We start from the raw sequence: 57671 nt of genomic DNA, 5'->3' as shown, positions 1-57671 counted from the left end.
CGCAAGGTGCGCGCCGACAACCCCGGCATGAGTGCCACCGACATGGACCTGGCCAACGCGATCCTGGCCAAGAACGCCGTCGCCGAGTAACACCGCAGGGCCATTTCCACAGATCCATCACCGGGCCTGTGTGAGCAATGGCCTTGCTCCGTGGCGTCTTCTTCGCGGGTAAACCCGCTCCCACTGGTCCGCGCTGGCCTCTGTGGGGTTTACCCGCGAAACGTGCGACTCAGAGCCTGAGGTTATATCTCCCTCAGCGATACGCCTCCACCGGCACGCACGAACAGAACAGGTTCCTGTCCCCATACACGTTGTCGACCCGGTTCACCGCTGGCCAGTACTTGTGCAGCCGCACGTGAGCACTGGGGGCTACGCCCTGCTCCAGGCTATAGGGTCGCGTCCAGGGCGCCAACACATCGGCGAGGGTATGCGGCGCATGCTTGAGCGGGTTGTCGTCAGCCGGCCAGTTGCCCTCCTTCACTTCATCGATCTCCGCCCGGATCGCCAGCATCGCCTCGACGAAGCGGTCCAGTTCAGCCTTGGACTCGCTCTCGGTCGGTTCGACCATCAAGGTACCCGGCACCGGGAACGACATGGTCGGCGCATGGAAGCCGTAGTCCATCAGACGCTTGGCCACATCCTCCTCGGTAATGCCGGTCAGCGCCTTGAGCGGGCGCAGGTCAAGGATGCATTCGTGGGCCACACGCTCGTTGCGCCCCCGGTACAGCACAGGGAAAGCGCCGTCGAGCTGATGAGCCAGGTAGTTGGCCGACAGGATTGCCACCTCGCTGGCGTCGGCCAACTGCGGCCCCATCATGGCGATGTACATCCAGCTGATCGGCAGGATGCTCGCGCTGCCCCAAGGCGCGGCGCTGACTGCGCTGTTGTTCGGATCGAGCCCTGGCACCGGCACCACCGGGTGGCTGGCAACGAACGCCTTGAGGTGGGCACGTACCCCGATCGGCCCCATCCCTGGGCCTCCGCCGCCATGGGGAATGCAGAAGGTCTTGTGCAAGTTCATGTGCGAGACATCGGCACCAATGTCGGCCGGTCGCGTCAGGCCGACCTGGGCATTGAGGTTGGCGCCATCCATGTACACCTGCCCCCCGTGCTGGTGGATGACGTCGCAAATCTCACGAATGCCTTCCTCGTACACCCCATGGGTCGAGGGGTAGGTGATCATCAGGCAGGACAGCTTGTCGCCGGCTGTGCGCGCCTTGGTCTTCAGGTCATCGAGGTCGACGTTGCCCTCATCGTCGCAATCGACGATCACCACTTCCATGCCGGCCATCTGCGCCGACGCAGGGTTGGTGCCGTGAGCCGATGACGGAATCAGGCACAAGGTTCGTTGCGGCTGTCGGCGGCTCTGGTGATAGCGAGTGATCGCCATGAGCCCTGCATATTCACCTTGGGCGCCCGAGTTGGGCTGCATGCAGATGGCATCGAAGCCCGTGATGGCGCACAACCAACTTTCCAGCTCGTCAATCATGGCCTTGTAGCCCTGGGCCTGGGCGGCCGGGACGAAGGGGTGCAGCGAGGCGAAGCCTGGCCAGGTGATGGGGATCATCTCGCTGGTGGCGTTGAGTTTCATGGTGCACGAGCCCAGCGGGATCATCGACTGATTCAGCGCCAGGTCTTTGTTCTCCAACTGTTTGAGGTAGCGCAGCATCTCGGTTTCGCTGTGGTGCAGGTTGAACACCGGATGGGTGAGCAACGGCGTGCGCCGGACCAGGGCGCCCGGTATGCCTTCGGGCAGCGCCTGGGCATCGAGCTCGGCGATACGCAGCCCATGGTCGACGCCCAGGAAGACATCGAACAGGCGCATCACCGTCGCCTCGGTGCAGGTCTCGTCCAGGCTCACGCCCAGGTGCCCGCGGCCGAGAATGCGCAGGTTGATCCGCGCCTTCTCGGCACTTTCGATGATCGCCGCCTGGGTACCGCCGACATCGAGGGTGAGGGTATCGAAGAAGTGCTGGTTCACCCGCTTGATGCCCTTGGCCTCGAGCCCTGCGGCGAGTATGAACGTCAGCCGGTGCACCCGCTGGGCGATGCGCCTGAGCCCTTCAGGGCCGTGATAGATGGCGTAGAACCCGGCAATGTTGGCCAGCAGCACCTGGGCGGTGCAGATGTTGGAGTTGGCCTTTTCGCGGCGGATGTGCTGCTCGCGGGTCTGCAAGGCCATGCGCAGGGCGGTGTTGCCGCGCGCATCGCGTGACACACCGATGATGCGCCCCGGCATCGCCCGCTTGAACTCGTCGCGACAGGCGAAATAGGCGGCATGGGGGCCGCCATAACCCATGGGCACACCAAAGCGTTGGGTCGAGCCCAGCACCACATCGGCTCCCAATTCACCGGGCGGGGTGAGCACCACCAGGCTGAGGATGTCCGCTGCGACGCAGGCCAGCGCATGCTGGCCATGCAGTTGGTCGATCAGCGGACGCAGGTCACGCACTTCCCCATGGGTGTCGGGATACTGCAACAAGGCGCCGAACACCTGATGCTTGCCCAGGTTGTCCAGCGAATCGACGATCAGATCGAAACCGAAGCCCTCGGCGCGAGTGCGCAGTACCGACAGTGTTTGCGGATGGCAGTGCTCATCGGCGAAGAAGGCATTGCTCTTGCTCTTGGCCATCCGCTTGGCCAGGGCCATGGCCTCCGCCGCCGCCGTGGCTTCATCGAGCAAAGAGGCATTGGCCAGGGCCAGACCGGTCAGGTCGATCACCATTTGCTGGAAGTTCAGCAGCGCTTCCAGGCGTCCCTGGGCGATTTCCGGCTGGTAGGGGGTGTAGGCGGTGTACCAGCCCGGGTTTTCCAGCACATTGCGCAGGATGACGGTGGGCGTGAGGGTCCCGTGGTAACCCATGCCGATCAGGCTGGTCCAGATCTGGTTCTGCTGCGCGTAGCTTGCCAGCTTGGCCAAGGCAGCCTGCTCATCCAGGGCGGGAGGCAAGTCGAGCGGGCGGGCCAAGCGAATGCCTGGAGGCACGGTCTGTTCGATCAGTGCGGTACGACTGGCGATGCCGAGGGCATCGAGCATGGCCTTCTGCTCCGAGGCATCAGGCCCCAGGTGACGACGCAGGAAGGGGTTGAGCTCTTGCAGTTGACTCAAGGATGGCGACTGGGACATGGCGATCGTCTCTTCCTGGACCAGGTCTCATGGAGACTTACAAGTCTAGGAAGGGATTGCCGATGCTGCGTGAAAACTTGCATTGCCCGGAGGCTTCTTCGCGGGTAAACCCGCCTCCACAGGGTTCGGCTGGATCCTGCGAGAGGCGGGTTTGCCGTAGAAGACTTATTCGCCGATGGCAGCCTGGTAGCCGGCCGCGTCGAGCAGCTTTTCCAGATCGGCCGGGTTGCTTGGCTTGAGCTTGAAGATCCAGGCGTCGTAGGGTTCTTCGTTGAGCTGCTCAGGGCTGTCGGCCAGCGCTTCGTTGACCGCGATGACTTCACCGGCCACGGGGGCGTAGATGTCCGAAGCGGCCTTGACCGACTCGACCACGCCCGCGGCGTCGCCTGCGGCAAACACCTTGCCCACTTCTGCCAGTTCGACGAACACCACATCACCCAGGGCTTGCTGGGCATGATCGCTGATACCGACGGTCACGCTGCCATCGGCTTCCAGGCGCGCCCACTCGTGGCTTTCGGCAAAACGCAGTTCGGCGGGGATATTGCTCATCTGTTGTATTCCTCGATTGGCTCAGCGGTCAGCCCGCCGGTAATTGTTCAGATCAGAATCTTTCCATGGCGCACGAAGGTCGGTTTGACCACCCGCACCGGATACCACTTGCCACGAATCTCCACCTCGGCACGCTCACCCGTGGCCATGGGCACACGCGCCAAGGCGATGGATTTGCTCAGCGTAGGCGAGAAACTACCACTGGTGATCTCCCCTTCGCCAATCCCGGCTACCCGCACCACCTGATGGGCACGCAGTACGCCGCGCTCCTCCAGCACCAGGCCGACCAGTTTCTCCTGTACGCCCTGTTCGATTTCCGCGAGCAGGCCCGAGCGGCCGATGAAGTCGCGCTCGGCAGGTTCCCAGGCAATGCTCCAGCCCAGGTTGGAGGTCAGCGGAGTATGGTTTTCGTCGATGTCCTGGCCGTAAAGGTTCATGCCGGCTTCCAGGCGCAACGTGTCGCGTGCACCGAGGCCGCTGGGGGCGATGCCAGCACCGACGAGGTCGTTGAAGAAAGCGGGGGCCTGCTGGCCGGGGAAGATGATCTCCAGGCCGTCCTCGCCGGTATAGCCGGTACGGGCGATGAACCAGTCACCTTCGGCGACGCCTTCGAAGGGGCGCAGTTCGCGGACCAGCGCGGCGCGCGAGGCACTGAGCAGTTGGGCGACTTTTTCGCGGGCATGCGGGCCCTGGATGGCGAGGATGGCAAGCTCGGATCGCTCGACGAAATTGATGGCAAAGCCGGCGCTCTGCGCCTGCAGCCAGGTCAGGACCTTGTCGCGGGTGGCGGCGTTGGCCACCAGGCGATAGCCGATTTCGGTGCGGTAGGCGATCAGGTCGTCGAGGACGCCACCGTCAGCGGCAAGCAGCGGGCTGTACAACGCCTTGCCAGGGCTGTCCAGACGGGCCACATCGTTGGCCAGCAAACGCTGCAGCCAGGGCGTGGCTTGGTCACCGGCAACGTCGATGACAGTCATGTGGGATACATCGAAGACGCCGCAGTCACTGCGCACCTGATGGTGCTCCTCGACTTGCGAACCGTAGTGCAGGGGCATGTCCCAACCACCGAAATCGACCATCTTGGCGCCGAGCGCCAGGTGCAGGTCATACAGAGGCGTACGCTGTCCCATGGGTTTCTCCTTCCGGGCGTGGCGAGGCAGCGGCGGTCGGCGACGTTGATTCGTCACCTGATCTTGTTCAGGACCCGCCGCAGCGAATGCCGCGCATTGTAGCCGCAAGGGCGAAGCCTGGCACCCTCAGTGATGATGCCCAGGCCGCCGGGCTGAGCGGCGGATCAGCCCGATGACCGGCAGCAGGCCGACCAGCACCAGCGTCAGCGCTGGCAGCGAGGCACGTGCCCATTCGCCTTCGCTGGTCATCTCGAACACCCTGACGGCGAGGGTGTCCCAGCCGAACGGTCGCATCAGCAGCGTCGCCGGCATCTCCTTGAGCACATCGACGAACACCAGCAGCGCCGCACTCAGGGCCCCCGGCACCAACAACGGGAGATACACCTTGAAAAACAATCTCACACCACCAACCCCAAGACTGCGCGAAGCCTCCGGCAGTGATGGCCTGATGCGCTCCAGACTGCTTTCCAACGGGCCATAGGCCACGGCCATGAAGCGCACCAGATAGGCCAGCAGCAAAGCCGAGAGGCTGCCCAGCAACAACGGTTTGCCGGCCCCCCCCAACCAACGGGACAGTGGCACGACCCATTGGTTGTCCAGGTAGCTGAAGGCAAGCATGATCGACACGGCCAGCACCGAACCCGGCAGGGCATAGCCCAGGTTGGCCAGCCCCACCCCGGCGCGAATGCCGCCTGTTGGCGACTGGCGCCGCGCAAAGGCCAGCAGCAAGGCCACGCTGACGGTGATCAAGGCGGCCATGGCGCCCAGGTAGAGGGTGTGAAGGACGAGGCCGATGTACCGCTCGTCGAGGTCATGCCGGCCCCGCTGCCAGAACCACGCCAGCAATTGCAGCAACGGGATGACGAAGGCACAGGCGAACACCAGCAGGCACCACCCGGTAGCGGCCAGCGCCTTGACGCCGCGCAGGTGATAGAGCGCCTGCCCTCGCGGCCGCTCGTTGCCATGACGGGTCGCGCCGCGGGCCCGGCGCTCGCCGTACAGCACCAGCATCACCACCAGCAGCAGCAGGCTGGCCAGCTGCGCCGCGCTGGAAAGGCTGAAGAAGCCATACCAGGTCTTGTAGATGGCCGTGGTGAAGGTATCGAAGTTGAACACCGCAACGGCGCCGAAATCTGCCAGGGTTTCCATGAGAGCCAAGGCGATGCCCGCACCGATGGCGGGCCGGGCCATGGGCAGCGCCACGCGCCAGAATGCCTGAAGCGGCGACAGTCCAAGCACGCGTGCCGCCTCCATCAACCCCTTGCCCTGGGCCAGGAAGGCGCTGCGCGCCAGCAGGTAGACGTAGGGGTAGAACACCAGCACCAGCACGGTGATCACACCGCCAGTAGAGCGTACCCGTGGCAGGCGCAGGGGCCCGAACACCTCTCGCAGGGCAGTCTGCACGGGGCCGGCGAAATCGAGCAGGCCGACGAAGACGAATGCCAGTACGTAGGCCGGGATGGCGAAGGGCAGCATCAACGCCCAGTCCAGCCAGCGCCTACCGGGGAACTGGCAAAGGCTGGTCAGCCAGGCCAGGCTCACGCCCAGCACCGTCACGCCCACGCCCACCCCCAGCACCAGCGTGAGCGTATTGCCCAGCAAGCGGCTCATCTGGGTGTCGAGCAGGTGCGACCAGATCTGCATGTCGATCGACTGCCAGGACAGCACCAGGACGCTCAGGGGCAACAGCACCAAGGCGGCGACCAGAAAGACCGGGAGGTACCAACGGCGTTGGGGGGTGTGGGGCAAGGCGAACGTCTCTGTGCTGATGGCGACCGCTGCGCGGTCGTTCGCGGATGAACCTGTTCCCACAGGGTTCGCAGCGGTGTTCCTGTGGGAGCGGGTTCACCCGCGAAAGGGCCTTGCAGGCCCTGAAGGATAAAGCCTGGGGCTTAGTTCCAGCCAGCCCGGTCCATCAAGCGAATCGCCTCGGCCTGGCGCTTGCCGGCCACTTCCACCGGGATGCTGTCGGCCTTGAAGCTACCCCAGGCCGCGACTTCGTCGGACGGCTTGACCTTCGGGTTGGCCGGGAACTCCTGGTTGATATCGGCGAACAGCTTCTGCGCCTCGACGCCAGTCATCCACTCGACCAGCTTCTTCGCCGCCTCCGGGTGCGGTGCATGCTTGGTCAGGCCGATACCCGACAGGTTGACGTGCACGCCGCGGTCGCCCTGGTTGGGCCAGAACAGCTTGACCGGCAGGTTGGGCTTTTCCTTGTGCAGGCGGCCGTAGTAGTAAGTGTTGACGATGCCCACGTCGCACTGGCCGGCCTCGATGGCCTGGAGCACGGCGGTGTCGTCGGAGAACACATCGGTGGACAGGTTGTTGACCCAGCCCTTGATGATCTCCTGGGTCTTGGCCTCGCCGTGGTTCTCGATCAGGGTGGCGGTCAGGGACTGGTTGTAGACCTTCTTGGCCGTGCGCAGGCACAGACGGCCTTCCCATTGCTTGTCGGCCAGGGCCTCGTAGGTGGTCAGTTCCTGGGGTTTGACCCGTTCGGTGGAGTAGGCAATGGTACGCGCGCGCAGGCTCAGGCCTGTCCAGTCGTGGGACGAGGCGCGGTACTGGGAAGGGATGTTCTGGTCGATGACGTCCGACTTGATCGGTTGCAGGATGCCCATCTGCTCAGCCTGCCAGAGGTTGCCGGCATCGACGGTCAGCAACAGGTCGGCAACGCCGTTCTCGCCCTCGGCCTTGATGCGCTGCATCAGCGGGGCTTCCTTGTCGGTGATGAACTTGATCTTGACGCCGGTCTTGGCGGTGTAGGCGTCGAACACCGGCTTGATCAACTCGTCGATGCGCGAGGAATACACCACCACTTCATCCGCCGCCTGGGCGGTACCGCCAAACAGGGTCAGGGCCAGGGCGGCCAATAGGGGCTTGCGTGGCAACATCGGGGTCTTCCTCGCTGAGTTGAGAGGTGCAAATGGTAGTGAATCCCATTTTCCACCTCACCTGTGCAGACGTTACCGAATGTTGCCAGGATCGCGATACGCTCCCTCAGGCCTTGGCCAGCTCCGGCAGATCCCCGGACAGCCCCAGCGCCTGACGCACGAACAGCGCCTTGGCCTCGGGCATCTGCTCCACCAGTTTCAGCCCGCTGTTGCGCAGCCAGCGCAGCGGCAGTGGATTGGCCTGGAACAGGCGCTCGAAGCCCTCCATCGCCGCCATCAACGCCAGGTTGTGCGGCATGCGTCGACGCTCGAAGCGGCTCAATACCTTCACATCTGCCAGCCGTTCGCCACGCTCACAGGCACGCTCCAACTCCTCGGCCAGCACGGCGGCATCCAGAAAGCCCAGGTTCACGCCCTGCCCGGCCAGCGGGTGGATGGTGTGCGCGGCATCACCGATCAGCGCCAGCCCCTCATCCACATAACGCTTGGCATGGCGCTGACGCAGCGGCACGCAGACCCGTGGATCGGCACTCAATACCTCGCCCAGGCGTCCCTCGAAGGCACGACCGAGCGCCTCGCAGAAGGCTGGATCATCCAGGGCCATGAGTTTCTCGGCCTGTTCCGGCGTGATCGACCAGACGATCGAGCACCAGGCCTGATCGTTATCCCGGGACAGCGGCAGGAATGCCAGCGGCCCTTCGTCGGTGAAGCGCTGCCAGGCCGTGGCCTGGTGCGCCTCACTGCATCGGACGCTGGTGACGATGGCGTGGTGCAGGTAATCCCATTCACGGGTCTCACAACCGGTCAGCTTGCGCACCGCGGAGTTGGCGCCATCGGCGGCCACCACCAGCGGCGCGCGCAGGGTCCGACCATCGGCCAGGGTCAGCAGCCACTCGTCGCCAGAGCGGCGCATCTGCTCCAGGCGAGCATTGGGCAGCAGGCCGACGTCGCTGTCGTGCAGGCGCTCCAGCAGGCCATCCTGCACCACCCGGTTCTCGACGATATGGCCAAGTACCTGGGCATGCACGCTGGCGGCCGAGAAGTGGATCTGACCGGTACCGCTGCCATCCCAGACGTGCATGTCCGAGTACGGCGAGGCCCTGCGCCCGGCGATGCCTTCCCAGGCGCCCAGGCGCTCGAGGATGCGCTGACTGGCCGCCGACAGGGCGCTGACCCGGGGCTCGAACGGCCCCTGGTCATCGAAGGGATTGACCGACAGCGGGCTGCCGTCGAGCAGAAGAATGTCCAGGCCGCTGTGGCGCAAGGCCAACGCCAGGGCGCTGCCGACCATACCGGCACCGACAATCAATAAATCTGCGCGCATTTCCATGCCTTACGCCTGCCTCGCTTGCGGCTTGAGCCGCACATAAAGGGTTTTATCGACCCGCGCCACCAGCTCGCCGGCACCGTCGCGGATATCGACCTGCAAACGAGGCAGGTACTTCTTGCCGCTGGCGGTCTGCTGGCGAATGTCCTCCAGCAACGCGTCATCGACATGGAACTCGGCGAACACCGGGCCTTTGCCGGGTGCGATGAAATCGATGTTAGCGGCCTTGTCCCAGACGATGTACTCACGCCCGAGCCGTTCGATCAGCAACAACATGTAGAAAGGATCGACCATCGAGTAGAGGCTGCCGCCGAACTGGGTACCGACATAGTTGCGGTTCCAGCGGGTCAGCTTCATGCGCACCCGGATGCTGCGCATGTCCGGGCTGATGTGCTGCACGCGGATGCCGGCGCCCATGTAGGGCGGGTAGAGGTTGAGCAGCCACCGCAGCATGCGGGCCTTGCGGGCGAGCCTGCGCGAATCGCTCATGCGCGGCCTCGCGGTTCGGGACGTGTGCCCAGGCCCATGGCCTGGCGGGCAAACCAGCGCTTGGCCGGCGGCAGCAGGTCAAGGCCGAGCAGCCCGAGGTTGCGACCGGCCGCCAGCAAGGGCTGGCTGCTGCCGAACAAGCGGGTGACCTGATCGGAGAAGCCGATGGTCATGGCCTGGTCCAGCTGCTGGCGCTGATGGTAGCTCTGCAGCGTGGTCAGATCGCCAAGCGGCTGCGGCCCGGCCAGCAAGGCCTCGGCCAGCGACTGCACGTCACGCAGCGACAGGTTGAAACCTTGCCCCGCGATCGGGTGCAGGCTGTGGGCCGCGTTGCCCAATACCACCAGGTGCGGGCGCACCTGCTCCTGGGCTTCGATCAACGCAAGCGGGTACAGATGGCGCACGCCCACCTGGCGCAGCGCGCCCAGGCGATAGCCGAACAGGTCCTGCAGTTCACGCAGGAAGCTGCGCTCGTCGATCTCGGCCAGACGTTGGGCGTCCATCCCCTGTCGGGTCCAGACCAGCGCACAACGGTTCTCCGGCAGCGGCAGCAACGCCATAGGGCCCTGTTCGGTGAAGCGCTCGAAGGCCTGGCCACGGTGGGCTTCACCCGGGGTGATGTTGGCGATCAGTGCGCTTTGCTCATAAGGGGTACGGCGGACATGAATGCCCAACTGTTCGCGCAAGCCCGAGCGGCCACCGTCGGCGAGCACCGCAAGGTCGCACTCAAGGCTGGTGTCGTCGTCCAGGAGCAGGCGGTAGCCGCCGGCGATGGCCTGCATGGCCTTGACCTCGGCCGGGCAGCGCCAGCTCACCACGTCGGCATCCAGGCTCTGCCACAGGCATTGGCCAAGCCAGGCGTTCTCCACGACATAGCCGAGCGCCGGTACGCCCTCCTCGATCGCATCGAGGCGGGTCGCGCCGAAGCGGCCGCGGTCGGAGACCTGGATCTGGCTGATCGGCTCGGCGCGTTGGCTGATCACGTGCCACAGGCCTAAGTGCTCATAGATTTGCCGCGTGCCATAGGACAACGCCGAGGAGCGGGCATCATAGCTGGGCTGGAAGCTGTGACCCGGGGCGAAGGGTTCGATCAGCATGATCTTCCAGCCCCGCGCCTTGGCACCGGCCTGCAGCGCCAGGGCCAGGCTGGCGCCAACCAGACCACCGCCGATGATCGCCAGGTTGACCCGGTTCATGCCGCGTCCTTACGGGCATCGGCCATCAATGCCTCGATCTCGGCGACCGTGCGCGGTACATCGGAGGTCAGAATCTCACAGCCCTGCTTGGTCACCACCACGTCGTCCTCGATCCTTACGCCGATGCCGCGCCATTTCTTCGCGACGCTCTGGTTGTCGGGGGCGATGTAGATGCCCGGCTCGACGGTCAGCGCCATGCCCGGCTCGAGCACGCGCCACTGCCCGCCCACCTTGTAGTCACCCACATCGTGCACATCCATGCCCAGCCAGTGACCAGCGCGGTGCATGTAGAACGCGCGATGGGCCTCGCTGTCGATCAGCGTCTGCACATCACCCTTGAGCAGCCCCAACTCCACCAGCCCTTCGGTGATGACCCGCACGGTCGCCTCATGGGCGTGGTTCCAGTGCTTGCCCGGGGCGATCTCGGCGAAAGCGGCGGCCTGGGCCTTGAGCACCAGCTCGTAGATAGCCTTCTGCTCCGGCGAGAAACGCCCGCTGACCGGGAAGGTGCGGGTAATGTCGCTGGCGTAGCAGTCGATTTCGCAGCCGGCGTCGATCAGCACCAGGTCGCCATCCTTGAGCGGGGCGTCGTTCTGCTGGTAGTGCAGGATGCAGGCGTTGCGCCCTGCCGCGACGATCGAGCCATAGGCCGGCATCTTCGCGCCGCCCTTGCGGAACACATAGTCCAGCTCGGCTTCCAGGCTGTACTCGTGCAACCCGGCCCGGCACGCCTGCATGGCCTGTACATGAGCCTGCGCGGAAATCTTCGCGGCGGTGCGCATTACCTTCACTTCCGCCGCCGATTTATACAGACGCATGTCGTGCAGCAGGTGATCCAGGGCAACGAATTCGTTCGGAGGCTGGGCGCCGAGGCGCGCCTTGGAGCGGATCACGTTGATCCACTCCATCAGCCGGCGGTCGAACTCGGGGTTGCTGCCCATGGCGGTATAGACCCGGTCGCGGCCTTCGATCAGGCCGGGCAGGATCTCGTCGATATCGGTGATGGGGAAGGCGTCGTCGGCGCCAAAGTCGCGGATCGCCCCCTCCTGACCGGCACGCAGGCCATCCCACAGCTCACGCTCAGGATTGCGCTCGCGGCAGAACAGCACGTACTCACCATGCTCACGGCCGGGAATCAGGGCGATGACCGCCTCAGGCTCGGGGAAGCCGCTCAGGTACTGGAAGTCGCTGTCCTGGCGGTACACGTGCTCGACGTCGCGATTACGGATGGCAACCGCGGCCGCCGGCAGGATGGCGATGCTGTTGGGGACCATCTGCGCCATCAGCGCCTTGCGCCGACGGGCATATTCGGCCTTCGGAATATGGCTCATGGGCAGGACCCCCGGGGTATCAGTGCAGCGATGGCTTGGGTGCGGGCGCGGCGGGCTTGGCCAGCTCGGTGTACAGCAGCAGCGGGGCGACGCGCAGGTACTCCATGACCTCCATGTAGTCGCTCTCGCCATCCTCGGACTCTTCGAGTGCGTCCTGGACTTGGGAAATGGCCACCAGGTCCTGCAGGACTTCCTTGGCTTCCTCGGAAAGCTCCTTGCCGCCGGCATTGAGGCCGAAACCTGTGATGAAGCCCTGGCACCATTGGCCCAGCGCGGTGGCACGCTCGGTCAGCGGGGCGTCGTCGCCCGGCAACAGCAGGACGATGGCGATGTCCTCGCCAGTGAGTTCGGCCTTGACCATTTCCTGCAGGCCGAGCAAGGCGGCGCGCACGGCGTCCACGGGCTCGTTCTCCAGCGCACCGGCGGCGTCGGCCAGCCAGGAATCGGCGTCGAAGCCCGCGCCGGCGCAGCTGCGACCGATCAGCAGGCCGTGCAGTTCGGCCGGGGAGGCAGGATGGCCATTGCTGGAAAGCAGCGTGGCGAAGGCGGTGTAGGGCGATTGGGTATTGGGCATGGGCAGCTAGGCGCCAGGCGGCGCAATGACTAGAATGAAGACCTTGTATCCTAGCACCGGCAGGCGCGCCAAGACCATCCGCACTGGCTGTACCGCCCCCGGAAGAGGCATGATCGCCAGGCAGTCAACGAGGGAGCGAATCGAGTGCAACCCATGCCAGAGAACGACCTGCAAGCGCTGATGAGCCGATTCGAGTTGCTGATCGAGCGTGTCGAGCAACTAAAACGGCAAAATGCACTCCTACTAGCGCAGGAAAAATCCTGGCGCGAGGAGCGCGCCCACCTCATCGAAAAGAACGAGATCGCAAGGCGCAAGGTCGAGTCGATGATTTTACGCCTCAAGGCCCTGGAGCAAGACTCATGAGTTCAAGCAATAGCGTCACCGTCCAGATCCTCGACAAGGAATACTCGATCATCTGCCCGCCGGAAGAACGCAACAACCTGGTCAGCGCCGCACGCTACCTGGATGGCAAGATGCGCGAGATCCGCAGCAGCGGCAAGGTGATCGGTGCAGACCGCATCGCGGTCATGGCAGCCCTGAACATCACCCACGAACTGCTGCACCGCCAGGAGCGTCCGGATGTTGCCACCAGCGGCACCACACGCGAGCAAGTGCGTGACCTGCTGGAGCGGGTCGACCAGGCGTTGTCCGACGACGCGGATACCAAAATCGGCTGAGATTGGTATACTGGCGCCACTCCCTGGGGGATGCGCCAGTCGGTTATGTCCCTGAGCCGATACGCACAACCACGGGGGTTGCACGCTGGGGCCGGTGTGCATGTCCGCCCGACGGAAAGCCTTAACGCCCCCTGCAATCTCCACCTTGAACTTTCGGGTTCAAGGGCTACACCGATAGCGGTCTTGTCGGGGAGCCTGAATTCTTTCTTGTCCGCCTGCCCTGGCGGGCAAATCGTCCGGTCGCCACGGCGGCCGGCACATCTGGGAACGCCTGTGCCATGACCGACACCGCGCCGCTCACCCGCCCTCAACTACGCCGCCTGCTGCGCAACGCTCGCCGCGCACTGACTCCCGCCCAACAACGTCAAGCCTCCCTCGGCCTGTACCGCCAGTTGGCCCAGCATCCGTTGTTCCGCCGCGCCCGGCACATTGCCCTGTACCTGCCCAATGACGGCGAGATCGATCCACGCCTGTTGCTGCGCGAGGCCCAGCGACGCGGCAAGCGCATCTATCTGCCGGTGCTGCACGCCTGGCCGCGTACGCGCATGGTGTTCCAGCGTTTCGAGCGCGGCGAGAAGCTGCGCCCCAACCGCTTCCGCATCCCTGAGCCTGTGGTCGAACGCAAACGCCAGCGGCCGATCTGGTCATTGGACCTGATCCTGCTGCCCTTGGTGGGGTTCGACGAGGTGGGGGGGCGCCTGGGCATGGGTGGCGGCTTCTATGACCGCAGCCTGGCCTACCAGGCGCGCCGCAAGGCATGGAAAAAACCGCTACTGCTGGGATTGGCCCATGAATGCCAAAAGGTGGAGCGGCTGGCTCAGGCCAGTTGGGATGTTCCGCTCAAGGGGACGGTCTCGGACCGTGGCTGGTACCTGGCGCCGGCTTGAGCGGCGCCCGAGGCCAGATCAGCGCTGCGGCTGGACGGGATCGACCGGCATCTGGTAGGCGGCGTCCACCTTGCGCTCAAGGAAACTCTGCGCATAACCGGTGGTGACGACGCCCAGGCCAAAGATAAAGACCAGGATCCAGAGCAGGTCCGGTTTGCGTTGGTTCATTGATGATTGCCCCCCTAGGCAAACAGTCAGGCTCGGCAACCTTCTTGGTGCTGCCGGAGCGTCAAGCTTAAAATCGGCGCATTTTCCGACAACCTGAGTCGACACGCAAACGTTGACGCCAACCGACTGTCGGTTAAATGCCTCAGGTTATTTCAAACTTTTTCAGGAGCCTCACCCATGGCCTATTGGCTGATGAAATCCGAGCCCGACGAGCTCTCCATCGAAGCCCTGGCAGGCCTCGGACAGGCACGCTGGGATGGGGTGCGCAACTATCAGGCGCGTAATTTCCTGCGGGCCATGAGCGTGGGCGACGAGTTCTTCTTCTATCACTCCAGTTGCCCGCAGCCGGGCATTGCCGGCATCGCGCGCATTACCGCTGCGGCCTATCCCGACCCCACCGCACTCGACCCCGAGAGCCACTATTACGACGCCAAGGCCAATGCCGAAAAGAACCCCTGGAGCGCCGTGGACGTGGCCCATGTGAAGACCTTCCGCCAGGTGCTGGGCCTCGGGATGCTCAAACAGCAGACCGCGCTCGATGAGCTGCCGCTGGTGCAAAAAGGCAGCCGGTTGTCGGTGATGCCAGTCACGGCTGAGCAATGGGCGGCGATTTTAGCGCTGGCTGCCTGACAGCCGTCCAGGGGGCCGTGCGGCGGCCCTTCGCGGGTAAACCCGCAGGGCCGGCGGTGATTCTTGGGAGAGCGGGTTTACCGGCGAAACATCACTGTTTGTACGGTCACTGCACAATCAGGTTATTGAACAGCAGATCCTCGACGATGGGCTTGCCTTCTTCGGCCTCCATCACCTGCTGAACCTGCTTGAGCGCCTCCTGGCGCAGTTTTTCCTTGGCCTCGACATTGCTCATGTTGTCCACGCCCTGCTGGGTGAACAGTGCCACCAGCTGGTTGCGAATCAGCGGCTCATGGTGCTTGACCGCAGCGGCCGCAGCATCACCGGTGACGCGCAGGGCCACGTCGGCCTTGTACACCCGCAGCTTGGGGCTGCCGTCGAGGGCATAGTTGCCGACGAAAGGTGGGCTCAGGCTGATGTAGGACACTTTGGGCTCTCCTTCCTTGGCTTCCTCGGCCAGGGCCGCCACCGGCAACAACAGGGCCAGCATCATCAAGATCCACGCTTTCACGAATTCACTCCTCAATACAGTTGGCGCCAGCTTACCCAGCACATCGCTCAAACCCAAGCCCGGGCTTATGCCGCCCCATCAGGGTGAGGCATGCTCGTTGACCCGACCTGCGCCGCTCCTACACTTATCGGCCAACGCACGCAAAGGAATAGCCCCGATGAAAGCAGTGTTGTGCAAAACCCTTGGCCCTGCGCAAAACCTGGTGCTGGAGGAGGTCGCAAGCCCGGTACCGAAAAAGAACGAGATCCTGCTGGACGTTCAGGCCGCGGGTGTCAATTTTCCCGACACCTTGATCATCGAGGGCAAGTACCAGTTCCAGCCACCGCTGCCTTTCTCACCCGGTGGCGAAGCGGCGGGAGTCGTGGCAGCGGTTGGGGAGAAGGCCGGCGCCTTCACGGTCGGTGACCGGGTCATGGCGCTGACCGGCTGGGGCGCCTTCGCCGAGCAAGTCGCTGTGCCCTTCTATAACGTACTGACGATTCCCGCATCGATGGACTTCGCCACCGCCGCAGCGTTCGGCATGACCTATGGCACCTCGATGCATGCCCTGCGCCAACGTGGCCAGCTCAAAGCCGGCGAAACCCTGCTGGTGCTGGGCGCGTCCGGTGGTGTGGGGTTGGCCGCAGTGGAGATCGGCAAGGCCATGGGCGCCCGGGTGATCGCCGCGGCCAGCAGCGCCGAGAAGCTCGCAGTAGCCAAGGCCGCAGGGGCCGACGAGTTGATCGACTATGGCCAGGCCAGCCTGAAGGATGAAATCAAGCGCCTGACTGGGGGCCAGGGCGTGGATGTGGTCTACGACCCTGTGGGTGGCGAACTGTTCGAGCAGGCAGTACGCGGTTTGGCCTGGAACGGCCGACTGCTGGTGGTGGGCTTTGCCAGCGGAACCATCCCGCAGTTGTCCGTGAATCTGGCGCTGCTCAAGGGCGCTGCGGTGCTGGGCGTGTTCTGGGGTGCTTTCGCCCAGCGCCAGCCCGAGGACAACGCTGCCAACTTCCGTCAGCTGTTTGCCTGGCATGCCGAGGGCAAGCTCAGGCCACTGGTGTCGCAGACCTACACGCTGGCAGAGGCCGGAGTGGCCATCGAGCAATTGGCGCAGCGAAAGGCCGTGGGCAAGTTGGTGGTGCTAACCCGATAAAAGACACGCCACCGGCTTTTCCCTACACCTCACGCAGGTTATGGCACCTGCGGAACCGTGCTTCCAGATTGCGATCGGGCATCTGATGACTGCGCAAGGCGTTGAGTGTCTGCTCGACATAGTCCCGCGTACTGCCATAACGCCCCTTGGCGCTGGCCAGGATCTGGCTGAGCAAGGAGTCCGGCAGGTTGCCGGCGTAGCATGGCAGATGCCGCTCCAGTACAAAGCCCAGGGCCTGCACCTTGCTGCCGTCGCTCAACCGGCAATGGAGCCAGTGCGGCCGGTAGGCCGGGTATGGCATTTCGCGTTGCCACAGGGCCATCAGCGAGTCATCCAGGTTGCTTTCGTCCAGGCGGTAGGCAAAACCGCTGCACGAGCCACCCCGGTCCAAGCCGAACACCAGCCCCGGACAATCGGGCGTACCACGGTGCTCGTGGGACCACAGATACAGGCCCCTGTGATATCCATGCACCCGCGCCCGCTGGCGCTCCACCGAATTGCATTCTGGCCGCCAAATCAGTGAGCCATAGGCGAACAGCCACACCGGCCCACCTTCATGGCGCGACATGGTCAATTTCATGGAGTGATGCAACTGTTCATCGGTCAACTGCTGACCGAAATCCAGCGAAGGAGGATATGTCACCTGCCACGACGAACTTTCAAGTGCCGACATCATGCTGCCGCCATTATTCCCCGTAAACTACCGAAGGCTGTCACTGTAAAAGTCGTGACGCCTCGCTGGAATTACCGTACGGCAGAAAGTGTCTTGAGTTCAAGCCAAAATTCTTGCGTGAGCCCAGTATTCATCTGCCTTTGCGGATAACCGACAGGTATTGTTCCGAGTATAGTGAAAGTTATTAACCACGGCGGCAACAATGTGCGCCTTATAATACGGGCGCCACACTCTTGTTATTAAAAACGGCCCACCCTTGCGGTGAGCCGTGCTGTTTCAGGCCCGCGGCGCGTAGGCGAAAACATCGGCGCGCATGCGGTGCGCGTCCATGCCGGCCTCGACCAGCGCATCCAGGGTGGCATAAACCATGTTGGGCGAGCCGCTGGCGTAGACGTGGACCTGGTTCAGGTCCTCGATGTCTTCGCAGACCGCTTCATGCAACAGCCCACAGCGCCCTTCCCAACCGCATAGATCACTCACCACCTTGTGCAAGAACAGGTTCGGCAAATGCTCCCACTCGGGCCAGTGCTCGATCTGGTAGAAGTCTTCGGGCCGACGTACGCCCCAATACAGGTGAACCGGGTGCTTGAAACCCTGGGCACGGCAATGCTCGATCAGGCTATGCATCTGGCCCATACCGGTACCGGCGGCGATCAGCACCAGCGGCCCGTCCGGCAATTCGGCCAGGTGCGCGTCACCGAACGGCAACTCGATACGTGCCACGCCATCGCGCTGCAGTTGGCTGATCAGTTGTCGCGCGCTGTTCTCCCGCACCAGCACATGCAGCTCCAGGTCACGTCCGCCATGGGGGGCCGATGCCAGGGAGAAGGCCGCCTTGTCGGCCCCTTCTCGCTCGATCATCAGGTACTGTCCGGCGTGATAGCGCGGCGGCTTGCCCGCAGGCGCGCGCAGGCGCACGCGCCAGACGTCGCCACCGACCTCGACGCACTCACTCAAGGTGCAAGCCAGCTTGCGCACCGGCAATTCACCCAGGGCCAGCACACCATCCCAGAGCACCACGCAGTCCTCCAGCGGCTCGGCGATGCAGGTGAACAGCTCGCCATGATCGCGAACCTCACCCTCCTGACGCACCCGCCCTTCCACCAGCAGCGCGGCGCAAACGTGGCAATTGCCGTTGCGGCAGCTGTTGGGGCAGTCATAACCCAGACGCCGGGCCGCATCCAGAATCCGTTCTCCGGGCTCGACGGCCAGTACCGCTCCGGACGGCTGCAACGTTACCTGCATCAATCTATTCCCAACTGATCCCACAGCTCATCGATACGGCGGGTGACGGCCTCGTCCTTGACGATGGCACGCCCCCATTCGCGTGTAGTCTCGCCCGGCCACTTGTGCGTGGCGTCCAGGCCCATCTTCGACCCCAGGCCCGATACCGGCGACGCGAAGTCGAGGTAGTCGATCGGCGTGTTGTCGATCATCACCGTATCACGCTTGGGGTCCATGCGCGTGGTGATGGCCCAGATCACGTCGTTCCAGTCGCGGGCGTTGATGTCGTCGTCGGTGACAATAACGAACTTGGTGTACATGAACTGTCGCAGGAACGACCACACACCCAGCATCACGCGCTTGGCGTGCCCTGGATACTGCTTTTTCATGGTCACCACCGCCATGCGGTACGAACAGCCTTCCGGCGGCAGGTAGAAATCGACGATCTCCGGGAACTGCTTCTGCAGGATCGGCACGAACACTTCGTTCAGCGCCACGCCCAGGATCGCCGGCTCATCGGGCGGACGACCGGTGTAGGTGCTGTGGTAGATCGGTGTTTGCCGATGGGTGATGCGCTCGACGGTGAAGACCGGGAAGCTGTCCACCTCATTGTAGTAACCGGTGTGGTCGCCGTACGGACCTTCCGGTGCCATTTCACTCGGGTGGATCACCCCTTCGAGAATGATCTCGGCGGTGGCCGGTACCTGAAGGTCGCTGCCACGGCATTTGACCAGCTCTGTGCGGTTGCCGCGCAGAAGACCTGCGAAGGCGTATTCGGAAAGGGTGTCCGGCACGGGCGTCACGGCGCCGAGAATGGTCGCCGGATCCGCGCCCAGGGCGACGGCCACGGGGAATGGCTGGCCGGGGTGCTTCTCGCACCATTCACGGTAGTCCAGGGCGCCACCACGGTGGCTCAGCCAACGCATGATGACCTTGTTGCGGCCAATCAGCTGCTGACGGTAGATGCCGAGGTTCTGGCGATCCTTGTTGGGGCCGCGGGTGACGGTCAGGCCCCAGGTGATCAGCGGGGCCACATCGCCCGGCCAGCAGTGCTGGATCGGCAGTTGGGTGAGGTCGACGTCTTCACCCTCGACCACAACCTCTTGGCACACCGCGTCCTTGACCACCTTGGGCGCCATGGACACGACTTTCTTGAAGATCGGCAGCTTGGACCAGGCGTCCTTGAGGCCTTTCGGCGGCTCGGGCTCCTTGAGGAAGGCCAGCAGCTTGCCGATTTCACGCAGTTCATCGACCGATTCGGCGCCCATGCCCATGGCCACGCGCTCCGGCGTCCCGAACAGGTTGCCCAGCACAGGCATGTCGAAGCCGGTGGGCTTTTCGAACAGCAGCGCCGGGCCCTTGGCACGCAGGGTGCGGTCGCAGACTTCGGTCATTTCCAGGATGGGAGAGATCGGAACCTGGATGCGCTTTAGTTCACCGCGCTGTTCCAGGCCACGGATGAAGTCGCGCAAGTCGCGATACTGCATGCAGGAGCCTCGTGTTGGCCGTATCGGTCGGGGTTGCAGAGTGTAGCGCCGTTCAAGGCTTTGTTGGGGGCAAAAATGACTTGGGGCCGCTTCGCGTCCCATCACGGGACAAGCCCGCGCCTACAAGGATCACGTTGACCTCCGTAGGCGCGGGCTTGTCCCGCGATGGACTGCGCAGCAGCCCCATTCAATAGCCGTCGCGAAGACTTACTTACGCTTCATCGACAGGAAGAACTCATCGTTGGTCTTGGTTTGCTTGAGCTTGTCGACCAGGAACTCGATGGCGGCGACTTCGTCCATCGGGTGCAGCAGCTTGCGCAGGATCCACATGCGCTGCAGCTCGTCGTCGGCGGTCAGCAGCTCTTCGCGACGGGTACCGGACTTATTGATGTTGATGGCCGGGAACACACGCTTCTCGGCGATGCGGCGGTCCAGCGGCAGCTCCATGTTGCCGGTGCCCTTGAACTCTTCGTAGATCACTTCATCCATCTTCGAGCCGGTTTCGACCAGCGCGGTGGCGATGATGGTCAGCGAGCCGCCTTCCTCGATATTACGGGCAGCACCGAAGAAGCGCTTTGGCTTTTCCAGGGCGTGGGCGTCGACACCACCGGTCAGCACCTTGCCGGAGCTCGGGATCACGGTGTTGTAGGCACGTGCCAGACGGGTGATGGAGTCGAGCAGGATGACCACGTCCTTCTTGTGCTCGACCAGGCGCTTGGCCTTTTCGATGACCATCTCGGCGACCTGCACGTGACGGGTCGGCGGTTCGTCGAAGGTCGAGGCAACCACTTCGCCGCGCACGGTGCGCTGCATTTCGGTCACTTCTTCCGGACGCTCGTCGATCAGCAGGACGATCAGGTGGCACTCGGGGTTGTTACGGGTAATGTTGGCCGCGATGTTCTGCAGCATGATGGTCTTGCCCGCTTTCGGCGGAGCGACGATCAGGCCGCGCTGGCCTTTGCCGATCGGAGCGCACAGGTCGATGACGCGGCCGGTGAGGTCTTCGGTGGAGCCGTTACCGGCTTCCATCTTGAGGCGCTCGTTCGGGAACAGCGGCGTCAGGTTTTCAAACAGAATCTTGTTCTTCGCGTTTTCCGGGCGGTCGAAGTTGATGGTATCGACTTTCAGCAGGGCGAAGTAACGCTCCCCTTCCTTCGGCGGACGGATCTTGCCGACGATGGTGTCACCGGTGCGCAGGTTGAAGCGACGGATCTGGCTGGGCGAGACGTAGATATCGTCAGGGCCGGCCAGGTAAGAGGCATCCGCCGAACGCAGGAAACCGAAACCATCCTGGAGAATCTCCAGCACGCCGTCACCCGAGATCTCTTCGCCGCTTTTCGCATGCTTCTTCAGCAGGGCGAAAATCACGTCCTGTTTGCGCGAACGGGCCATGTTTTCGATGCCCATCTGTTCGGCCATTTCCAAAAGATCGGTAATCGGCTTTTGCTTGAGTTCAGTCAGGTTCATAAGGGGAGTGACGTAATCATGTAAGAAGGGAGAATTAAGCGTTGGCTTAATGAGGCCGCGCCGCTAGATGGCGACAGGATCGCGTACTGATTCGAATTAGGGATGCTTCGGCGACGGCGTGCAGAGGGCACTGGAGAACAGTGCGAGGCCGAATGTAACACTTGCTTTTTTCGACGTCTAGGGGTTTTGACTCGGTAAATCGTGCCCCGTGGAAGCGGGTTTCCACCCGAAGGCGGCCGTGGGATCACCCGTGAATTCGCAGGTAAACCCGTTCCCACACACCCTTGGGGACAAAAAAAAGCCCCGCATTAGCGGGGCCTTTCACATCACAGGTGGGCGTCGAGGAACGCGGCCAGCTGGGACTTGGACAGGGCGCCGACCTTGGTCGCCTCGACGTTGCCGTTCTTGAACAGCATCAGGGTCGGGATACCACGCACGCCGTGCTTGGCAGGGGTTTCCTGGTTTTCGTCGATGTTCAGTTTGGCGACGGTCAGCTTGCCTTCATAGGTAGCCGCGATGTCGTCCAGGACCGGAGCGATCATCTTGCATGGGCCGCACCATTCAGCCCAGTAGTCGACCAGCACCGGGCCTTGAGCCTGCAGTACGTCGGCTTCGAAGCTGGCGTCGGTGACGTGTTTGATTTTGTCGCTCATGGAAATCTCCAAGGTCGTAAGCAATAAAAAACGTTGCCCATCATAGCCGCACCTACGTCCTACAGGAAGTCGCGCACGATTGAGTGTAACTATAGTTGTGCAAGACGCCACGAATCGAAACTGTCACATAACTGTCATAGCATCGAGTGGCACATTGCCCTGCATCAATCCCGACTATTGTCATGCGTTGGCGCAAGCCATGGATCATGGCAGGATTGCCGGGTTATCGACCGAGAACATCGAGATCATGCCGCATACCACCGCGAAGAACCTGTCTCTGATCGCCGCCATCGACCTTGGCTCCAACAGTTTTCACATGGTCGTGGCCAAAGCCCACCACAGTGAAATCCGCATTCTCGAGCGGCTCGGGGAAAAGGTACAGCTGGCCGCCGGCATCAGCGAAGAACGTCAGTTGAGCGAGGAAGCCATGCAACGAGGCCTCGAATGCCTCAAGCGCTTCTCCCAACTGATCAACGGCATGCCCCAGGGCGCCGTGCGCATCGTCGGCACCAACGCCCTGCGCGAAGCACGCAACCGCAACGAATTCATCCTGCGCGCCGAAGCCATCCTCGGCCACCCGGTCGAGGTCATCTCCGGCCGCGAGGAAGCGCGTCTGATCTATCTGGGTGTTTCCCACACGCTGGCCGACACCCCAGGCAAGCGCCTGGTCGCCGACATCGGCGGCGGCAGCACCGAGTTCATCATCGGCCAGCGCTTCGAGCCGTTGCTACGCGAGAGCCTGCAGATGGGCTGCGTCAGCTTCACCCAGCGCTATTTCCGCGATGGCAAGATCACCCCGGCACGCTACGCCCAGGCTTATACCGCCGCGCGTCTGGAGCTGATGAGCATCGAAAACGCCTTGCACCGCCTGACCTGGGATGAAGCCATCGGCTCGTCCGGCACCATCCGTGCCATTGGTGCGGCAATCAAAGCCAACGGCATGGGCAGCGGCGAGGTCAACGCCGAAGGCCTCGCAGCGCTCAAGCGCAAACTGTTCAAGCTCGGCGAGATCGACAAGATCGACTTCGAAGGCGTCAAGCCGGACCGTCGCGCGATCTTCCCGGCAGGCCTGGCGATTCTCGAAGCGATCTTCGACGCCCTCGAGCTGCAACGTATGGACCATTGTGACGGCGCCCTGCGTGAGGGCGTGCTGTACGACCTGCTGGGCCGTCACCACCACGAGGACGTACGCGAGCGCACCCTGAATTCGCTGATGGAGCGCTACCACGTCGACCAGGGCCAGGCGGCTCGGGTCGAACGCAAGGCGTTGCACGCCTTCGACCAAGTGGCCAAGGCCTGGGGCCTGGAAGAGGGCAACTGGCGGGATCTGCTGAGCTGGGCGGCAAAAGTGCACGAAGTGGGGTTGGACATCGCCCACTACCACTACCACAAGCACGGTGCCTACCTGATCGAACACTCCGACCTGGCCGGCTTCTCCCGCGAGGACCAGCAGATGCTGGCCCTGCTGGTTCGCGGCCACCGCCGCAACATTCCCAAGGACAAGTTCGCGGAGTTCGGCGACGAAGGCGTGCAGTTGATTCGCCTGTGCGTGCTGCTGCGCTTCGCCATCCTGTTCCACCACATCCGTGGCACCCAGCAGATGCCGAAGGTGGAACTCAAGGCGGGCGAGGACAACCTGGAAGTGGTGTTCCCTCAGGGCTGGCTGGAAGAAAACCAACTGACCCAGGCCGACTTCGCCAACGAGGCGCAGTGGCTGGCCCGGGTCAATTTCATCCTCAGCGTACGTTGAGGACCGGATTGCTCAGGCGCTCGAGCAGGGCGGCCTGGGCATTGCGCGGGTTCTGGTTGCCGGTCGGCGTGCTGCGCACGTAGCGGCCGTCCGACTGCAGGATCCACGCGTGGGTGTTGTCGGTGAGGTAGCCCTCGAGCTCCTTCTTGACCCGCAGCACCAGTTTCTTGCCCTCCACCGGGAAGCAGGTCTCGACGCGCTTGTCGAGGTTGCGCTCCATCCAGTCGGCACTGGACAGGAACATCTGCTCCTCGCCGCCATTGAGGAAGTAGAACACCCGCGTGTGCTCCAGGAAGCGGCCGATGATCGAGCGCACTTGGATATTGTGCGAAACCCCCGGAATACCTGGGCGCAAGCAGCACATGCCACGTACCACCAGGTCAATCCGCACGCCCGACTGGCTAGCTTTGTACAAGGCCTTGATGACCTTGGCGTCGGTCAGCGAGTTGAACTTGGCGATGATGTGCGCGGGCTTGCCTTCCAGAGCGAACTGGGTCTCCCGGGCAATCATGTCGAGCATGCCCTTCTTCAGGGTGAACGGCGCGTGCAGCAGCTTCTTCATGCGCAGGGTCTTGCCCATGCCGATCAGTTGGCTGAACAGCTTGCCGACGTCCTCGGTGAGTGCATCGTCGGACGTCAGCAGGCTGTAGTCGGTGTACAGGCGCGCGTTGCCGGCGTGGTAGTTGCCCGTGCCCAGGTGGGCGTAGCGCACGATCTCGCCCTGCTCACGGCGCAGGATCAACATCATCTTGGCGTGGGTCTTGAAGCCGACCACACCATAGATCACCACTGCGCCCGCAGCCTGCAGGCGGCTGGCCATCTGCAAGTTGGACTCTTCGTCGAAGCGCGCACGCAATTCGATCACCGCCGTGACCTCCTTGCCGTTACGCGCCGCGTCCACCAGTGCGTCGACGATTTCGGAGTTGGCGCCGCTGCGGTACAGGGTCTGGCGCACGGCGAGCACGTGCGGGTCCTTGGCGGCCTGGCGCAGCAGATCGACCACCGGCGTGAAGGACTCGAACGGGTGCATCAGCAGCACGTCCTGCTTGCCGATCACGCTGAAGATGTTGTCGGCGTTCTGCAGGATCTTCGGAATCGCCGGGGTGAACGGGGTGTATTGCAGCTCAGGGTGGCTGTCCAGACCGGTGATGCTGAACAACCGGGTCAAGTTGACCGGGCCATTGACCTGATACAGCTCGCTCTCGCTCAGGCTGAACTGCTTGAGCAGGTAGTCCGACAGGTGTTTGGGGCAATTGTCGGCCACCTCCAGGCGCACGGCGTCACCGTAGCGGCGCGAGAACAGCTCGCCGCGCAGGGCCCGCGCCAGGTCTTCGACATCCTCGGAGTCCAGCGCAAGGTCAGCGTTACGGGTCAGGCGGAACTGGTAGCAGCCCTTGACCTTCATGCCTTGGAACAGGTCATCGGCATGCGCGTGGATCATCGAGGACAGGAACACGAAATTGTCCCCCGGGCCACCAACGTCTTCCGGCACACGGATCACCCGTGGCAGCAGGCGCGGCGCCGGAATGATGGCCAGGCCCGAATCGCGGCCGAAGGCATCGACACCCTCGAGCTCGACGATGAAGTTCAGGCTCTTGTTGACCAGCAGAGGGAACGGGTGGGTCGGGTCCAAGCCGATCGGGGTGATGATCGGGGCGATTTCGTCGCGGAAGTAGCGACGTACCCAGGTCTTGAGCTTGGTCGTCCAATGGCGGCGGCGAATGAAGCGGATCTGGTGTTTTTCCAGCTCCGGCAGCAGCACGTCGTTGAGAATCGCGTACTGGCGCTCGACCTCGCCATGAACCAGCTCGCTGATGCGCGCCAGCGCCTGGTGCGGCTGCAGGCCGTCGGCACCGGCCTGCTCGCGGGCGAAGGTGATCTGCTTCTTCAGGCCCGCCACACGAATCTCGAAGAACTCGTCCAGGTTGCTGGAGAAGATCAGCAGGAATTTCAGGCGCTCGAGCAGCGGATAGGATTCGTCCAGCGCCTGCTCCAGCACGCGGATGTTGAACTGCAGCTGCGACAGCTCGCGATGAATGTACAGGCTGCTGTCGTCCAGGCTCGGAATGCTGATCGCCGGGGCAGGCGCGGGCGCGACGACCTCGGCCACAGGCTCGGCTGCAGGCGGCAGGTCCGGTGGGGTCTGCACCATTTCTTCGGGAACCGCCTGGGCATCCTTGATCGCGACAGGTGTTAGCACTTCATTGTTCATCTGACGTTCCTGGAGGGCGTGACTGCCCTCTCGACAATTGAGCGGCGCGGGCAGCGAAAAGAGGTCAGGATGCCATCGGCGCCTGCCCGTTTGAAGCGGCGCCGGTCTTGCGCGGCTTCCAGCGGTACATCGAGGGTGAGGATCCTGGTGGAAAACGCATCCCGACGGTCGCTGCGCAGCCTGGCGGTAAGGGGGAGGAGGATGGGCGGGGCAACGCTCACGGCAGACTCCTGGGCCCGCGCACGCGGGCTGGCGCGACAGTTATAAGCTGCCATTATGACGCTGGGATGACAGCATTGGGCAAGCCTTTGACCAGAGGCCAAAGCTACTCCTCCTGTAGGAATTGTTCACGTCGAGACACATTTGGACACTTTCCCGAATGCGCGCGAAGGGGTAGGCTGCGCGTTCATTTCGCTAGCACCCCAGAAAATGCTTCAACAATTCCTGCAGGATTTCGGCTACTTTGCCCTTTTTCTCGGCACGTTTTTTGAAGGCGAGACCATCCTGGTTCTTGCGGGCTTCCTTGCGTTCCGCGGATACATGGACATCAATCTGGTGGTGCTCACAGCGTTCTTCGGCAGCTATGCCGGCGACCAGCTGTGGTACTTCATGGGCCGCCGTCACGGCCGGGCCATCCTGGCGCGCAAACCGCGCTGGCAGGCAATGGGCGACCGGGCGCTGGATCACATCCGTCGCCACCCGGACATCTGGGTCTTGAGTTTTCGCTTCGTCTACGGCCTGCGCACGGTCATGCCCGTGGCCATCGGCCTGTCCGGCTACCCACCTCGGCGGTACCTGCTGCTCAACGGCATCGGCGCAGCGGTCTGGGCCCTGGCCCTCGGCGCGGCCGCCTACCACTTCGGCGCTATCCTCGAAGGCATGCTGGGCAACGTGAAGAAGTACGAACTATGGGTGCTCGGCGGCCTGCTGACGCTCGGCGGCCTGCTCTGGCTGCGTCGCCGCTTCCGTACCCTGCGTGCCGAGCGCAAGGCGGCCGCAGCGGGTCAGGCCCCAGAGGCTGACAACGCTGTATCCCAGGAGCAGGACCCAGACCAAGGGCGTGACCGCCCCTAAGCCTACGGCACCGGCCAGGTACAATGCCGGTGCATTCGATGCCAGCCGCGCCAGCTCCAGGCGCCTGGCCCAGGGTCGATTCTCAAGCCCAGCCCCCAGCACGAACAAACCAAACGCCATGACGGCCCAGCCCAGTACCAGGGCGGCGGCCGACACCTGTTCGGCCACTTGCATCAGGTAGCTGCCCAGGGCGACGTAGACCGCGAACTGCGCCACGACGTAAATCTGCAGCCCTCGCCCCAACGGAATCTCGAACTTGCGAAACCGCGCCAGGTCCGGCTTGGCCTGTGGATAACGTGCCGCGACGTCCGCCGGACGCCAGCCCGTGGGCATGAACCAGATGCGTAGCTTGTCCCACAGCGAATGGGTATGCCGGGCGTCGGCCCAGAGCTGGGCGTAGAACTGCAGGTTAGCCCACAGCGGGTTCCAGCTGGCCAGGGGTGTGGTCACGCCGAACACCACCGGCTCTTGCTCGTCCTCTTCCTGGAACGTGCCGAACAGACGATCCCAGAGAATGAACACGCCCCCGTAGTTGCGATCCAAGTACAGAGGGTTTTGCGCATGGTGGACGCGATGGTTGGACGGCGTGATCAGCACCCATTCGAGCCAGCCCAGTTTGGGAATGTGCCGGGTATGCACCCAGAACTGGTAGAGCAGGTTGAGCGATGCCACGGTGATGAACACCAGCGGCGGCACGCCGATCAGCGCCAGCGGCAGGTAGAAGATCCAGGAGAAGATAAAACCGCTGCTGGTCTGGCGCAGGGCGGTGGTGAGGTTGTATTCCTCGCTCTGGTGATGCACCGAGTGGGCCGCCCAGAGGATGTTGCGTTCATGCCCGAGGCGATGCAGCCAGTAGTAGCACAGGTCGTACAGCACGAAAGCCAGCAGCCAGGTCCACCAGGCGTCCCCCGGCAGGCGCGAGAATGCCAGGTATTCCCAGGCCAGGGCATAGCTCACCAGCCCTACCCCTTTGGTCAACAGCCCGGTGCTGGTCGACAGCACGCCCGTGCTCAGGCTGTTGATCGCGTCGGCCAGCCGGTAGTTGCGCTGACCACGCACGCGGTCGGCAACCAGCTCCACGGCAATCAGTACGAAAAAGAACGGCACGGCCAGCAGAATCAGGTCCATGGACAAGCCTCTCCGGGGTTATCCCCAAAGATTAGGCCCCGCGTGTGGGAAACCCTATGGCGACATCTGCCAAACTAGAGGACATTTAGCGCCTCGACACTGGAGTAATGAGCATGACGAAAAAAGTTGCGGTGATTCTTTCCGGCTGTGGCGTCTACGACGGCGCCGAGATCCACGAAAGCGTGATCACGCTGCTGCGCCTCGACCAGCGTGGCGCCCAGGTGCAGTGCTTCGCGCCCAACATCGCCCAGATGCACGTGATCGATCACCTCACCGGCCAGCCCATGCCTGAGTCGCGCAACGTGCTGGTGGAGTCCGCACGCATCGCTCGCGGCCAGATCAAGGACATCCGCGAGGCCAAGGCCGAGGACTTCGATGCGCTGATCGTCCCGGGTGGCTTCGGTGCAGCGAAGAACCTGTCCAACTTTGCCGTCGAAGGCGCCAATTGCACCGTCAATCCGGATGTACTAGCACTGGCCGAAGCCTTCGCCGAGGCCGGCAAGCCGGTGGGCCTGATCTGCATCTCCCCGGCACTGGCGGCGAAGATCTATGGCCCAGGCGTGGTCTGCACCATCGGCACCGACGCCGACACCAGTGCGGCAGTGGTGAAGATGGGTGGCACCCATGAAGAATGCGATGTGCACGACATCGTCGAGGATACCCAACGCAAGTTGGTGACTACGCCAGCCTACATGCTGGCCAATTCCATCAGCGAGGCGGCCAGCGGCATCTACAAGCTGGTAGACCGGGTGCTGGAACTGACTCACGAGAACGACTGACCCGCACACCCCTTGTGGGAGCGACTGTCTTTGCTCCCACTGGGCGGCCTTCGTCACACCTTCGACAGTCGGGTCAGAATCCGGTCCAGGGCATTGGCGAACGCCTGCTTTTCGCGCTCGCCATAAGGCGCCTGCCCTCCTCCGACCTGCCCTTGCTCGCGCAGCTCGGTGAACAGGTTGCGCACCGCCAGGCGCTCGCCCATGTTGCGCTCGTCGAACTCACGGCCACGCGGGTCGAGAGCGGCCACCCCCTTCTTGATCAGGCGGTCGGCCAACGGCACGTCGCTACAGATCACCAGCTCTCCCGGCACGGCGTTTTCCACCAGATAGTCATCCGCCGCATCCATGCCGCTGGGGACCACGATCAACCGCACACAGGCGAACGCCGGCTTGATCTGGGCCTGGCCGGCCACCAGCACCACCTCGAACTTGCGCTTGAGGGCGAACTTGACGATCAGGTCCTTGGCCGCCTTGGGGCAGGCGTCGGCATCGATCCATACACGCATTGCAGGTATTTCCTCGAAATCGTTGGGGAGGGCTTGGCCCTCCAATCGCGGCACAAGGCCGCTCCCACAGGTTCACAGTATGCCTGCAGGAGCGGTTTTCAGCTCGCCGCGGTCCGACGCTTCTCGGCCAGGCGCGAGCGCCCGTAGAGGAACATGATCGCCAGCAATGCCACTGCCTGCGCCCCCAGCGAGTAGGCATCGGCATGGATCCCCAGCCAATCGAACTCGAAAAACGCCACTGGCCGCGTGCCCAGCACGCCCGCCTCCTGAAGCGCCTTGACGCCATGCCCGGCGAACACCACCGACAGGGCGCACAGCAAGGCGGCGTTGATGCTGAAGAACAGCGACAGCGGCAACTTGGCCGAGCCGCGCAGGATCACCCAGGCCAATCCCACCAGCAGCACCAGCGCGGTTGCCCCGCCGGCCAGCACGGCGTTGTGGCCCGCGGGGCCGGCCTGCAGCCAGAGGGTTTCATAGAACAGAATCACTTCGAACAGCTCGCGGTACACCGAGAAGAACGCCAGTACCGCAAATCCGAATCGCCCGCCGCCGCTGACCAGGCTGCTCCTGATGTAGTCCTGCCAGGCCGCAGCGTGGCGACGGTCGTGCATCCACACCCCCAGCCATAGCACCATCACCGCGGCGAACAACGCCGTGCAGCCTTCGAGCAGCTCGCGCTGCGCACCGCCCACATCGATCACATAGGCAGCCAGGGCCCAGGTGGCGAAACCTGCGACCAGCGCCAGGCCCCAACCGAGGTTGACGCTGCGCACCGCCGATTGCTGGCCGGTATTGCGCAAGAAGGCCAGGATCGCCGCGAGCACCAGGATGGCCTCGAGCCCTTCACGCAGCAGGATCAACAGGCCGGAAACGAAACTCAGCGACCAGCTCAGCCCATCGCCGCCCAGCAGCTTGGCGGCGCCCTCGAGCTTGGCCTTGGCCTCGGCCAGGCGCTGCTCGGCCTGGGCGACCGGCAGCCCGTCCTGCAGAGACTGACGGTAGGCCATCAAGGCTTTCTCGGTGTCCTTGCGCGCCACGGTGTCGATGTTGTCCAGGGAGCTTTCGACCAGCTCGAAGCCTTCAAGGTAGGCCGCCACCGAGAGGTCATAGGCCTGGTCGTGGTCGCCTTGGCGATAGGCGGCCAAGCTCTTGTCCAGGGTGCTGGCGGTGTACTCGAGCAGTTGCGCAGGGCCGCGCTTGACCTGCGGCGGCTGGGCCCGCTGAGCGCGGAAGGCGGGCACGGCATCGGCGCCTTCACTGGCAGCGACCTCGGCCGGAGTCTGGCGCGCCAGGTCGGCCAGGTTCCAGGTCTTGTCACCCTTGGCGGCCTGCGGATCGGCAGTGAGGCTCGCTACGTAGGCGGCCACGTCCCAGCGCTGGCGCTCGTCGAGCTGGTCGGCGAACGATGGCATCTCGGTGCCTTCGATGCCCAGGCCCAGGGTGTTGTAAAGGTCGAACAGGCTCAGCTGATCGAGGCGCGCGACACTGCGCAGATTGGCCGGTGGCGGCTCCAGTCCAAGACCCGCCGGGCCATCGCCGGCACCGGTATCACCGTGGCAGATGGCGCAGTTCTGTGCGTACAGCGAAGCGCCGCGAGCCGGGTCTGGGGTGATGATCGGCGCCTGGCTGACCTCGTACGCCACCGCCAGCCGTGCGCCCAGTTGGCGGGCCTGCTTGGCGACGACCGCCCCCTCCTGGCGTTGGTCGATGGCCTGGCGCAGCGTCTGCACACCCTGCTCGAGGCCGTTGCGCTCAGGATTGTCCGGGAGGGCCTTCAGCACCTCGGCCAGGACCGCGCTGAACTCCTGCTGCTCGCGGTATTCGCCCGCATCCACCACCTTGCCGTCCCGCACGGTCGGTGGGTAGTCGGCCCCGATGTAATCGAGCAGGTGCAACGCCTTGGTAGCTTCGGCGGGGGATTCGGCTAGCGCCGAGGTGCTGCACAGGGCCAAAATCGGACCGAGCACCAGGACGGGCAGCCAGGCGAGCAGACGGGAAGGGGAAATCATGGCCACTCTCGCGGTAAATACGAAAGAGAACATTGTTCACTTCCACTCCCTTTCGCTCAAGGCTCGCGGGCGGATTTCATGAAAAATCTTGCGACAAATTGAGGACCTCACCGCCAAGGCGAGGGTTTCGCCCTCGATTGCGGGACAAGCCCGCTCCTACAAGGGGTGCGTGATCTTGCAGAAGTGGGGTTGCCTGGCCATCACGGTTTTGCCGCAGCGTCCTGCCAGCCACCACCAAGGGCCAGAAATACCCCGATCTGCCCCAAGGCCACCTGAGTATTGGCGGCCGCCAGCTGCGCGCGCACATCGGTATAGGTGCGGGTCGCCTGCAGATCCGCCAGGAACGACTCGCGTCCCACCTGATAGCGCAGATGCGTCTGGTCCGCCGACTCCTTCGCCGAACGCTCGGCATCGGCCAGGGCATCGCGGCGATCCAGCAGGGCGCTGTATTGGGCCAGGCGGGTCTGGGTCTCGCGGACGGCATTGAGCACCACGCCATCGAAATGCGCCAACGCCGCCTGGGTCGAGGCTTCGACCATGCGGATGCGCGCCCGGGTGCCGTTGGTGGGAATGTTCCAGCTGATCTGCGGGCCGAAGCCCCAGCGGTTGGTCGAGGGCTCGCCGAGGTTTTCGAGAATACCGATAGTGCCGACCTGGGCGCCGATGCTGATGTCCGGGTACAGCGCACCAGTGGCCACGCCAATGGTCGCGGTGGCTGCGGCCAGCTGGCGTTCGGCCTGGCGCACATCGGGGCGGCGTTTGAGCAGCGCAGCGCCATCGCCCACCGGAACCAGCTGGGCAATGTGCGGAAGCTCCGCGCAGTCGGCGGTGCCAGCCGGCAGTTGCTCGACCGGCTTGGCCAGCAAGGCCGCCAAGGTGTACAGGCCTGCCTCGCGCTCGGCCTTGAAGCGCGGCAGCTCGGCGCGCAAGGACTTGAACTGGGTCTGCGAACGAGTGACCTGGGTTTCATCCCCACGGCCTGCATCGCGCAGGCGCTGGTTCAGTTGCACGCTCTGCTCCTGCAAGTCGAGGGACTCGCGGGCGATGTGGTACTCCTCGTTGGCCGAACACACCTGGGTGTAGGCCTTGACCACATCGGCCACCAGGGTGATCCGCGCGGTATCCGCGGCGGCCTGCACCGCATCGGCATTGGCCTTGGCGGCCTCGGTGCCGCGCTTGAAGGTGCCCCACAGGTCGAACTGGTAGCTGGCGCTGATGATCGCCTCGCCAATGTTGGCCACCGGCACTTTCTCCGGCAACAGGAAGGCTTCGCCGGACTCCTGCAACCGCTGAGCGCCGAGCTTGACCCCACCATTGAAGCCACCCTGGGACTCTGCCACTTCCACCTGGGCCCGCGCCTTGGCGATGTTGGCCGCCGCGACGCGTAGCTCGGTGTTGGCCGCCAGCGCCTGGCGCACCAGTTCATTCAAACGCTGATCCTGATACAGCAGCCACCAGTCGTCTGGCACCGGCGCCGAGACAACGCTGTCAGCATCCTGGCGCAACGGGCCGTTGAGGTCGCTGCGCTGCACGGCGGCGTCCTTGGGCACTTCGTAGTCCGGGCCCACCATCATGCAGGCACCCAGGGACAGGCACAGCCCTGCCAGGATCAGCTGTTTCATGGCCGCTGCCCCTCGATGATCGACACCGTGGCGGTACGCCCGGCGATCATGCGGAAGTCCTCAGGCACATCATCGAAAGCGATACGCACCGGGATCCGCTGGGCCAGCCGCACCCAGCTGAAGGCTGGGTTGACGTTGGGTAGCAGGTTGGCGCCGCTGCTGCGATCCCGGTCTTCGATACCTGCCGCCAGGCTCTGGACATGGCCACGCAGGCGGGTGCTGTCGCCCATCACGCGGATGTCGACAGCGTCACCGATATGGATACCGCTAAGCTTGGTTTCCTCGAAATAGCCATCGACGTGGTACGAGGCGCTGTCGACCACCGACAGCACGGGACGGCCGGCGGTGACGAATTCGTGGGCGCGCGGCGCGCGGTCATTGAGGTAGCCGTCCACCGGGCTGCGCACCACCGAACGGTCGAGATTGAGCTGGGCGGTGTCCACCGCCACCTGGGCCTCGTTGACCGCCGAACGGGCGCGTGCCTCGCGGGACTGGCTCTCTTCCAACTGTTCGGCCGCCACCAGGTTGCCCAGCTTGCGGTTGCGCTGCGCTTCACGGGAGGCCTGGGCCAGGGTTTCTTGACGCTCGGCGAGGGTCGCCTTGGCTTGGCGCAGGGCCAGGGTGAAACGGTCCTGGTCGATGGTGAACAGCACGTCGCCGCGCTTGATCATCTGGTTGTCGCGCACTTCGACCTTCTGGATCAGCCCGGAGACATCCGGGGCGATCTGGATCACATCGGCACGGATGTGCCCATCGCGCGTCCAGGGCGCGAACATGTAGTACACGACCATCTGCCAGACCAGCACGGCCGCGAAGGTCACCACCAGCAATGTCAGGACCACTCGGCCCAAGGTCAACAACGGTTTTTTCATGGCAGCATCAGGTTTCGGCAAAAGTGGTCCACCGCGCCAAGCAGCACGGCGTAAAGGGCAACGTTGAACAACGCCCGGTGCCAGACCAGGCGGTAGAACCCAAGGCGTACCAGCACGGCATGCACGCCCAGGAACAACAAGTAGGTGAAGACCATCATCACCAGCAGCGTGGGCAGGAACACCCCGCTGATATCCAGATCACCGATCACAGGGGCGCTCCATCGATGCCCGGGGGCAATTGCGGTTGGTCAGCAGGTTCGAGCATCACTTCGACACCTGGCAACAGCGCCAGACGCAAGCCGCTCAGTGCGTGCAGCAGGTGCAGGCGGGCGTCGCCACGGTCGTTGTCGTGGGCGTCCAGGGCCAGCGCCTGGCGAGCGCGCTCCATGTTGCGCAGCAATGCCGCCGGGGCGTGCAGGCGCTCTTTAGCTCGCAGGCACTGGGCGTAGTGAGCGCCCACCTCTTCCACCACGGTCTGCAGGCGTTCGCGTGGCGCCTGGCCGACCCGCGGCATGTACGCCAGCAAGTCCAGCAGGTTGAGGCCCACACGCAGATCACGCAGCGCCACGCCACTGTCCTGGCCGGTCTGGGCCAGGCGCGGCAGGTGCTGCATCAGGCGGTCGAGCATCTGCACGCCGACATGGCGATGCTCGGCCAGGGTCGCGGGCTGGGTCATCTCGACGATGTCCTGCCAGCTGAAGCGGGTCAGGCGCTTGGCCGCGAGCTCCACGCCAAACGGACGCAACAGCAAGGTCCAGATGAAGGCGAACAGCAAGCCCACAGGGCCCGCCATGTTGGCGTTGATGAAGGTCAGGAAGTCAGCGTCGTAGGCACCCTGGATGCTGATGAAGGTGGCGGTGTTGACGATGGTCAGCAAGGTCCCGAGGTAGAAGCGCGGCTGCACGGTCAAGGTACCGACACAGATGAACGGCACAGCGAAGGCCAGCACCAGCATCGGGAAGTCGTGCAGGTTGGGCAGCACCAGGAACAGGTAGACGCTGGAGAAGATCACCGACATTAGCGTCCAGAAGAAGAATCGGTAGATCTGGGGCGCCGGATCGTCCATGGCGGCAAAGAAACTGCAGGCCACTGCGGCGAGGATCACCGCGCTGCCGCCATCGTTCCAGCCGAGCAGGATCCACAGGCCACTGGCGACGATGATCGCGGTGACGGTGGAAAACACCGAGTAGAGCATCAAACCACGGTCGAAGAACGGCGTCAGCCGGCCCAGGCGCCAGTGGCGGTACACCGCGCGCCAGGGCGTGGCGTCATCCTTGCGCAGGGCGTGCTGCAGGGCGCAGCAGTCCTGCCAGAGGTCGATCCACTCGCTCAGTCGATAGAGTGCGTTGGAGAGCAGCAATTCCTGGCGTTGGTCCAGTGCGGCAGCGCTGGGCTGCAGGCGCTCGAGCTGTTCGTGCAGGGCTGTCCAGCGCGCCAGTGAGACGTCCTTGGCGGTGCCTTCGAGCCAGGCGCGAGCCTCGGCCAGCAGCGGCTGGAGTTGGGCGAACTGGGCCGGGGCGCGGTTTTCCAGGGCAATCAGCGCATCGTCCAAGGCGTCGATCACCGGCAACAGGTGGATCATCCGTCCGCGCAGTTCCCGGGCGTTCTTCAGGGTGTGGGGCCCGGTGCCTTCATGGCCGAGCTGGCCGATCATCATCTCCAGACCGTTGAAGGTGGCGACCATCGACGCGCGCATGCCAGCGACCTTGTCGGCCGCGACTTCACGGGCCAGGTAGGTATCGCTGTAGCGAATCGCCTCGTTGAACCAGTTGTTGGCCGAGCCGAGCACCACCGGTGCCAGACGGCGCGGCCAGAAAATCGCGCCGACCACCGCCGCGCAGACGATGCCCAGGCAGATCTCCTGCGCCCGTGACGAGGCCACGTCGAACACCGCCAGCGGGTTGTCGACCACCGCCAGGGCGATCATCGGCAGGGTATAGCCGGCGAGCATCAGCACATAGTTGTTGGCCGTGCGCAGGTTCAGCGACAGAAACAGCAACGTGCCGGTCCACAAGGCAATGGCGACAGCCAGCAGCGCCGGCGACTGCACCAGCGGCGGCACCAGCAACACCGCACCGCCAGCGCCCAACAGCGTGCCCAGGGCGCGATACAGTGCCTTGGAGCTGGTTGGCCCGACGAAAGGACTGGAGACGATGTACACCGTGGCCATGGCCCAGTAGGGGCGCGGCAGTTGCATGAGCAGAGCGATGTACAGGGCGATCATCGAAGCGGCGAAGGTGCGCACGCCATAGAACCAATCGCGGGCCGGTGGGACCGAACTGAAAAAACCGTTCATGCGAGCCCGCCCGGCGCGACCTGGCCTGCGTCGTCGAAGGCCTGGATCACACGCAAGGTGGCCTCGAGATCGGCCTGGTCGATACCGCGCAGCACCTGGCGGCGCAGGCGCACCAGCTCTCCTTCGATCGACTCGGCCAGCCGACGACCATCCGCGGTCAGGCTCAGGGCCTTGGCGCGGCGATCCAGGGGATCTTCGCTGCGACACACCAGCCCCGCCTTGCACAGCTGGTCGAGCAGGCGCACCAGAGACGGGCTTTCCAGGCCGGCGGCCTGAGCCACCGCCACCTGATGCACCCCATCGCCCAGGCGCACGATCATCAGCAAGGGCACGGCGCAGGCTTCGGAGATGCCGTAGCCGGTCAGGGCCGCCTGGCAAATGCGTCGCCAATGGCGGGCAGCCACGACCATGCCGCTGCTGATTTTCATGTGCAGTGCATCAAGCGTCATGAGAGGAACCGAGGATATTCATAGTTTGCTAACTATCAATATTACGCCTAGCCCTCCCCCTGTCGTCAACCGGGGCCGACGGATCGCCTGGATGAATTGTTGTTCATCTTGGGAAAGGATCTGGCCGCTTCTGCAGGATCACGTGATCCTGCAGAAGCGGCTAGCTGCCAGCCTCAACGCCACTCGCTGTAGGGCTCCAGCGGCTCCACCGGCAACAGCAGGTTGCCGCGCCAGGGCTCGAACAGATACCGAACGTAGAGCATGGCACTGCTCGGCGCATAGTCATCGCTGTGCTGCCAGTCGAAGCCCCCGCCCAGTGCCCAGTGATCGCTCAGGCGGCGCTCGAACAGCCCTCGCAAGTGATAGCCCAGGCCACTGCTAGAGCTTGAATCGCTGATGTCGTCGAGATTCGCCTTCAGAATGTCGTGACGGGCCTCCACTTTGTGGTTGAGTGAATTGTTCGGATACAACGGGCGGCTGCCGCTATTTGCCTGGGACCAACTGACCGAACTTTCCAGCAGCACTGACCAGTCGTAGTTGCGCCAGGCATAGCTGAACGGTACCCCAATGGAGTTGTATCGCTCAGGACTGTAGTAGCCGCCCTGACCCAGGGTGTAATCGCCTAAGTCTTTGTCATGGCGCCAGTGCATCACGGTCAGACCAACGCGCATGCGTTCATCGGCTTTTTCCACCAGCCGGTAGTAGTAACCCGCCATGGCTCGTGTGCGCTGGTTATCCACCACGTTTTCACCATACAACCAGTGATGGCCAAGGCTGGCCCATACCCCATGATCGCCGCCCTGATCCCAGCTGAGACCGAGCGTGGCACCATTGGCGGTCACGCCGCCCCAGCGCTCGCGGGTATATGGATCCTTCGCACCGCCAAAAGACAACAGCGAATTACTCATCGGCCGCCGCGAGGCGGTGAGCGACCAACCGTACTCGCCCCAATCACCATTGACCGTCGCGCCGCCCAGCCAGTTGTTTATTTCAAAGCCATCGGTGACACCTACATCGGCGGCCCAGCGGCTTCCCTGCCATCCTAAAGCCATGATCCGGCCATCTGAGCGCTGCGTCCCGCCCGGGCAGTTGGTATCAGCCACCTCACAGGTGCCATAGCGCTCGTTGTGATGACCGTTCTCATCCACATCGAAACTACCAGCATCCAGACCAATCCTTTCCAAACGCACGAACGCCTTGCCATCTTGCAACGGCATGTCCGCGTGCAACAGGGTCGTCTGCCTCTTGAGCTCGGAGATCCCTGGGGTCCCGTCGTCATTGCGCCAGCCATAGTCATGCATCAACGTGATGCTGGGGTTCTGCTGACGGTACAACTCATCAACGTCGCTGCGCAGGCTGCGCGCCAGCCAGTCGTCCTCGTCCTTGGCACGGCTCGCATAGGTCAGCGCCCGATCATCACGCGGTTCCACCGCACGGCGCTCGAGCAGGTCGGCATCGGCCATCGCCGCGGCGTAAAGATCCAATGCTCGTTGCGGGTCCTGCTGCACTGCCAATCGAGCAGCATCTCGACGCAATAGCGGATCAGGCTGGGCTTGCTCAGCCACCAGACGGTCGAGCAGCGACGCCGCCTGCGCCCGGTCGCCCACTGCCAGCCAGGCATTAGCCAGACGCCGCTGTGCGTCGATCTGCCCGGGCGGGAACTGGGGCGCACGCCGCTCCAGGGCCTGGCGTGCTCGGGGCAGGTCGCCTTCGGCTATCCAGCCCTCGATCAACCCAAGGCGGGCCTCAGGTTGCTCCGGCTGGCGCTCCAGCACGCGTTCGAAGTACGTTCGGGCTGTGCTGTGATCCCCCCGGGTCGCCACCCAGTCCGCGAGCATCAGTAGGTCATCGGTGTCGCCTTCGCCGCGGGCAATCCCGGCCTCGAGCAGTGCGCTTGCCTCGGCTTCGCGCCCCTGGTCGCGCAACTGTCGCGCTTGAGCCAGAGTGACGCGGCGCCGCGCGCGCTTCTCAAGGGCATGCATGTCGTCGGTCCATGCACCCTGGGGGACACCGGCAAGGCTATCCAGTACCAAGGCATCACGGTCAGTGGACTCCAGGAACAGGCCATGGGCATAACGCGCTTGCGGGTCGGTCGGATGCCGTTGCAACAGCTTGGCAAAGGCGGCATCGGCCTCGCCGATACGCCCTTGCTGACGAAGGCTGCCGGCGAGTTGGTAAACCAGCCAGGGTTCATCTGGCGCCAACTCGACTGCCCGCTTCAGCGCTGGGCTTGCCGCTGCCCAGTCCTGCCGCTGCACGGCTGCATCGGCTTCGCTGCGCAGTTGCTCCAGTTCCAGGCTGCGGCGCAGGCTGGCGAACATTGCCTGTTGCCGAGGTGGCAGGCCGTTAAGGTAGGCACGCGCCTTGTCGGGTGATTGTGCTTGGTAGATCCGCATCAGGCCGCGCACAGCACTCTCGTTGTCCGGCGCCATGCGCCGAACCTGAAGGTACAAGCGCTCAGCAGTGGCCGGATCGCCCTCGGCGACCGCCACTTCGGCCAAGCCAAGCACGGCGAATTCATCCTGGGGCCGCTGCTGACGCGCCTGTTGATAGATCGCACGGGCGGTGGAAATATCGCGCCGCTCCAGCGCCTGGTCGGCTTTTTCCAATTGCATCCAGTAATGGCTGGATGACTCCAGATCCTTCCACTGACTGATCCAGTATGTGTCCTGCTCCTTGGTAGCAGCCAGACGAAACGCGGCGTTGGCGTCCTCGAAACGGCTCTGGCGCATCAACGCATAACCCAAGGCGCCGTGCAGGCTGGCATCGTCGGGGTATTGGCGCAAGGCACGGCGCAACTGGGCCTCAGCCTCGGCGTTACGCCCTTGGTCGAGCAACTGCTTGCCACGCTGACCGGCCTGCCAAGCGGGATCGGCGATCAATTGACGTTGCTGGGCAAGGGTCTGGTTGGCCTGGGGCAACAGCGGTGATGCCGGATAGCGTTGGACGAAAGCTTTCCAGGCCGCCACGCTGGCAGCGCCCACGGGCTGCCCAGAGAGATAGTCGAATTCCCGCTGCGCAGCAGAATCGCGTGCGCCTGGATCACGTGAGAGCAATTCGAGCAGGGCCAGCGCCTCGGGATCTCGTTTCTCAGCAAACAGCAGCCCCACCAGAGTCTGGCGCAGCCCAGCATTCCCTGGGTACTGCCGATCCAGGGCCTGCAATTGCTCGATCGCTTCGCGCCGCTGGCCAGGCAAGGCGCTGCGCACACGCCAGTAGTCCAGCGCAAGCTCCAGACTGGGCGGCTCACCCGCGAACAACTGATCGTAAATCTCCAGCGCCTCCTGATTGCGCCCGGTCACTGCGAACAGGCGTGCCTGTTGCAGGCGCCGGGTTGCCTCCGGCTGCTGCAACTCGATCAGACGCTTGGCCTTGTGCTCCTGGACGCTACCGGGCGCCTCCTGGCTAATGCGCGCCATGAGCTGGGTGACCTGGTCCTGATCATGCTCGCGCAGGGCCAGGCGCAACGAAGCGAACAGCACCTCGGCGTCGCGCGGCTCAAGAAGGCGCAAGCGACCCAGCGCATCGCGAACCAGATCATCGCGGTGCAAAGCCTCGCCCATGCGGATCTGCTCCAGCAGCCATTGGCGTTGCTCGCTGCGGTCAGTCGGTTGCGCGGCAACCTGGCTGCAAAGCCCTGTCAGCAGCACGATGCTAATCAATCGGTACATGACGTACTCCAGGCCGGCAACAAGCGACCCTCCTTGTCAAAGCGATACCGCGCCTCATCCCAGCCCTGGCCAAACAACGCCAACATCTGGCTGTAGTACGCACGAGGCTCTATCGGATGATCCTTTATTCGCTGGCGCTGGGCGCGCAGCCCTTCGTCGGCATTCGGTGTCACGGCCAGCAATGGCAGCAGTGCGGCCGAGAAACCACCCGGTCCGCCACCACGAGCCTGGCCACTACGGGCGTCTACGGTTTCCGGCGGCTGTCCCTTTTGTGTCGTCAGCATGGCCATCGGCGCGAAATGCTGGAGCAGTTCAACCCGTTGGGCAGCGTCCTTGGCAAGCATGCCTACCCACAGATAGACACGAATGGCGTCATAGTCGCCGGCACTCCCATGTTGCGGGTCGGGCTCGATCTTGCCGGTGGGCGTCCATAGCAGCCAGTCGGGCGCAAAGCCTTTGGGAGAGGCATCGCGCAGCAGCCGACGGGTGTTGCCCGCAAGCTCGCCCCACAGGGGGTCGACCAGGGCGAAGCGGTCCAGCAATTGCGGTGGCAGGTAGCTCGGGTTCAGGCGCCAGCCTCGGGCATCGTCAAAACCGTAGTCCGCCGGCAGCAGCATGATGCCCAGACCAGGCAGTTTGCGCAGGGTTTGAGCGCTGATGCGCCATAGCAGGTGCTGACCCAGCTGGGTATAGCTGGGTTCGTTCCACAAACGCCCCGCCTCAAGCAGGCTGTAGGCGATCCAGAGGTCGGCGTCGCTGGCATTGTTGGGGTCGAGTACCTGCCACTTGCCCTTGGCGTCACGCCCCCACAGCCAGGCCGGCAAATGGCTCGAGAGGTCTCCCTCAGCCAGGTTGTTGCTGGTCCAGCGCAGCAGTTGAGCGAAGGTTGCCCGGTCATTGGCCACTAAGGCGAAGAACAGCCCATAGCTCTGCCCTTCGGAGGTGGTAATCAGGCGCTCATCACTGGGGTCCAGCACGCGTCCGTCCACACTCACCAGCTCTGTTCGCAAACGCTCCCAGGCCGGCCAAGGACAGTTTGGCGCTGCGCCCGCGACTGCGGGCAGGCTCAGCGCCAGCATCAGCACAAACCGCCACATGATCAGTCAGCCTCACCCAGCCGGCGTCGGGCAGCCCAACGCAGCGCGCGCCACAGCAGGAAGGCGAACAACAGCACGCTGATAGTGGCAAGCACTGCGAGCAATAGCGGCTGCTCGGACAGGTGGAACCACAGCAGCAGCCACCAGGGCAGTTGACCGACGAAGTAGTGCTCGCCCACGAACTGGCTGCTCACACCACTGGACCGCACCAGCGTGACAGAGCCGGCCACCGCATCGAGCTTGCCGGTATCGCCGAGCGCTTCACGCAGCAGCGCATAGTCGGCATCGGTATTGCCCAGCAAGGCGACCACGCTGCGCTGCTCATGGAAGGGGGACTTGAGCCCGGTGATCGCGCCGAGCGGCGCCTGGGCACTGATCGCCACATGGCTGCTGGCCGGCACGGGCGATGTGTCGAACCGGTAGCGACCGGGCATGTTTGTGGAGCGCCCCTGCGCCAGCCAGTCGCGCTGGGCGTTGAGCAGCAGACCCAGGTTGCGCTCCTGGGCCAGCTCCTGGGGCAATGTGCCGATGACCAGCAGGTCGGCATCCGCCGAGGCCGCTTGCTTCCAGTCGTCGATCAGGCGAATCCCTAAGGCCGGGTAGCCGACTTGACCGGCAATGCTACTGACCACATCGAGCAGAATACCCACCTGCATCGGCGTCGGCTTGGCGGGTACCAAGACCTGGGTTTCGGACAGATCGGCCATGCGGCTGAACGGGAAACCGCTGCGGGCGAAGGCACGCAGGTCGGGCATGGCGATGTAGTGGTGATAACCGGAGAGGTCGATGGTGGAGTTCTCGTCGATGGCCGCGCGTACGTCCACCGGCAAGGAGGTCTGGCACTGATCACGCTGAGAGCTGCCGAGCTTGCTGGCGAAGCTGAAGTCGAACCGCAGGCGGTTGCGGTCGCCGATCTTCAGCGCAGGTACCAACGCCTGCTCGCTCAACGCGGTGCTGTCGCTGGACAGCACGCTCAGGCGCAGCTCTTCGAGCGTGCCGCCACGACGATCATTGCCCACCAGCGGCATGCTGGTGATGTATTGATCATTGACACTGATGGTCAGGCGCGATTCGTCCGTGACCGCCGGCGGTGTGTAGCGATACAGCGTGCGCAACGGAATGCCCTGGTTGCGCCAGACGAACAGATCCGGCGGCAGGTTCACATCGAGGATGATCGCGTTCGGTTGCAAGCCGCTGACCTGCAACTGCTGCGGGTAATCGAGCAACTCGGCGAAACGTACCGGGCGGTCGGTGCGGGTCCAGTTCGGCGCATCGTATGGCTTGCGAGGCTGCAGATCGCTCATCTGCTCGATCTTCACCCGGTCGCCACGGAACAGGTTGTTGCCTACCGCCAGTGCCGAGGCAGCCTTGACCAGGTCCTCGTCGTTACGGCCCAGCACCAGCAGTACCTTGCTCCAACGATCGCTCGGATGGTCGATCAGTTGCACCACCGGGCCGTCCACCCGTGGGAACTTCTCGTAGTCGGCCAGGAATGCCGGACGCCGCTCGTTGCTGGCAAAGACGATCGCCGGCTTGGGCTTGTCGCCTGCGGCTGGCAGGCTGTCGAAGAGCACCGGGAAGGTCGCCTTGCGCCAGCCCGCCTGGCTGCCGAAATAGGACGCGAGAATCGTGGCGGCACGTTGCTCACCCAGCGTCGGGCTGGCGGCGAAGACCACCGGCAGGTCAACTTTGCCGGTATCGCGCGCGTCGAAGAACGGCAACGGGAAGAAGGCCAGGTCGTTTTCCATCGCCAGGGCCTGCTCGCGCAGGTGAACCTCGCTCTTGCGATTGAGGTTCAGCCAAAGGCCGCTGTGCGCCGGGTCTTCACAGATATCGGCATAGTGCCCGACGAACTCCAGACGCACCCGGTTGAAGTCACTGATCAGCTTGGGGTCAAGCGGCAGCTGACGCTGGACGCGCTGGCCAAGCTGGTCCTTTTCCACCGGCAACACGCCCATCAGCTCGTCATTGAGGTAGACGCGCAGGTGCGACAGGGTCGGCAACAGCGCCGGCGAGGGCGTGTAGTCCAACTGCAGGACAGCTTCAGTGGCGAGCCGGTCACGACGCAGCCCGAATTCGATCTGCTCGCTGTTGCGCACACCGAGCAACAGGGTGTCGGCCGGATGCCCGAGCTGCTCGAACGTTCTCGCCACGGGCCAGTTAGGTACCACCGGCTCGGCAACGGCCTCGGGGGTGGGCGGGGTGGGGGCGGCGGTGGCCTGGAACACGCAGGCGAGCAGCGCCATCGCCAGGCCCCAGGTACGTGCGGGGTAACGAGTCATGATGCGTCTCGGGTTGAAAGATTCGTGGAAGGGAGAGGCCGCGGGGTGCGCGGCATGAAGGTGGCCAGCCAGCGCGCCAGTACGACCAGCGGTCGTACCGGCCCCAACAGCCGCACCGGAACGTACTCGAGCAGTCGCAGGTAGCCGACGCCGCCCAGCTTCAGCACATCGACCAGGCTTTGCAGCGGGCGGTCGTGCTGATGCGCCTCCTGCCAGGCCAGCCAAGCGTCGGCGCGGGCGAAAGTGCAGTGCACCAGGTCGATGCGTTGCTGTGTGTCCAGCTCATCGAAGGCCAAGCCGAGGTGGCGGCCAACTCGGCGGGTGATCCGTGCATCGAAGGCAAATTCACGCTCCCCTCGACTGAGCAGCAGACGCACACGCCCGCCGGTCTTGGGCACCAGACCCTCGCCCAGCTCCAGGCCGATGCCGCTGTCCGAATAGTCCACCAGGGTGCACGGATAGGCGTGACCGTTCTCAAGGACCAGTGCGGCCGGCAAATGCATCTGCACCCGGTGCGCACGTCGTACCTGGCGAACCTCGGCGGCCACGGCCGTCGCGGCGCCGATGATCAACAGGTTGTAGGTCACCCAGAGCGAACTGACAATGACCGTGCCGATCTCTTCGGTCGGGCCGGTGAACAGACGCCAGATCGCGAACCCGAGGCCGACGAAATTGAGCACCGCCAGCAACAGGTAAGGCTGGGCGATACGCCAGTCGAACTGGCTCTCCTCCATCAACCCGCCTTTGGCGGTGACGTTGAACTTGCCCTTCTTCGGCGCGAACAGGGCCACCGTGGTGGGCCGGGCGATGTACCAGGCCAGCACCGTCTCGTAGACCTCGCCCCAGAAGGTTCGCCGGTATTTGCCCTGCATGCGCGAGTTGGTCAGGCTGGCGTGGATCATGTGCGGCAGCACGTAGAGCAGGATCATCAACGCCGGAGCGTAGATGATGTAGGCGTGCAACAGCAGGAACGCCAACGGCGCTGTCAGGAACACCAAACGCGGCAGACCGGCCAGGAAGTGCAACATGGCATTGGCATAGCACACCCGCTGGAACAGGCTCAGGCCACGACCGAACAACGGGTTGTCGGTACGGAAGATCTGCACCATGCCGCGCGCCCAGCGAATTCGCTGGCCGATATGCGCCGACAGGCTCTCGGTGGCCAACCCGGCCGCCTGCGGCAGGCGCAGGTAGGCGGAGTTCCAACCATGGCGGTGCAGGCGCAGGGCGGTATGGGCGTCTTCAGTCACGGTCTCCACGGCAAACCCGCCGATGTCTTCCAGGGCAGTACGCCGCAGCACGGCACAGGAGCCGCAGAAGAAGGCTGCGTTCCACATGTCGTTGCCATCCTGGATCAGACCATAGAACAACTCGCCTTCATTGGGGCGGTTGCGGAAGGTGCCCAGGTTGCGCTCGAACGGGTCAGGCGAGAAGAAATGGTGAGGTGTCTGCACCAGCGCCAGGCCTGGGTCCTTGAGGAACCAGCACCGTCATCTGCAGGAAGGAACGCACCGGCACATGGTCGCAGTCGAAGATCGCGATCAGCTCGCCGTCGGTGACGCCCAGGGCGTGATTCAGGTTGCCAGCCTTGGCGTGCTTGTTGTCGGGACGGATGATGTAACCAACACCCATTTCCTCAGCAAAGGCGCGGAAGTTATCGCGGCGGCCATCGTCGAGCAGGTAGATGCGCAGACGCTCGCGCGGCCAGTCCAGGCCCAGCGCCGCGAGCACAGTGGTACGCACCACCGAGAGGTCCTCGTTGTAGGTGGGGATCATCAAGTCCACGGTCGGCCACTCGGTAAGCTGCTCCGGCAGGTTCGCCGGCTTGCGCTCCAGTGGCCAGCAGGTCTGGATATAACCCAGGATAAGCACGAACCAGGAGTAGGTCTCAGCAATCAGCAGGGTCAGCCCGCACACCAGGTCCAACGTATCGTTCCAGTTGAGCGTGGAGGTGTAGCGCCACCACAGGTAACGGCAGGAGATGATCGTCGAGAGGATGATCAGCATCAGGGTCGGGAAGCGACCGGGCATGTGGCGCACCAGCATGGCGATGCCCCACAGCAGCAGAATGAACATCAGCTGGGCCAAGTAGCCGAATGGCTCGGTCACGCACAGCAGCGCCAGTGCAAGGGCGCACACCGTGAGCACGAAGTAGAACGCGCGCCGGGCACCTTTGCTCAGGCCGCGCAGCTGTTGGGCGGCGTTACGCTGCCAAGTGCTGGTGCGCACCTGGCTGGGCACCCGCCGCAACTTCTCGACCATGTGCAAGCGAAGGCGACGCAGGCGTTGCAGCAGAGCGGCCCCGGCGTCAAACAGGGCGCGGCAGCCGCGGGCCAGCGCGGACGGTTTGCGCGGTTGCGGCTCGTGTCGGATCAACAACCACGCACCTTGGATCAGCAAGCGCAGTGGGTCGCCCAAGGTCGGCGGTTTTCCAGCCAGTTGCGGGAACAGCCGCCGCCGATCAGCCAGCAGTGCTTGCCAGGCCGGGGACTCCAGGCGCAGCAGAAGGAAGGCCAGCCAGGTGCCCAGGGTGAACACCAGCGCAGTCAGGCGCGCCGCACCTAGGTGGGAGTAGTAGTGGTAGGCATTGACCGGCGACAGTTTCACGATCGACGCCTCGTCAGGCAGCGCACAGCCAAGCTCTGCACGTCACGGGAGGCCAGGCTCTGGGGGGCGTAGTGGCCGACCGGAGCCTTGCAGGCCAGCGCCTCGACGAATGCCTCGTCGCGATGTATCACCTGCAGAGGAAGGCGGTTGTGGTAAAGCCTGCGCCAGACCATCAGCACATCGCTCTGCAAGCGACTGGCCGCGTCGAAACGGTTGATAAGTAGCAGATCAAAGCGCTCCGGCGCCTGGCGCTCCAGCAGAATGTGGCTGGTCATTTCGGCTTCTGCGACCAGTACACGTACATCGACCTCCACTTCGCGCAAGGCGCCCGAAGATGGCAAATCGAACAGCACCCAGTCGAAGTGCCGGACCAACTGCGCCTGGCGGGTACTCCAGATCCCAGGGTTGAATGTCCCGCTCAGCTCGGCCAAGGCCGGTTCGTCAAGCTCGCCGAAGGGCATAACGCATAAGCCGTCGAACACTTCGAATACCTGATCGCCGAACGGGCGACCGTCCCGTTCGGCGTTCGCCCAACCGTCGCATCCAACCAGCGGCAGATTGAAGTGCAGGCCCAACAGGTTGTCCGGGCATAAGTCGACCAGCAGCACCCGCTCACCCAGTTCCCGCAGGGCATGCCCCAACGCGGCGAGCACGGAGCTACGCCCCAGGCCGCCACGCAGCCCATGCAGCGCAAGGCTGGTCATCGCGCGGTAGCCTTGGGCGCTGGAGCTATCTCATGGGCGAGGTCACTCATGGACTGCGCACAGCTTTCTCCCAGCAAGGGCCAGCGCCGCAGCGCCTCACGCACCCCCACCATCAACGAGATGTCCTGGTAGTTCAGTTCGGGCATATCCAGATGCTGACGCAACCGGGCGATGTCATCACTGCGATCAGCGGGATCTGCTTTCCTTGTCATCAGTTGCTCTCCTTCGGGATCGGTTGCCAGTTCGGCTGGCCTTGCAGACGCATGTAGCTGGTGCCTTGGAAATCCATTACCTGGGCGCCGGACGTTTCAGCAACGTGTTCGGTGGTGGGTAAATCTTTCAGCACGCCAGGCAAATCCAGGACCTGCCCGGCTCCCTGATTGGCATAGACGCGCGATATCAATTCGGACAGAGCCAGGTAGCTGGTGGGCGCCGAGACATGCAGAGGCTCGCGCCGCCCTGGTTGATCCATGCCGATGAACTTGAGCCCTACAGGCACATGGGTGATCGATGGCGTAGGGATTTCGCGCATGCCGGGCAGCTGCATGCGGTCGCCGTGCAGCGCCGCACCGTGCTCCGGTACGATCGCCACGACGACTCGGCGACCGCTGCGTTGCAGTTCATCCAGGAATTTGCCCAGGTCATCGAACAGACGCGTCGCACGGGTGTTGTAGTCCGCCATACGGGTTCCCCCATCAGCAGTCACTATGCGGTTGCCGTCATGCAGGCTGATGGTGTTGTAGAACAGTGAGACATGCGCTGCTCCCGACGCCTGGCGGCGCCCCCACCAGCCTTGCAGCACCTCCAGATCACTAGCGATAGGCGAGCCGTCGAAACCGACCAGCGAGCGGCGGAAGTCTGTGCTGGACAGGCTCGGCTGCGGCATGTGCTGGGTAGTGATGTCACCCAGGAAGTTATCGAAGTGCCCACTGTGGTTGAGCAGCGTCTCACGCTCGAAGCCCAGCCGGGCGAGGTTATCGAACAACAGGCACTGATCGGGTGCCGGCTTGTAGAGCATTTCATGCGAGGGCTGGCCACAGCTGGCCCGCAACACGCGGATCGCTGCCGGGCCACTGTACGAGGTGGCCGAGTTGAACTGGTCGAAGATTACGTCCAGGCGCGAGAACAGCGGGTTCTCATGCAGGCCGACAGCGGTGAGGTCATCCCAGGCCAGGGAGCAGACGTTGATCACCAACAGGTCGAAAGGTTGCTCATCGGGCTTGACCACCGGGAAGGCGGTGACCCGCTGGCGCTCGCGGTCGAAGAAGCTGTCCAGCTTGGCATTGAGCGTGGCATCGTCTGCCGCCACGGCGGCGGCTTCCTGCTTGGCGACGTCGGTCACGACCTGGCGCGAGGTCACTGGCGTGATCGACGGCAGTCCGCTGACCGCCAGCCACAACAACCCGACCACGCTCAAGGTGCTCAGGCGCAGCCAGTGTCTCAGGTAGAAGTAGCCCACCACCGTCAACAACAGAGCCCCCAGCAAATGCCAGTTGATGAAGCGGCCCAGCAGTTCCAGCACATAGTCGGCGGTGAAATCGAGCACGCCGGGTTGTGCGAGCAGACGCTCGAATGGCGGCAGCCAGGTGTCCTGATAGAACAAGGCGACGCCGATTGGTATGGCCACCAGCTGCCGCACGACACGCAACCAGCGCCCTGGCAGTGGCACCATCAGGAAGGCGGCGAACAGCAGGTTGGGTAATGGCTGGAAGTCCAGCAGCCCTGCGGCGAGCATGACGAACTTCGCCAGGAAATACAGGTTCCAGGCCCCCAGACCCGGCCAACGGGACAGTGGGTGGGCAATGACCATCGAATTACTCATGCTTCTCCCCACGTCGACGCACGCCCGCAGCTTTCATGTGACGTGGCGGCAAACGGTGTTTCAACCAGCCCTGCGCCCAGGCTTTCAGGCGCAGCAGAGCGAACGCCAGGATCAGCGTGCCAAGCGCACTGATGCCGATGACTTGCAGCAGTTGCTCGAAATTCATGCCTTGCCTCGTCGTGGCAGCGATATCGGCCTTGGCTGCAACACGGCACGGACCTTGGACATCGGCACGCTGGCCGCATCGGCAACCGGTGCCACCGGCTGCGTCTCATCCATGAATGCCGGCGCACCGAGGCTTTCGGGCGTAATAAGCAATTCCCGGCCGATGAACAGCTCCCGCCAGGACAGTTGAAAGATGTGGTCCAGGGCTTGCTCGACACCTTCGGCGCGGCAGGCGAACAGGAACAGGTACAGCATGTCGTCGACCACGCAGGCGATATCCCCGTCGCGGCGGAAGATACTCCGTGAACACGCTTGCAAGGAGGACAGACCAGGGGCGGGACGCAGCACCAGCAACTGGTGGACGATTTCCCCATTGCGCATGCCTTGCCACATCTGCAGCACGGCATCGGCGAAGGCGCGTGGCGAGACCAGACCCGATATCGGCAGCGGCCGCAGGCGAGCCAGCAGGGCATCGAAGTCAGCCGGTAGGCGGCGACGCCAGGTGTAGCCCTGGATGCTGTCGACCTGAGTCAGGAAGCGTGAAAGGCTGGCGCCGAACGGCACGATCAAGCTGGCACCGCAGGCCAGCAGCAATTGCTCGTCCTGATAGCGCAGGGTCGGTGCCATTTCGCGCACCACCAGTTTCAATGCATTACCTCGCAACAGGCGTAGGGTGTGCAGTTGCCGCGCGAGAACGTCCAGACGCTGCCCGCCATCCATGGTGAAGATCACCGTGGCCGATACCGCCACACCAGCCCTGGCGCCCAGTTCGCTGATGCTGTCGAACAGTTGCCAGTGCTCGGAAAAGGCCGGCGCGCCTTCCAGTACCTGCCGCTGAGCGAGGAAAAGGAGTTCGTCGCCACCGGTCTCGGCCAGCGGCTGAGGGCGGCCCGCGAGCACGAAACCGCCAGTGTGGCGCGTCAATTCGATATCTTCGGTGCCCACGACCCCCAGCCCATTGCGCCAGTAATGCAACAGGTAACGCACGCCCCCCTGGCCACGATAGAGCTGCGCCAGCCCATCGAGGTCCTGATTACGGGTGCGCAGTTGCTCGAGCAGCCAGACGCTCTGCCCTTCGCTGACCATCAACAGAATGCAGCCGGCATCGCGAAGGCTGTCAGCCATCTCGCGGCACCAGCTCCCGAGGTCGCTGTCGTCCCAATCCGCCGCCGATACACGGGCCACGATCACTCGACCGGTCGGGTCGATGCGCGGCAGGTCTTGGGCCAGATGGCGGGCGGCTTGAGGCTGGGCCTCGTACAAGGCGAGCTGCCCCGGTCCACGGTCCGGAGCAAGCCCGTCGACGATTTCACGCAGCCCTTGAGCGCTGTCGATCAGCGTCGCTTTGGCATCGACAGCCATGGCCTCGATCACCTGACGACAAATCGCGCCGGCGTCTTCGGCCGTGTCACAGGCCACCCAGTACAGCCCTTGGGTGTGGAACTGGCAATGCTCGGCGCTCAGGCCGGGTATGGCCAAAGAAGGAATGATTTTCGCCAAAACTATGACTCTGAAATCAGGACCGACGTTTTACCGATAGATGCCGCACATCCATTTGTCGGAGATCAAAAATATCGGTGCACTTTGTCAGAACGCAAAGCGTCAAAAAAACATCAGACTAAAGAGCACAGCTTCGTAAGCGTCAATTGTACAGCAGTCCCGAAGGATAGTGTCAATTCGCTGGTCGGCATTCTCGGATGCCAATCCGGCACGCCTGTTCCAGACAGCCTAGACGCCGATTCACAGGAAACAAGTTTCGTTGCTTCCCTGTGACAATCATCACAATTTGCCTGAAATCGTCCTGCGCAAACGCTTGCGCATCATGCCCCGTCAAGCGTGAAAAATCGTTAAATGAAGCGGATTTTTCTCCCAACAAAGTAGCGCTTCCCTTACCGGGGGACTTCCTTCACGATAGCCCCTCTTCGCGCCCCGCCATTCGGCTCAGCGCCTGTTATCGCGTTGGTTTGACACCCCCTTCGCCACTCTCTAGTGTTATTGGATCCAATTTTTACCAAGGCAGACGTCCACGTGGCCGAAAAACCCCGACTTCTGAAAACCGTTCTGGGCGGCGAGCAGCTGCCAGCGCATCTGGCACGCAGCGTGATCGAAGAGCGTCTGCGCAGCGCCATCGTGGACGGCCGCCTGCCACCCGGCACCGCGCTGCGCCAGCAGGAGATCGCCACGCTGTTCGGCGTTAGCCGCATGCCGGTACGCGAGGCGCTTCGCCAACTGGAGGCGCAATCGTTATTGCAGGTGGTGATGCACAAGGGCGCTGTGGTTGCCCCGCTGATCGGTGAAGATGCGGTCGATACCTATGAGTTGCGGGTCATGCTCGAATCCGAAGCGTTACGCCAGTCGGTCCCCCTGCTCGAACCTGAAGACATCGCACTGGCGCGCGGCTACATCCAGCAACTGGAAAACGAGACCCGCCACGCCGAGATCGGCCGGCTCAATCGCTTGCTGCACATGACGCTCTACAGCAAGGCCCGCAACCAGAAGCTGCTGCGCATGATCGAGATCGAGCTCAACGAGGAAGAACGTTTCCTGCGCTTTCATCTGTCCTCGATGGGCTTGGGCAAGCTGACGCAAGACGATCACATCGCCTTGGTCGATGCCGCAAGCGCCAAGCAGGTAGAGGAAGCCGTCAGTGTGCTGGAACGACACCTGAACAACGCATCGCGCACTATCCGCGCCTACCTGGACAGCCAGTCGGCCCGCTAACGCCTGGAGGCAAGGCCCCAGCACGCGGACACCGCTCAAGGCAGTTGCAAAATAACTCCAGCCCATCAACAATGAGACTAATTATCATTCATACATAATCATCTCAACGCGCCTCCATGTCCTTCAGAGATTCCGTGCATACGCTCTACAGCCATCATCACGGCTGGCTGCACCATTGGTTGCGCAGCAAGCTCGGCAATGCCGCCGATGCCGCAGACCTCGCCCATGACACCTTCGTGCGCCTGCTGCAACGCGATCATCTGGAGCTCAATGCCCCTCGTGCCTTCCTACGCACGATCGCGCGGGGCCTGGTCATCGACCACTGGCGACGCGAAGAGCTCGAACGCGCCTATCTCGAAGCGCTGGCCAATCTGCCACAGGCCGAGGCGCCCTCGGCTGAAACCCGCGAACTGATGCTGGAGCTGCTCGAGCGCATCGCGCGTATGCTTGACGGCCTCAAGCCCAAGGTCCGTCGCGCCTTCCTGCTGGCCCAATGCGAAGGGCTGAGCCACAAGGCGGTCGCCGAACAGATGGGCATCTCTCTACGCTCCGTCGAACGCCATGTGGCGGACGCGCTGTACCACTGCTACCTGCTGCGCTATGACGATGAGCCATGATCCGATGGGCGCCTGCCCGCCTTCGTCCAAGGTGGTCAAACAGGCCATCCAGTGGCTCTTGCGTCTACGAGAAAGTGGCCATGCCCCCGCACTGAGGCTGCAATGCGAGCAATGGCGTAACGCCGATCAGGCGCATGAAGTGGCCTGGCAGCGGGTCGTGAGTCTGCATCAGGATCTCGATCTGCGCGCCATCGCAGGTGCCAATGTCGCCCTGCAGACCTTGGAGACCAGCCAACGTCGCTTGCACCGTCGCCAAGCGCTCAAGCTGCTTGGCGGGGTCGCCTTGGTGGGATCGGCCGCCTGGCTGGGCAAGGACTTACAAGCATTGAGCAGTTGGACGTCGGACTACGCCACAGGTACAGGCGAACGCCGTCGCATTCCGCTTCCAGACGGCTCGCTGCTGCAGCTCAATACCCGCAGCGCCGTGGACCTGGCCTTCGACGAACGACAACGCCTCATCCACCTGCGCCAGGGCGAGCTCATGCTCACTTGCAATGCCGCACAGGGCCCCATGCTGATCCGGACCCGCGACACCCTGCTCGAAGGCTTCGACGCTCAGGTCGTGGTGCGCCAGGACGCCGATTGCACGCGTATCAGTGTCAGCCGGGGACAAGTAGCCCTGCATCGCCCCGGTGACGCTGCATTGCACTGGATCGCCGCTGGCCAGGCCTGGCGCGTGGATGCTCAGGGACCGCATCTGCTCCAACAGCAGGCCATGGATGCCAACGCCTGGACCGAGGGATTGATCGTCACCCGTGACATGCGTCTGGACGCCTTCCTGGCGGAGGTGGCTCGTTATCGTCATGGCTATCTGGGTTGCAGCGATGATGTCGCTGACCTGCGGCTGTCTGGTGTTTTCCGCCTGGAGGATACCGACAAACTGCTGCAATTGCTGCCACAGACACTTCCGGTGCTCATTCGCCAACGCACCCGTTGGTGGGTCCGCCTGGAACGGCTGGCCTGATTTTTCATTTTCTGCAGATTTTTCTGGCGGGTTTTTCCTGCGAGTCCGGCTAGGACAGTAAGCGACTCCTTCAGCCCTCACCGACTCCACGGACTTTTCCATGCCAGACGCCCTGTCTCAACTGAACGCTTTCGATAAGAATGAGTTTCGACCTGTCTTGAGTTCCGGTTTACTCAGCCGGGCCATGCGCGCCGCTGTGCTGGGTGCGACACTCGGTCTCGTGGGCGTTGCCTCCCACGCCCTGGCCGCCGACCCGGTGGGCATGAGCCAGCCGTATGCGATCCCAGGCGGCAATCTGGACGATGTGCTCAACCAGTTCGCTCGCCAAGCGGGCATCACCTTGTCGAGTACCCCTCAGTTGACGGGTGGGCTGCAATCGCCTGGCTTGCAAGGGCAGTACTCCACTGACCAGGCCCTGCACCAGCTGCTCAATGGCAGCGGACTGGAAGCGGCCAGCCAGGACGGGCGCAACTATGTGTTGCGTGCGCAGCCGGAGGATGCCGCCCTATCGCTGCCAAGCACCGACATTCGCAGCTTCACCCTGGGCAATGCCTTGGGCAGCATGGAAGGCTACAACGCCACTCACAGCCAAGTAGCCACCAAGACCAGCATGCCGATTCTGGAAACCACCCAGTCGGTCTCGGTGGTCACCCGACAGCAGATGGACGACCAGGGCTCGCAGACCGTTGCCCAGGCCATGCGCTATACCCCAGGCGTCTTGACCAACCCGTATGGCGCGACCCATCGCTACGACTACGTGGCCATGCGCGGCTTCAACGATGGGTCTGTGGATAACATCTACGTGGACGGCCTGAAGTCCATGGGCGATAACGGCACCTATAGCACCATGCAGGTGGACCCCTACTTCCTCGAGCGCATCGACATCCTCATGGGCCCCTCTTCCGTGCTGTATGGCCGCAGCTCGCCAGGCGGGCTGGTGGCACTGACCACCAAGAAACCGCTGTTCGATCCTTACCACCAGGTCCAGGCCACAGTCGGTACCCAGGGCCAGCGCGGCATGGGCTTCGACTTCAGCGGCCCACTGGATGAAGACAAACGCATCGCCTATCGCCTGACCGGCCTTGCGGACGCTTCCGACACACAATTCGATCACAACAAGGAAGAGCGCTACGCGATCGCGCCTACAGTCAGTATCGACTTCAACGAAGACACTTCACTGACCCTGCAGGCTTACCTGCAGCACGATCCCAATGGCGGCTATCACGGCGGCAATCCGGCGGATGGCATGCTGCATCCGCGCAACGGCCTGCGTTTGTCCGACCACTTCTTCGAGGGTGAACCGGACATCGACAACTACGAGCGCACGCAGCAGTCGTTCAGCTACCAGTTCGAGCACCGCTTCAATGATGTCCTCACGGCACGTCAGAATTTCCGTTATCAGGACTCGGATGTGTCGATGGATCAGGTCTATTCGGCCGGATGGGCGGACACCACCAGCAATATCCTCAATCGCGCGTACACCGGCGGCGACGAACGCCTGCATTCATTCATCGTCGACAACATGCTCCAGGCGGAATTCTTCACAGGCGCGGCCAAACATACTGTTTTGCTCGGTGCCGACTACCAGCGGCGCAAGGCCGATGTAACCTGGCGCTACGGTACCGTCGACCCACTGGATGCCGGCAACCCACACTATGGCCACGGCAACCTTCAGGTCCTTGGCGAAAACAACTACCTGCGGCGTCTGCAGCAGACCGGCGTGTATCTGCAGGATCTGATCGATCTGGATCAATGGCGCTTCTCCCTTGGCCTGCGCCAGGACTGGGTCAAGGTGTCCGAGGAGAATCGCGACACCGATACCAAGGTCAACGACGATCGTTCCAAGTTCACCACCCGCGCGGGCGTGCTGTACCTGTTTGAAAATGGCATCGCGCCCTATGTGAGCTACTCCGAGTCGTTCAACCCCAACACTGTGTCCGACCAGAATGGCCGTCCCCTGGCGCCGACCGAAGGCACGCAGTGGGAGGTCGGCATCAAGCACCAGCCGCCCGGCACGGACAACTTGTTCACCGCCTCGGTGTTCCGCATCGAACAGGAGAACCTGGCCTCCAAGCAGCCGGACGAAGAGTTCTATCGCGCGGTGGGCGAGGTGCGCTCCCAGGGGCTGGAGCTGGAAGCCCATGTGCAGGTGACCGAAAACCTCAAGCTCATCGGTGGTTACACCTACACCGACATCGAGTACGCCAAATCGATGCCGAGCCTGGTGACTCCAGGGCTGGACAACAAGGGCAACTCGCCGACCCAGGCGCCAGAACAGATGTATTCGCTGTGGGCCGACTACAACTTCCGCCAGGGTCCGCTCGATGGTCTGCGCCTGGGTGGCGGCGTGCGCTATGTGGGCTACAGCTGGGTCGATGCGGAAAACAGCATGAAGGTGCCCTCCTATACCTTGTTCGATGCCTCGGTCGGTTACGACCTGGGCAAGGTCGGGCTCAAGGGTGTAGATGTGCGGCTCAATGCCAATAACCTGACCAACGAATCCTACGTCGCCTCTTGTGCGAGCCTGAACTACTGCTACATGGGCGAAGAACGCAATGTCAGCGCCACGGTCAGCTACCAGTTCTGACCTTTCCATTTCCGTGTTCAAAGCCAGCGCCTGATCTCAGGTGCTGGCTTTTTCGTTTCCGGCATTTTCCTGGAGTCCTGATCAATGCGTCCACTCTATGTTCTGCTGCACCGCTACCTTGGCCTGGCCACGGCGGCGTTTCTTACTCTCGCCGGCCTGACCGGCAGTGTGCTGGCCTTCCATCACGAAATCGACGAGTGGCTGAACCCCGGCTTCTATGAGGCATCCGCCACTGGTGCACTTAAACAGCCAGGGGCGCTTGTGGATAAGTTGCAGACGCAGTACCCGCAGCTGCAAGTCTGGTATATGGAATATCCACATGAGGCGGGGCACTCCGCGCTGCTGGCCATGGTTCCGCGTAACGATCCGCAATCCGGCCAGCCCTATGATGAGAAAAACACTGTCTTCTATCTCGATCCGGTCAGCGGCGAGACGCTGGGCAAGCGGTACTGGGGCGAATGCTGCTTCTCGCGCGAGAATTTCATGCCGTTCATTCTGGAACTGCACTACAGCCTGACCTTGCCGGGCAACTGGGGGATTGTGCTGATGGGTGTGGTAGCGATCCTCTGGACAGTGGATTGCTTCATCGCTGTGCTGCTCACCCTGCCCCGTGGGCGGCCGTTCTGGCGCAAATGGAGCACTATCTGGAAGATCAAGGGCGGGCATGCCTATCGGCTGAACATGGATATCCACAGGGCTAGCGGTTTATGGCTGTGGTTGCTGCTGCTGCCTATCGCCGTCAGCAGCGTGGCGATGAACCTGCCGGCGCAGGTCTTCAAGCCCGCCGTCTCGATGTTTTCGCCTGTTGAACCGAGTGTCTATGAAGCCCGGGGAGCGATGGCTAAGGAAGCCCTGGGCGTGACACAGTTGACCTATCAACAGGCCTATCAGCGTGCGCTGGAGGAAGGCGCAAGACTAGGGCTGAGCGCACCGATCGGCGAGCTCTATTACAGCTTCGAGTACAACTTTTATGGCGCGGGGTTTGGTCAGCATGATACCGAGGCCCATGGTAAGTCCTGGTTGTTCTTTCACGGTACCGATGGCCAGCTGATAGGTCAGGAAATCGCCGGACAAGGCACGCTGGGTGAACAGTTCTATCGCTTGCAGCTTCCCATCCATGGCGGCCGCATCATCGGGATCACGGGGCAAGTATTGATTGCGATTCTAGGCGTGGTGATCGCCGTGTTGTCGATCACTGGGGTTTACATCTGGTGGCGCAAGCTACAAGCGCGACGTAGCGGCAGGTTGCGCAAAGCAGCCATTTAAAGCCCAGGAAAGACAAAGCCCCTGTTCGCAGCGCGAACAGGGGCTTTGGATTTGAATCTTGACGATGACCTACTCTCACATGGGGAAGCCCCACACTACCATCGGCGATGCGTCGTTTCACTGCTGAGTTCGGGATGGGATCAGGTGGTTCCAACGCTCTATGGTCGTCAAGAAATTCTGTGTGCTGGCCCGTCCCTCGGACGTGCCTGCGAATTTCGGGTGTTTCTACTTAAAGACAAAACCCCTACCTGCTCGCGCAGATAGGGGTTTTGCGAAATGAATCTTGACGATGACCTACTCTCACATGGGGAAGCCCCACACTACCATCGGCGATGCATCGTT

Annotated in this window: 47 protein-coding genes, 1 rRNA gene, 1 other RNA gene and 2 pseudogenes (1 of these 51 running past the window's edge); 15 read left to right on the top strand and 36 right to left on the bottom strand. The window is 63.3% G+C overall.

Annotated elements, in window-relative coordinates; translation table 11 throughout:
- On the top strand, window positions 1-90 hold the 3' end of the coding sequence (locus ACNFCH_RS13830) for a DUF2388 domain-containing protein (RefSeq protein WP_337156941.1). It extends 225 nt beyond the left edge of the window; 90 of the gene's 315 nt are visible here — the last part of the coding sequence; its start codon lies beyond the left edge, outside the window; it ends in the stop codon at window positions 88-90.
- Between the two features lie 163 nt (window positions 91-253).
- Here ACNFCH_RS13830 and gcvP read toward each other — a convergent pair whose 3' ends face one another.
- The 10 genes from gcvP to ACNFCH_RS13780 form a co-directional block, all read right to left on the bottom strand.
- Window positions 254-3127 (bottom strand): aminomethyl-transferring glycine dehydrogenase, encoded by a 2874-nt coding sequence (gene gcvP, locus ACNFCH_RS13825; protein WP_416742984.1) that lies wholly within the window; start codon window positions 3125-3127, stop codon window positions 254-256.
- A gap of 165 nt (window positions 3128-3292) precedes the next feature.
- On the bottom strand, window positions 3293-3676 hold the full coding sequence (gene gcvH, locus ACNFCH_RS13820) for a glycine cleavage system protein GcvH (protein WP_070093656.1): 384 nt from the start codon (window positions 3674-3676) through the stop codon (window positions 3293-3295).
- A gap of 47 nt (window positions 3677-3723) precedes the next feature.
- The gene (gcvT, locus tag ACNFCH_RS13815) at window positions 3724-4806 is read right to left on the bottom strand and encodes a glycine cleavage system aminomethyltransferase GcvT (protein ID WP_337156943.1); all 1083 of its coding nucleotides are present in this window, start codon (window positions 4804-4806) and stop codon (window positions 3724-3726) included.
- A gap of 126 nt (window positions 4807-4932) precedes the next feature.
- Window positions 4933-6555: an iron ABC transporter permease gene (locus tag ACNFCH_RS13810; protein WP_337156944.1), complete on the bottom strand. Its 1623-nt coding sequence runs from the start codon at window positions 6553-6555 to the stop codon at window positions 4933-4935.
- Window positions 6556-6698: 143 nt separating this feature from the next.
- Window positions 6699-7700, bottom strand: coding sequence for an extracellular solute-binding protein (locus ACNFCH_RS13805; protein ID WP_337156945.1), 1002 nt, complete (start codon window positions 7698-7700; stop codon window positions 6699-6701).
- A 106-nt stretch (window positions 7701-7806) separates the two neighbouring features.
- Window positions 7807-9024 (bottom strand): 2-octaprenyl-3-methyl-6-methoxy-1,4-benzoquinol hydroxylase, encoded by a 1218-nt coding sequence (locus ACNFCH_RS13800; RefSeq protein WP_337156978.1) that lies wholly within the window; start codon window positions 9022-9024, stop codon window positions 7807-7809.
- 9 nt (window positions 9025-9033) lie between these two features.
- Window positions 9034-9516 (bottom strand): DUF4442 domain-containing protein, encoded by a 483-nt coding sequence (locus tag ACNFCH_RS13795; RefSeq protein WP_196162317.1) that lies wholly within the window; start codon window positions 9514-9516, stop codon window positions 9034-9036.
- Window positions 9513-10712 carry a 2-octaprenyl-6-methoxyphenyl hydroxylase gene (gene ubiH, locus ACNFCH_RS13790; RefSeq protein ID WP_337156946.1) on the bottom strand — a complete coding sequence of 400 codons (1200 nt, stop codon included), beginning with the start codon at window positions 10710-10712 and terminating at the stop codon, window positions 9513-9515. The genes ACNFCH_RS13795 and ubiH overlap by 4 nt, the downstream gene beginning before the upstream one ends.
- Complete coding sequence (pepP, locus tag ACNFCH_RS13785) at window positions 10709-12043, bottom strand: Xaa-Pro aminopeptidase (protein WP_416742983.1); 1335 nt, start codon at window positions 12041-12043, stop codon at window positions 10709-10711. Before pepP ends, ubiH begins: the two co-directional genes overlap by 4 nt.
- Window positions 12044-12062: 19 nt before the next feature.
- Window positions 12063-12617 (bottom strand): YecA family protein, encoded by a 555-nt coding sequence (locus tag ACNFCH_RS13780; RefSeq protein ID WP_337156948.1) that lies wholly within the window; start codon window positions 12615-12617, stop codon window positions 12063-12065.
- A 153-nt stretch (window positions 12618-12770) separates the two neighbouring features.
- On the opposite strand from ACNFCH_RS13780, the gene ACNFCH_RS13775 reads away from it, so the two are divergent.
- The 4 genes from ACNFCH_RS13775 (at window position 12771) to ACNFCH_RS13760 (ending at window position 14181) form a co-directional block, all read left to right on the top strand.
- The gene (locus ACNFCH_RS13775; RefSeq protein WP_043212148.1) at window positions 12771-12980 is read left to right on the top strand and encodes a TIGR02449 family protein; all 210 of its coding nucleotides are present in this window, start codon (window positions 12771-12773) and stop codon (window positions 12978-12980) included.
- Window positions 12977-13294, top strand: coding sequence for a cell division protein ZapA (locus ACNFCH_RS13770; protein ID WP_196162314.1), 318 nt, complete (start codon window positions 12977-12979; stop codon window positions 13292-13294). Before ACNFCH_RS13775 ends, ACNFCH_RS13770 begins: the two co-directional genes overlap by 4 nt.
- Window positions 13295-13311: 17 nt before the next feature.
- A non-coding RNA gene (gene ssrS, locus ACNFCH_RS13765) (6S RNA) lies at window positions 13312-13491 on the top strand.
- Window positions 13492-13572: 81 nt separating this feature from the next.
- Window positions 13573-14181 (top strand): 5-formyltetrahydrofolate cyclo-ligase, encoded by a 609-nt coding sequence (locus tag ACNFCH_RS13760; RefSeq protein WP_337156949.1) that lies wholly within the window; start codon window positions 13573-13575, stop codon window positions 14179-14181.
- A gap of 18 nt (window positions 14182-14199) precedes the next feature.
- On the opposite strand, the gene ACNFCH_RS13755 is transcribed toward ACNFCH_RS13760, so the two are convergent.
- Window positions 14200-14349 carry a hypothetical protein gene (locus ACNFCH_RS13755; RefSeq protein WP_337156950.1) on the bottom strand — a complete coding sequence of 50 codons (150 nt, stop codon included), beginning with the start codon at window positions 14347-14349 and terminating at the stop codon, window positions 14200-14202.
- A 177-nt stretch (window positions 14350-14526) separates the two neighbouring features.
- Between ACNFCH_RS13755 and ACNFCH_RS13750 the strand changes: the two genes are divergently transcribed.
- Window positions 14527-14979, top strand: coding sequence for an EVE domain-containing protein (locus ACNFCH_RS13750; RefSeq protein ID WP_337156951.1), 453 nt, complete (start codon window positions 14527-14529; stop codon window positions 14977-14979).
- Window positions 14980-15085: 106 nt separating this feature from the next.
- Here ACNFCH_RS13750 and ACNFCH_RS13745 read toward each other — a convergent pair whose 3' ends face one another.
- A complete protein-coding gene (locus ACNFCH_RS13745) occupies window positions 15086-15490 on the bottom strand; it encodes a flagellar basal body-associated protein FliL (protein WP_337156952.1) in 405 nt (134 codons plus the stop codon).
- A gap of 157 nt (window positions 15491-15647) precedes the next feature.
- On the opposite strand from ACNFCH_RS13745, the gene ACNFCH_RS13740 reads away from it, so the two are divergent.
- Window positions 15648-16625: an NADPH:quinone oxidoreductase family protein gene (locus ACNFCH_RS13740; RefSeq protein ID WP_337156953.1), complete on the top strand. Its 978-nt coding sequence runs from the start codon at window positions 15648-15650 to the stop codon at window positions 16623-16625.
- 22 nt (window positions 16626-16647) lie between these two features.
- Here ACNFCH_RS13740 and ACNFCH_RS13735 read toward each other — a convergent pair whose 3' ends face one another.
- The 5 genes from ACNFCH_RS13735 to trxA form a co-directional block, all read right to left on the bottom strand.
- The gene (locus ACNFCH_RS13735) at window positions 16648-17298 is read right to left on the bottom strand and encodes a gamma-glutamylcyclotransferase (protein ID WP_337156979.1); all 651 of its coding nucleotides are present in this window, start codon (window positions 17296-17298) and stop codon (window positions 16648-16650) included.
- Window positions 17299-17574: 276 nt separating this feature from the next.
- Window positions 17575-18543, bottom strand: coding sequence for a CDP-6-deoxy-delta-3,4-glucoseen reductase (locus ACNFCH_RS13730; RefSeq protein ID WP_337156954.1), 969 nt, complete (start codon window positions 18541-18543; stop codon window positions 17575-17577).
- Complete coding sequence (gene ubiD, locus ACNFCH_RS13725) at window positions 18543-20009, bottom strand: 4-hydroxy-3-polyprenylbenzoate decarboxylase (protein WP_416742982.1); 1467 nt, start codon at window positions 20007-20009, stop codon at window positions 18543-18545. The genes ACNFCH_RS13730 and ubiD overlap by 1 nt, the downstream gene beginning before the upstream one ends.
- 207 nt (window positions 20010-20216) lie before the next feature.
- Window positions 20217-21476, bottom strand: a complete 1260-nt coding sequence (gene rho, locus ACNFCH_RS13720; protein WP_043212134.1) for a transcription termination factor Rho — start codon at window positions 21474-21476, stop codon at window positions 20217-20219.
- 326 nt (window positions 21477-21802) lie between these two features.
- Window positions 21803-22129 (bottom strand): thioredoxin TrxA, encoded by a 327-nt coding sequence (gene trxA / locus ACNFCH_RS13715; RefSeq protein ID WP_012274768.1) that lies wholly within the window; start codon window positions 22127-22129, stop codon window positions 21803-21805.
- Between the two features lie 247 nt (window positions 22130-22376).
- Here trxA and ppx point away from each other — a divergent pair, with 247 nt between their 5' ends.
- The gene (gene ppx / locus ACNFCH_RS13710; RefSeq protein ID WP_196162665.1) at window positions 22377-23879 is read left to right on the top strand and encodes an exopolyphosphatase; all 1503 of its coding nucleotides are present in this window, start codon (window positions 22377-22379) and stop codon (window positions 23877-23879) included.
- Here the strand turns inward: ppx and ppk1 are convergent.
- The gene (gene ppk1, locus ACNFCH_RS13705; RefSeq protein ID WP_337156956.1) at window positions 23866-26091 is read right to left on the bottom strand and encodes a polyphosphate kinase 1; all 2226 of its coding nucleotides are present in this window, start codon (window positions 26089-26091) and stop codon (window positions 23866-23868) included. The genes ppx and ppk1 overlap by 14 nt on opposite strands.
- 429 nt (window positions 26092-26520) lie before the next feature.
- On the opposite strand from ppk1, the gene ACNFCH_RS13700 reads away from it, so the two are divergent.
- The gene (locus ACNFCH_RS13700) at window positions 26521-27165 is read left to right on the top strand and encodes a DedA family protein (RefSeq protein WP_170831797.1); all 645 of its coding nucleotides are present in this window, start codon (window positions 26521-26523) and stop codon (window positions 27163-27165) included.
- Window positions 27166-27666: 501 nt separating this feature from the next.
- Here ACNFCH_RS13700 and ACNFCH_RS13695 read toward each other — a convergent pair.
- Window positions 27667-28293 (bottom strand): annotated as a pseudogene (locus tag ACNFCH_RS13695) (sterol desaturase family protein); the annotation flags it as partial.
- Window positions 28294-28406: 113 nt separating this feature from the next.
- Between ACNFCH_RS13695 and elbB the strand changes: the two are divergent.
- Window positions 28407-29072 carry an isoprenoid biosynthesis glyoxalase ElbB gene (gene elbB / locus ACNFCH_RS13690; RefSeq protein WP_337156957.1) on the top strand — a complete coding sequence of 222 codons (666 nt, stop codon included), beginning with the start codon at window positions 28407-28409 and terminating at the stop codon, window positions 29070-29072.
- A 53-nt stretch (window positions 29073-29125) separates the two neighbouring features.
- On the opposite strand, the gene ACNFCH_RS13685 is transcribed toward elbB, so the two are convergent.
- The 16 genes and pseudogenes from ACNFCH_RS13685 to bcsE all read right to left on the bottom strand — a co-directional run bounded on the left by ACNFCH_RS13685 (window position 29126) and on the right by bcsE (window position 50662).
- Window positions 29126-29578: a YaiI/YqxD family protein gene (locus ACNFCH_RS13685; RefSeq protein WP_070093675.1), complete on the bottom strand. Its 453-nt coding sequence runs from the start codon at window positions 29576-29578 to the stop codon at window positions 29126-29128.
- A 98-nt stretch (window positions 29579-29676) separates the two neighbouring features.
- The gene (locus tag ACNFCH_RS13680; protein WP_416742981.1) at window positions 29677-31620 is read right to left on the bottom strand and encodes an FTR1 family protein; all 1944 of its coding nucleotides are present in this window, start codon (window positions 31618-31620) and stop codon (window positions 29677-29679) included.
- A gap of 167 nt (window positions 31621-31787) precedes the next feature.
- A complete protein-coding gene (locus tag ACNFCH_RS13675; RefSeq protein ID WP_416742980.1) occupies window positions 31788-33209 on the bottom strand; it encodes an efflux transporter outer membrane subunit in 1422 nt (473 codons plus the stop codon).
- Entirely contained in the window at window positions 33206-34081 is an 876-nt protein-coding gene (locus tag ACNFCH_RS13670) for an HlyD family secretion protein (RefSeq protein ID WP_337156960.1), read from the bottom strand. The genes ACNFCH_RS13675 and ACNFCH_RS13670 overlap by 4 nt, the downstream gene beginning before the upstream one ends.
- A complete protein-coding gene (locus ACNFCH_RS13665) occupies window positions 34078-34290 on the bottom strand; it encodes a DUF1656 domain-containing protein (RefSeq protein WP_043212118.1) in 213 nt (70 codons plus the stop codon). The genes ACNFCH_RS13670 and ACNFCH_RS13665 overlap by 4 nt, the downstream gene beginning before the upstream one ends.
- On the bottom strand, window positions 34287-36377 hold the full coding sequence (locus tag ACNFCH_RS13660) for an FUSC family protein (protein ID WP_416742979.1): 2091 nt from the start codon (window positions 36375-36377) through the stop codon (window positions 34287-34289). The genes ACNFCH_RS13665 and ACNFCH_RS13660 overlap by 4 nt, the downstream gene beginning before the upstream one ends.
- Complete coding sequence (locus ACNFCH_RS13655) at window positions 36374-36826, bottom strand: MarR family winged helix-turn-helix transcriptional regulator (RefSeq protein WP_337156962.1); 453 nt, start codon at window positions 36824-36826, stop codon at window positions 36374-36376. Before ACNFCH_RS13655 ends, ACNFCH_RS13660 begins: the two co-directional genes overlap by 4 nt.
- 173 nt (window positions 36827-36999) lie before the next feature.
- Window positions 37000-40497 (bottom strand): cellulose synthase complex outer membrane protein BcsC, encoded by a 3498-nt coding sequence (gene bcsC / locus ACNFCH_RS13650; RefSeq protein ID WP_416742978.1) that lies wholly within the window; start codon window positions 40495-40497, stop codon window positions 37000-37002.
- Window positions 40485-41594, bottom strand: coding sequence for a cellulose synthase complex periplasmic endoglucanase BcsZ (bcsZ, locus tag ACNFCH_RS13645; protein ID WP_337156964.1), 1110 nt, complete (start codon window positions 41592-41594; stop codon window positions 40485-40487). The genes bcsC and bcsZ overlap by 13 nt, the downstream gene beginning before the upstream one ends.
- 2 nt (window positions 41595-41596) lie before the next feature.
- Entirely contained in the window at window positions 41597-43876 is a 2280-nt protein-coding gene (bcsB, locus tag ACNFCH_RS13640) for a cellulose biosynthesis cyclic di-GMP-binding regulatory protein BcsB (protein WP_337156965.1), read from the bottom strand.
- A pseudogene (gene bcsA / locus ACNFCH_RS13635) lies at window positions 43873-46483 on the bottom strand (UDP-forming cellulose synthase catalytic subunit). Before bcsA ends, bcsB begins: the two are co-directional and overlap by 4 nt.
- The gene (gene bcsQ / locus ACNFCH_RS13630; RefSeq protein ID WP_337156967.1) at window positions 46480-47187 is read right to left on the bottom strand and encodes a cellulose biosynthesis protein BcsQ; all 708 of its coding nucleotides are present in this window, start codon (window positions 47185-47187) and stop codon (window positions 46480-46482) included. Before bcsQ ends, bcsA begins: the two are co-directional and overlap by 4 nt.
- The gene (gene bcsR, locus ACNFCH_RS13625; protein ID WP_337156980.1) at window positions 47184-47402 is read right to left on the bottom strand and encodes a cellulose biosynthesis protein BcsR; all 219 of its coding nucleotides are present in this window, start codon (window positions 47400-47402) and stop codon (window positions 47184-47186) included. Before bcsR ends, bcsQ begins: the two co-directional genes overlap by 4 nt.
- Window positions 47399-49009, bottom strand: coding sequence for a cellulose biosynthesis protein BcsG (gene bcsG, locus ACNFCH_RS13620; RefSeq protein WP_337156968.1), 1611 nt, complete (start codon window positions 49007-49009; stop codon window positions 47399-47401). Before bcsG ends, bcsR begins: the two co-directional genes overlap by 4 nt.
- On the bottom strand, window positions 49002-49175 hold the full coding sequence (gene bcsF, locus ACNFCH_RS13615; RefSeq protein WP_337156969.1) for a cellulose biosynthesis protein BcsF: 174 nt from the start codon (window positions 49173-49175) through the stop codon (window positions 49002-49004). Before bcsF ends, bcsG begins: the two co-directional genes overlap by 8 nt.
- Window positions 49172-50662: a cellulose biosynthesis protein BcsE gene (bcsE, locus tag ACNFCH_RS13610; protein ID WP_337156981.1), complete on the bottom strand. Its 1491-nt coding sequence runs from the start codon at window positions 50660-50662 to the stop codon at window positions 49172-49174. The genes bcsF and bcsE overlap by 4 nt, the downstream gene beginning before the upstream one ends.
- Window positions 50663-51202: 540 nt before the next feature.
- On the opposite strand from bcsE, the gene ACNFCH_RS13605 reads away from it, so the two are divergent.
- From ACNFCH_RS13605 to ACNFCH_RS13585, 5 genes are all read left to right on the top strand, one after another.
- Window positions 51203-51895: a GntR family transcriptional regulator gene (locus tag ACNFCH_RS13605; protein WP_337156970.1), complete on the top strand. Its 693-nt coding sequence runs from the start codon at window positions 51203-51205 to the stop codon at window positions 51893-51895.
- Between the two features lie 116 nt (window positions 51896-52011).
- The gene (locus tag ACNFCH_RS13600) at window positions 52012-52512 is read left to right on the top strand and encodes a sigma-70 family RNA polymerase sigma factor (protein ID WP_337156971.1); all 501 of its coding nucleotides are present in this window, start codon (window positions 52012-52014) and stop codon (window positions 52510-52512) included.
- A gap of 4 nt (window positions 52513-52516) precedes the next feature.
- Window positions 52517-53476 carry a FecR domain-containing protein gene (locus ACNFCH_RS13595; protein WP_416743008.1) on the top strand — a complete coding sequence of 320 codons (960 nt, stop codon included), beginning with the start codon at window positions 52517-52519 and terminating at the stop codon, window positions 53474-53476.
- A gap of 184 nt (window positions 53477-53660) precedes the next feature.
- Window positions 53661-56063, top strand: coding sequence for a TonB-dependent siderophore receptor (locus ACNFCH_RS13590; protein WP_416743007.1), 2403 nt, complete (start codon window positions 53661-53663; stop codon window positions 56061-56063).
- Between the two features lie 84 nt (window positions 56064-56147).
- Complete coding sequence (locus ACNFCH_RS13585; protein WP_416742975.1) at window positions 56148-57329, top strand: PepSY-associated TM helix domain-containing protein; 1182 nt, start codon at window positions 56148-56150, stop codon at window positions 57327-57329.
- Between the two features lie 56 nt (window positions 57330-57385).
- On the opposite strand, the gene rrf is transcribed toward ACNFCH_RS13585, so the two are convergent.
- A 5S ribosomal RNA gene (gene rrf, locus ACNFCH_RS13580) occupies window positions 57386-57501 on the bottom strand.
- Between the last annotated feature and the right edge of the window lie 170 nt (window positions 57502-57671).

Origin of the sequence: Pseudomonas sp. NY15354, from assembly GCF_048068075.1 — a bacterium.
GTDB classification, from domain to species: Bacteria; Pseudomonadota; Gammaproteobacteria; order Pseudomonadales; family Pseudomonadaceae; genus Aquipseudomonas; species Aquipseudomonas guariconensis_C.
Note: the sequence above shows the minus strand (reverse complement) of the source record. Positions and strands in the feature narration are given on the sequence as shown.

Coding starts and splice junctions, on each gene's coding strand:
- ppx (WP_196162665.1), top strand. CDS start 22,377: ATGCCGCATACCACCGCGAAGAACCTGTCTCTGATCGCCGCCATCGAC.
- ACNFCH_RS13760 (WP_337156949.1), top strand. CDS start 13,573: ATGACCGACACCGCGCCGCTCACCCGCCCTCAACTACGCCGCCTGCTG.
- gcvH (WP_070093656.1), bottom strand. CDS start 3,676: ATGAGCAATATCCCCGCCGAACTGCGTTTTGCCGAAAGCCACGAGTGG.
- ACNFCH_RS13670 (WP_337156960.1), bottom strand. CDS start 34,081: ATGAAAAAACCGTTGTTGACCTTGGGCCGAGTGGTCCTGACATTGCTG.
- gcvP (WP_416742984.1), bottom strand. CDS start 3,127: ATGTCCCAGTCGCCATCCTTGAGTCAACTGCAAGAGCTCAACCCCTTC.
- ACNFCH_RS13655 (WP_337156962.1), bottom strand. CDS start 36,826: ATGACGCTTGATGCACTGCACATGAAAATCAGCAGCGGCATGGTCGTG.
- ppk1 (WP_337156956.1), bottom strand. CDS start 26,091: ATGAACAATGAAGTGCTAACACCTGTCGCGATCAAGGATGCCCAGGCG.
- ACNFCH_RS13590 (WP_416743007.1), top strand. CDS start 53,661: ATGCGCGCCGCTGTGCTGGGTGCGACACTCGGTCTCGTGGGCGTTGCC.
- ACNFCH_RS13805 (WP_337156945.1), bottom strand. CDS start 7,700: ATGTTGCCACGCAAGCCCCTATTGGCCGCCCTGGCCCTGACCCTGTTT.
- ACNFCH_RS13740 (WP_337156953.1), top strand. CDS start 15,648: ATGAAAGCAGTGTTGTGCAAAACCCTTGGCCCTGCGCAAAACCTGGTG.
- ACNFCH_RS13685 (WP_070093675.1), bottom strand. CDS start 29,578: ATGCGTGTATGGATCGATGCCGACGCCTGCCCCAAGGCGGCCAAGGAC.
- bcsZ (WP_337156964.1), bottom strand. CDS start 41,594: ATGTGGCGGTTTGTGCTGATGCTGGCGCTGAGCCTGCCCGCAGTCGCG.
- rho (WP_043212134.1), bottom strand. CDS start 21,476: ATGAACCTGACTGAACTCAAGCAAAAGCCGATTACCGATCTTTTGGAA.
- ACNFCH_RS13680 (WP_416742981.1), bottom strand. CDS start 31,620: ATGTTCTCTTTCGTATTTACCGCGAGAGTGGCCATGATTTCCCCTTCC.
- ACNFCH_RS13675 (WP_416742980.1), bottom strand. CDS start 33,209: ATGAAACAGCTGATCCTGGCAGGGCTGTGCCTGTCCCTGGGTGCCTGC.
- bcsF (WP_337156969.1), bottom strand. CDS start 49,175: ATGAATTTCGAGCAACTGCTGCAAGTCATCGGCATCAGTGCGCTTGGC.
- ACNFCH_RS13775 (WP_043212148.1), top strand. CDS start 12,771: ATGCCAGAGAACGACCTGCAAGCGCTGATGAGCCGATTCGAGTTGCTG.
- bcsB (WP_337156965.1), bottom strand. CDS start 43,876: ATGACTCGTTACCCCGCACGTACCTGGGGCCTGGCGATGGCGCTGCTC.
- elbB (WP_337156957.1), top strand. CDS start 28,407: ATGACGAAAAAAGTTGCGGTGATTCTTTCCGGCTGTGGCGTCTACGAC.
- ubiD (WP_416742982.1), bottom strand. CDS start 20,009: ATGCAGTATCGCGACTTGCGCGACTTCATCCGTGGCCTGGAACAGCGC.
- ACNFCH_RS13755 (WP_337156950.1), bottom strand. CDS start 14,349: ATGAACCAACGCAAACCGGACCTGCTCTGGATCCTGGTCTTTATCTTT.
- ACNFCH_RS13585 (WP_416742975.1), top strand. CDS start 56,148: ATGCGTCCACTCTATGTTCTGCTGCACCGCTACCTTGGCCTGGCCACG.
- gcvT (WP_337156943.1), bottom strand. CDS start 4,806: ATGGGACAGCGTACGCCTCTGTATGACCTGCACCTGGCGCTCGGCGCC.
- bcsG (WP_337156968.1), bottom strand. CDS start 49,009: ATGAGTAATTCGATGGTCATTGCCCACCCACTGTCCCGTTGGCCGGGT.
- ubiH (WP_337156946.1), bottom strand. CDS start 10,712: ATGAACCGGGTCAACCTGGCGATCATCGGCGGTGGTCTGGTTGGCGCC.
- ACNFCH_RS13700 (WP_170831797.1), top strand. CDS start 26,521: ATGCTTCAACAATTCCTGCAGGATTTCGGCTACTTTGCCCTTTTTCTC.
- ACNFCH_RS13595 (WP_416743008.1), top strand. CDS start 52,517: ATGGGCGCCTGCCCGCCTTCGTCCAAGGTGGTCAAACAGGCCATCCAG.
- bcsQ (WP_337156967.1), bottom strand. CDS start 47,187: ATGACCAGCCTTGCGCTGCATGGGCTGCGTGGCGGCCTGGGGCGTAGC.
- ACNFCH_RS13735 (WP_337156979.1), bottom strand. CDS start 17,298: ATGTCGGCACTTGAAAGTTCGTCGTGGCAGGTGACATATCCTCCTTCG.
- trxA (WP_012274768.1), bottom strand. CDS start 22,129: ATGAGCGACAAAATCAAACACGTCACCGACGCCAGCTTCGAAGCCGAC.
- pepP (WP_416742983.1), bottom strand. CDS start 12,043: ATGAGCCATATTCCGAAGGCCGAATATGCCCGTCGGCGCAAGGCGCTG.
- ACNFCH_RS13770 (WP_196162314.1), top strand. CDS start 12,977: ATGAGTTCAAGCAATAGCGTCACCGTCCAGATCCTCGACAAGGAATAC.
- bcsC (WP_416742978.1), bottom strand. CDS start 40,497: ATGTACCGATTGATTAGCATCGTGCTGCTGACAGGGCTTTGCAGCCAG.
- ACNFCH_RS13780 (WP_337156948.1), bottom strand. CDS start 12,617: ATGCCCAATACCCAATCGCCCTACACCGCCTTCGCCACGCTGCTTTCC.
- ACNFCH_RS13800 (WP_337156978.1), bottom strand. CDS start 9,024: ATGCGCGCAGATTTATTGATTGTCGGTGCCGGTATGGTCGGCAGCGCC.
- ACNFCH_RS13730 (WP_337156954.1), bottom strand. CDS start 18,543: ATGCAGGTAACGTTGCAGCCGTCCGGAGCGGTACTGGCCGTCGAGCCC.
- ACNFCH_RS13750 (WP_337156951.1), top strand. CDS start 14,527: ATGGCCTATTGGCTGATGAAATCCGAGCCCGACGAGCTCTCCATCGAA.
- ACNFCH_RS13600 (WP_337156971.1), top strand. CDS start 52,012: ATGTCCTTCAGAGATTCCGTGCATACGCTCTACAGCCATCATCACGGC.
- ACNFCH_RS13795 (WP_196162317.1), bottom strand. CDS start 9,516: ATGAGCGATTCGCGCAGGCTCGCCCGCAAGGCCCGCATGCTGCGGTGG.
- ACNFCH_RS13660 (WP_416742979.1), bottom strand. CDS start 36,377: ATGAACGGTTTTTTCAGTTCGGTCCCACCGGCCCGCGATTGGTTCTAT.